Origin of the sequence: Rhizobium sp. Rhizsp82 (genome assembly GCF_047325115.1) — a bacterium.
Lineage (GTDB): Bacteria > Pseudomonadota > Alphaproteobacteria > Rhizobiales > Rhizobiaceae > Rhizobium.
This window is the reverse complement of record NZ_CP168569.1, coordinates 57,672-114,103: the sequence shown is the minus strand read 5'-3', so window position 1 is coordinate 114,103 and position 56,432 is coordinate 57,672. Positions and strand designations below refer to the sequence as shown.

Below are 56,432 nucleotides of genomic sequence, written 5' to 3'. Positions count from 1 at the left end.
CGCGCCTAAAAATGAGGTGCACTCATGGGGGAATGCAGCCCGAAGATGGCAGCGGATGGTTAAGATCCGGTTAACGCGCCACACCGTGATGAGGGGTCCTGGCTTAGGCCCTGAACGGATGGATACATCCTTCCAGCGTTATCCATTTCGCAACCGGTTTCCGGCTCAGCCATGACAATGGTTCTGGCCTTGGCTGTGATGAAACGGCGACCCACGTGATTTAGATGACCCCCGCGCCCCAAGCGCGACCGACGAGGGTCATCAACTTTGCCTAAATTTCCTGACGCGATTGTGGACGCCGCAGCTTGCTTCCGAGCACCAGATCCGCCGTCCGCCTTTTGATGTATCGAGAAACAACCAACCGCAATTGTCGCCTTTGCACTCCTTCACCGATCGTCGGTTCGGTCGCGACACTAGCAGGTCGGCAGCGGAGCTCGAAAGCACATGCACGAGGTCGGCGGGCGTCTCGACCTTTGTTGTCCAAGCCCACCCGCCGGCAAGTTGCTCGAAGACTTGATGGCTTCGAGCAACGATCGCAGCCGCTTTGACGACATTTACATCACCTTCCGGGGCAATCGCGCCCCCGTCTTCTTCGAGAAAGACACGATAAAGGCTCTCACGGAGATCAATTCCCGTCGCCAGCGCCTTGGCAGCCGCCCCAGGGCTAGCCTCTGCCGCCTGCCTTAGAGTTGCAGCCGCAGCCCCAGAAATGAGATCCACCCTTTGACTGAAAGTGACAAGGTCGACGAACTTTGTCAGGAGATCCGGGCCCCACCGACCTCGGCGGCTGTCAACTGTATTGACAAAATCCAGGGCGGGGTGCCCGCCGCTCAAGCGCATGGTGCTTACTGATTTCGCCATAGGGAACCCGATGATGCTGCCGAAGTTGTAACGGTATAAATTGATTTTACGCGTTACACAATCGGGGTCCAAGCCATGTCAGGTTCAAACTACGGGAAATTTGCAGTCCTCTGCGCTGTCTGGGGTTTAACCTGGATCGCCGTCAAGTTCGGCGTCACGAGCTTGCCACCAATGCTTTTCGCAGCTTTGCGTTTCGTCGCTGCAGGAACTATCTTCTTGGGGATTGCGATGTGGCAGGGTCAGTCGATACGAGCGCTGGCTGTTGATTGGTGCGGGCTTATTATAGCCAGTCTGCTGATGATCACGCTGTGCTATGGCCCACTCTTCTGGGGAATGACAAAGATACCTTCAGGCACTGCCGCGGTGCTGGAAATGTCTTTGACACCGGTTTGCTTGTTCGTTTTCGGGGTGGCTTTGCGTCAGGAAACCTGGAGCTGGGCAGCAACGATCGGTCTCGCCGTCGGATCCCTCGGACTATATCTGCTCTTCGTCGGTGAAGCACAGGTGAGCTACGATAGGGGCGCCTGGCTTGGCATCCTTGCCGTCTGCTGGGCTGCGGCTTCGTCCGCATTGGGCTCGGTGCTCGCAAAACCGCTCATTGCAAGACACGGGAGCGCAGTTGTTGCGGGCTCGACAACATTCGTCGGCGGGCTGCTGCTTTCCGCCGGGGCCGTGATCTGCGGCGAAAACCCAAGCGCATTAGCATTAAGCAACTGGACTATGGGAGCGTTCGCAGGATGGCTTTTCCTGGTGATTTTTGGTTCGCTGGTCGGTTACAGACTGTACATGCAGCTCCTGAGGGACGCCGGACCGAGCCGAGCCGGTATGTTCGCCTTTGTTTCTCCCGTCATCGCCGTCGTTGTTGGCGCCCTCTTTGCGCAGGAAACGATTACAGTCGCGAACGTCATTGGCATAATGCTCATGCTGTTGTCGGCGGCAACGTGCCTGTGCGGTCCACGATCTTCGGAGAAGGCAACTCCGCGTCGATGAAGGGCGCCATTACGTCTACCGCGTATAGCTCAACGCCGTTTTCTGGCCGGCTTTGAAATCGGCGGCGGAACCGGCGAAGGCTTATCCTTGCCCAACTCAGGGGCTGAAGCAGCTGGATTTTCACCGGTCACCTCCGCCGCTACTTCCGCCTCTGTCGCTTCATGTTGATCTTCGGCTCGTTGCCAATGATCAAGATCAGCACCTTCCGGTCTTCCTTCGTCTTCCCAAATCTTGTAAGCCCGCTCGCGTCGCTTCTGGTCTTTGTCGTCCATGGAGCCGTCCTCCCGTTTTTCCTTTGCGCATAACCAACATGCGGCGTACAAGTTCCGCAGCTAGGATCCGGATTGACGGCACCTGCGGCTGCACCGCGCCCATTGCGGTTCTATTGAGCTCATCCAGGAGTGCGGGTTCGAGACGCAAGGATCGCCCGGAAAATGGACTTTCCGTCTGGTGTGACAAGGCCATCACAGTTTGGTGCCGACCCTAGCGTCGTGTGATAACGGACAGGCCGTGCAAAAGCGCCGGAAGGCGACAATCGCGCCTCTCGGCTGGAAAGGGTATCGACACCAATCGGCTAATAGCCGCATCTGAGAGTGGAAAGCCATGCAACCGGTGGAACCGCGGTAACTCATTCGGCCGCCGCCAAGAACGTGGGAGATCGTCCGCTATATCTCTCAGAGCCTACTTGCGACTCTCTCCAGCTCAACCGTCCCAGGTCGACGTCACACCTGGGGCGCTGCATCATCGATGGAGCGTTCAGCTGGCAAAGTTCATATATGAAGGCCGTTCATACCCGCGGTACAGTGCCAAATACATCCTCTTGCTGGCCAGTCGCGCACCCGCTTTCGGCTGCGAGGGTTTCATCGATTTCGATCTCTAATGTACATGACAGTCGACAAAGGTGGCAGATCAGCCTCGATCGACATTGGCCGGCCGTGAGCGGCAACGAACTGTACAGCAACGTCGCCTATATCGGTTCCCGAGCCTCCATATACGGTGTCGTCCGTATTGAGTATCTTGCGCCAAAGGCCATCGAGAGGCACGCCAATTCGATAGCCTTGGCGCGGGACGGGCGTGAAATTGGATACAATCACGCAGGCGGTGTCGCGGGTCTGATCGTAGCGGATCATCGCCAGGACGGAATTCTCAGCGTCGTCGGCGACCGCCCACTCGAACCCGTCCGGGTGCAGATCGCCATATTGCAGGCATGGAAAGTGAGCATAAACGCGATTAAGGTCTCTCACCAACCTCTGAAGACCACGATGACGAGGGTCGTCGAGAAGATCCCAGTCGAGCGAGGCGTCGTGATTCCATTCGTTCTTCTGGCCGATCTCACAACCCATAAATATCAGCTTCTTCCCTGGATGGCCCCACATGAAGCCGTACAGGGCTCTGAGATTGGCATGTTTTTGCCAGTCGTCACCTGGCATCTTACCCAGCATCGATCCCTTGCCGTGAACCACCTCATCGTGGGAAAACGGCAGGACAAACCGCTCAGTGTAAGCGTAGACCATCCCGAAGGTCATCGAGCCATGGTGATACTTGCGATAGACCGGATTGTCCGAAATGTAGTGAAGGGTGTCATGCATCCACCCCATGTTCCATTTCATGTCGAACCCCAGGCCGCCGTCAGCCGGCGAGGCTGTGACCTTCGGAAAGGCCGTCGATTCTTCGGCGATCATCAAGATATTCGGGTGGCGGTCGCGAACGACGCTGTTGAGGTGCTTGAAAAACTCTATGGCTTCCAGGTTCTCTCGCCCTCCGTACCGGTTCGGGATCCATTCACCCTCGGCTCGGCTGTAATCGCGGTAAAGCATCGAGGCAACGGCGTCGACCCGCAGACCATCGACATGGTACCTGTCAAGCCATTCAAGGGCGCTTGCGATCAGGAACCCTTTCACTTCGGACCGCCCGAGGTTGTAGATCAGCGTGTTCCAGTCCTTGTGATAGCCCTCTCTTGGATCCTCATGCTCGTAGAGCGCAGTTCCGTCGAAGCGCGCCAGACCCCAGACATCACTTGGGAAATGGGCCGGCACCCAGTCAAGGATGACGCCGATCCCGCTTTCGTGGCAGCGGTCGACGAAATATCCGAAGTCTTCCGGCGTTCCATACCGTCCCGTCGGGGCAAAAAGGCCCAGTGGCTGATATCCCCATGAACCCCCGAAAGGATATTCCATGATCGGCATAAGCTCCACATGCGTAAACCCCATCTCCTTGACATAGGGGATCAGCCGCTGGGACAGTTCGAACCAATCGAGCGAACGCCCGCCATCCGTCATGTCCCGAAGCCAGGATCCGGCATGGACTTCATAGATCGATATCGGACCGTCCAGAATGTCCCTCTGAGCCCGCCGTTCGAGCCATTCAGCATCCCGCCATTTCACCGGTTCGGTTGAGGCAACGATGGATGCAGTGGAAGGCGCGGCTTCCGAAGCCCGGGCCACTGGATCCGCCTTCTGAGCAAGCAGATTGCCCTGCCCGTCCAAAATTTCGAATTTGTAGCGGTCGCCAACCGTCAGATCTGGGATGAAGATTTCCCAGACACCTGCCTCACGCCGCAAGCGCATTGGGTGGCGCCGACCGTCCCAGCTGTTGAAATCTCCAACCACCGAGACCCGGCGCGCATTTGGCGCCCAGACCGCAAAACGCACACCCTGGATGCCGTCGACGGTGACCGGATTTGCACCGAGAGCCGACGAAAGTTGGTAGTGCGTTCCTTGCGAAATCAAATGCAGGTCGAGATCACCAAGCAGGGGGCCGAACCGATAGGGATCTTCCGTCTCCTGGGCGCCGTTTGGCCAGAGGATTCTCAGCTTATATCCTGCGTCACTTTGGACCGGGCCGAGGAACACACCGCCTGCATGCACCAGCGACGACCCTGCAAGCACAGCACCCGTTGCGCGGTCGACCAATTCGACGCCTAGAGCGCCAGGAACGAACGTGCGAACTGTAATTCGCCCGTCTTGCGACCGGTGGGGTCCCAGAAACGCGAAGGGATCGCCATGACGGCCCTCGACGATTGCGAGAAGTTCGCCGGGAGCCAAACTAGATGTGTCGACCGTCGACGGCTCCATCATGCCCGTTCTCCGTCAAGGCGTGACACGATTGCGCTGAAGCCGGCCAGGGGAATTGGCAGCCACTTCGGGCGATTGCGTGCCTCGTAGGCGATCTCATACGCTGCCTTCTCCAAAAGGAAGATGTCGAGAAGCGCACGTATGGTCTTCGGATCGCTCGGCAGATCTGGTGATGCAGACAACGCGTGGATATATTTCTGAAGAAAAAGCTCCTCAGCTGCTTTGCCAAAGCGGTTGACAAACAAGCGCCTGCGCTCGTCGTGATGGTCGGACACGGCATCATTTTCAAGAGTCGCCGTGGCAACGAGATAGTCAAGAGATCGCAAAAGACCGGCGGCGTCCCGCAAGGGGCTGGTCTTTGCACGCCGCTCAGCGAGATTGCGCGCCGGTTCGCCTTCGAAGTCGATGATGACGGCGTCACCTTCCGTCACGAGTATTTGACCTAGATGAAAATCCCCATGGGTGCGTGTCAGCACGGCGTCTGCCGCCCGTCCACACAATCTTGCAGCCAATTGAGATATCTGCTCCCTTTGCGCCAAGAGACTGCGAATATCCTTCTCGATCGCGCTGTCGGGCGTGTCCGCCAGCTCCTCCAACTTGGAGAAGGCGTAGGCGATCTCGCCGGTCACTGATCTTTCGATGCCAGCAACGTCAGCCTCATCCGCTTTCCGCGGCGCGAAAGATGGATCTTCACTTGGTCGCGCAAGCAGGACGTGAAGTTCACCCAGGCGCTGGCCGATCATAGCAACGAAGTTCAAAAGCGGCTGTAGCTCGTCGTCAGCGGCGTCAGGCTCCGCTTCGGTGGTTGCAACCTCATCTGCAACCCGACGCAGATTGGCGAGCATCCAGTTCCACGCATCGCCCTGGTTACGGATTGCGCCTTGTACGACGGCAAGTGTCCACCGCCGCCCGTCCGCGTCATTACGCGCGACTTCGCCGAGAAGTGGAGCGGTGTGTTCATATCCCTGCTCGGTAAGATAGCGCGTCATTTCAACTTCGGGATGAACGCCCTCGAAGACATGCCTTATAAGCTTGATCATGGCGATCTCGCCGACGATCAGAGAACTGTTCGACTGCTCCGCCGATAGCCATCGGATCTCCATTTCGGCGGTGATATCCAGCTGGTCCAAGTAATCGGTCCCGATGAAGTCTATCGTGCCGGAACGACCGGTCACGGTCGAGCGGTTCTTCAGGCTCTCGATCAAACCCCGCGCCATTGGCTCCACCGCAAAACCGTCGGTGAGAAATCCAACACGTCGTCCTTGACGAATGCGAGCCAAGGCAAGTTGCTGGCCCAGGATGTTCGTCGTGGTGTCATCCCATTCGATGGCGAGCGGGAGCTGATAAGTCTCAACGTGATCAGGCAGGATGGCCTCGAGCTCGCCCAGCACTATCCCATCAGCGAATGGGATCGGCGTCGCCGAAACAAGCCTTGCCGATTGAAGCGACTGATCCTTGGCACCAAACCACCGCCGTCTTGAAAGATATGCTGGAAGGATGTCGTTGCCGAGCGCCCTCTGATGCTGAGGTTCATCAACCAGCTCCGTGAGGCTTCGGCGAATGACGACCGTGTGAAAATCGGGCAACTGTTCCGGCGGAGCCGTGCGCCATGCCGGACCATCCGATTCAGCATTGAGCTGGAACCAGAAAAACCCATAGGGCGGCAACGTCAGAAGATAGGTAAGCTGGCCGATTGGCGGGAACGGTGACATGCCGGTCAGCTCGACAGGCACGCGGCCTTCGTAGGCGGAGAGGTCCAATTCAACGGCTTGAGGTACCCGCGATAGGTTTGCCACGCACAGGATAACCTCGTCTGCGTGCTCTCGGAGATAGGCCAGAATACGCCGGTTGTCAGGAGAAAGAAACCGAAGCGACCCTCTGCCAAATGCGGGGTGCCGGCCGCGCAGCGAAAGCATGCGCCGGGTCCAGTTTAACAGCGAGTGCGCGTCTGATGTTTGGGACTCGACGTTGAGCGCTTCATAGCCATACTGCGCGTCCGAAACGGGCGGAAGGACCAGGCGGGCGGGATTGGCCCTTGAGAAGCCGCCATTGCGGTCGGGCGACCACTGCATCGGGGTTCGAACGCCGTCGCGATCGCCAAGGTAGATGTTGTCGCCCATCCCGATCTCATCACCGTAGTAAAGAACCGGCGTACCCTGCATCGACAGCAGAAGCGCGTTCATCAGCTCAATACGCCGGCGATCGCGCTCCATCAACGGAGCCAGGCGACGGCGGATACCGAGATTTATGCGTGCTCGCCTGTCGGAGGCATATGTTTCCCAAAGATAATCGCGCTCGGCATCCGTCACCATTTCAAGCGTCAGCTCATCGTGGTTTCTCAGGAAAATCGCCCACTGACAGCTGTCGGGAATATCCGGCGTCTGACGCATGATGTCGGTAATCGGAAACCTGTCCTCCTTGGCGATCGCCATGTACATCCGGGGCATCAGCGGAAAATGAAATGCCATGTGGCACTCGTCCCCGTCTCCAAAATATTCCCGGGTATCTTCCGGCCACTGGTTGGCTTCCGCAAGCAGCATCACGCCGGGATGTGTCTCATCGAGCGCGGCGCGAATGCGCTTCAGGATCGCATGCGTTTCCGGCAAGTTCTCGTTGTTTGTTCCCTCGCGTTCTACCAAATAGGGGATCGCGTCCAGTCGGAAGCCGTCAATGCCAGTTTCCAGCCAGAAGCGCATCACCGACAGAAGTTCCTTCATCACCAAGGGGTTGTCGAAATTCAGATCAGGCTGGTGCGAATAAAAGCGATGCCAATAGTACGCTCCAGCCGTCGGATCCCACGTCCAGTTGGACTTCTCGGTGTCGATGAAGATGATACGGGTCTCAAGAAATTTCTGGTCTGTGTCGGACCAGACGTAGAAGTCGCGCTCCGGGCTTCCCGCGGGTGACTGGCGCGCACGTTGAAACCACGGGTGCTGATCGGACGTGTGGTTGATGACCAGCTCGATGATAACCCGAATATTGCGTTCGTGGGCGGCGGCTACGAATTTGCGAAAGTCTTCGATCGTGCCGTAGTCGGGACTGACGCTCCCATAGTCGGCGATGTCATAACCATCGTCGCGCCGTGGCGAAGGAAAGAAAGGCAGGAGCCAGATCGCGTTCACGCCAAGCGAAGCGATATGATCAAGCTTCTCGAATAGACCTTCAAAATCCCCAATTCCGTCACCGTTGGCGTCATAGAACGATTTGATGTGCAACTGGTAGATGATTGCATCTTTATACCACAGCGTGGCGTCGGCTGTCTCTGCCCGGCCTTCGCTTCTCGACACGTCTTCCATGTCAAATCTCTCCTGTTCTGACGCGCCAAATGGCGAAGGGCAAATGAATGGGATCAAGCCTGAGCGTCTGCCGCTTGCCTGTTAGCGAGAACCGCCGGGGGTTGACCAGGTCTTCCAAATCGAGCGTGCCGGCGTCATCCTTTCCAAAGTTCCAGAGCGGGATTTCGACGGTGCTTTCTTCGATGCCATGCGGATTGAGGCATATGCCGATCAGCAGGACGTTGTGGCGCCCAGGCGCGGCCTTTTCGAAGAACATCACATTCGGGTTGGACGAATTCAAAAGCGTCAGGCCGAGATGGGAATGGAGCGCGGGGTTATCACGGCGAAGCCTGTTCAGCATCGTTATTTCCGGCTTGATGTTCCCAGGCCGGTCGTAGTCCCAGGCGCGAATTTCGTATTTCTCGCTGTCGGCATATTCCTTGCGCTTGACATCGGGACGGCCCTCGCAAAGTTCGAACCCGTTATAGACCCCCCACAGGCCAGACAGTGTGGCAGCCAGTGCGGCACGGATCACGAATGCCGGCCGCGGCGCATTCTGGAGAAAGTCTGGATTGATGTCGTGCGTGTTGACAAAGAAGTGGGGCCGAAAGAATTCCTTGGCTTGGCTCTGCGTTATCTCGAGCATGTACTGCTCAAGCTCCCACTTGCTGTTGCGCCAAGTGAAGTAGGTGTAGGACTGAGAAAATCCGACTTTGGCGAGACGGTACATCACCTTCGGCCGCGTGAACGCTTCGGACAGAAAGACGACCTCCGGGTGGCGGGCGCGTATATCGCCGATCAGCCATTCCCAGAACGGAAAAGGTTTGGTGTGGGGATTATCCACCCGGAAGAGCTTGACGCCCTCGTCCACCCAAAGCTGGACGATATCGCGCAATTCTTCCCAAAGCGCTGGCACGGCATCCTGAGAGTAGAAGTCGACATTGACAATGTCCTCGTATTTCTTAGGCGGATTTTCCGCGTATCGGATCGTTCCGTCCGGTCTCCACTCGAACCAGCCAGGGTGCTCGGTCAGCCAAGGGTGATCAGGAGAAGCCTGGATTGCGAGATCGAGTGCCAGTTCCAGCCCTTCGTTACGCATTGCTTCAACAAGACGCCGAAACGCGTCAATCCCGCCCAGTTCCGGATGGATTGCGTCGTGACCGCCATCCGGCGAACCGATCGCATAGGGGCTGCCTGGATCACCAGGGCCCGCCACCAAGCTGTTGTTTCGGCCTTTACGATTGGTGGTGCCAATTGGATGGATCGGTGGGAAATACAAAACGTCGAAGCCCATCTCGCGGATCGCCGGCAGTCGGGCAACAACGTCGTCGAAGGTTCCGTGACGATGAGGATCTCCACTTTGTGACCGAGGAAAGACCTGATACCAGCTTGAGAACGCGGCCTCCGCGCGCTCTGAATCGACGCTATAGGTGCCCGTCCGAGTTCGGAATGGTCGCTCGTCAGCCTGCGACATCAGTACCGAGAGATGAGGTGACAAGAGCAGCCGGGTCTTTTCGGCCGCGTCGCTGCGCTCTATCGCTTCCAGCAGTTCCACAAGTTTATCATGAAGGCCGGGGTCGGCATTGCCCGCGGTTCTCTCGGCCGCGCGTCGTACCAGCGCTGCCCCCTCGGTCAGTTCAAGGCTGAGGTCAAGCCGGGCTTCGGCTTTTTTCGAGAGCTCGTAGCGGAATATAGCAAACGGGTTCTTCCAAGCCTCGATGCAGTAGTGATAGCGGCCGATCCTTTCGAGGGAAAAGGCACCGGCCCAACGATCATTGCTGTCGGAACTAAGCGGCACCTCATGCCACTCCGCTTCATCTATTGCCCGGTACAATATCGCCGCCTCCAAGCGGTCGTGCCCGTCGGCAAATATATCGGCCGTTACGGCAACCCTGTCCCCGACGACGCGTTTGACAGGGAAACGCCCAAGGTCGACCGACGGCTCGATATTTTCAATCGCGATACGTCCGGACGGGTCAGTTGCCGTCCCTGGTGACGTCAGGCTTTGTGTTGCGATCACGGCGCCCGCCGCGACAGCGACCTTTCTAACCTCTCCGGGAGCAAGTCGGTTCGACCGGAGATGCGGCTCAGAAACAAGGAAGGGTGCGGCAGCACGCGAAATGATGTCGTCTGGACAAGCACACGGCCGGCGCAGGTCCCGGTTAACCACAAGCAGACGCTTTCGCTCCGCAACACGTGGGTCTTGTGCGTCAGTTAGGGTCATGACGATCACCTGCGCCGCGGCCTCATATGCCGTCGGCGTCAGCGCATCTTTAGCAGCAATAGCCGCGTTGGCTTCACGGACCGCTGCCGAAAGATCGAAAGCACCATTCGACCGAATCATGCGCAGGTCTTGACCTGAACCGCGGGTGGCGTCCAGTGGCAGGACCGCGCCAAACTCGAAGCCCATAGGAATGAGCATTCCATCGCCAAGCTCGGCCGAAAGTCGCAGCGCCCGGATCGACTTCCGCTCGCGGATCTCCCGGCTCTCGGTCCCATGGGCGAGCCGCCTTGCGAACGGAGCTTCGGGAAAGGCGATCTGCAGCCCAAGTGCTCGCTGCAGACGCAGCTCCTCGAAAAGCCACGCTTCCTGCAAGTCCCACCAGGCAAGCGATGAAAATGTGCCATCAAAGCCCAGGCCGGCGAGCCGTCGGCGAAATGAGAAGTCGGTCCCCGGGGTGTAGACCAGCCGTAAAGGATCCGCACCGCCCATCTCAGCCACTGCCAATCGCCTCAGATCAGCCTCGCCCAGGGCGTCAAGCCCCAGATAACGGAATCCTGAGACTCCAAGGGTGGTTAATTTGCGCAACAGTTCACCGAAACGGTCGATGTCGCCGCCGGCTGCGCCGTTTCGCGCGGGCGCGGATGGTGAAGGACGGGGATCGAGCGCATCACTTTCACCAGTGGTTTCTGCCTGCCCTGCCGGAAGCACGACGTCGATCATGAAGTCCATCCCTTGCGATTTCGCTCTTTCGCACAGGAATGCGACACCCTCTTCCAATGGACGCTGGAGCCCGAAGGCGGGATCTATGGAACTGGCATCGAATGCTTTAAAAATGCTGGCGTCCTGGAAGTGGCGCCGAAAGATCGGCGCGGACATGACCGTGTCGAAATTCAAAGATGCGGCGTGATCGAAGATCTCCAGCCAACGTCTTTCCGTTGGCAAATCGAGAGGATTGACATAATAGATGCGGGGCCTTGAGATCTTCGAGCGACGCGCAGGCATCATCTGTATTTCTCCACGCACGGGCAGGTCGAGCCGCAGGTTCTTTACGCAGGAGCGATAGAAACTTTCGGACCTGGCCGTTGTTCCCGACAATCTGCGGTTTGTGATTGACGAGCAAACGGGGCAGCAGGCCCCGCGGCTAACCCCGGAAATCGATCGAGCAACTTGCTCGGCGGCCGGTTGCCGAGTCCTCGGGATTGCGATCGTTATCGGCCGTTATCGGCCAAGTTTCAGCCCGCCCTTCGCCGAGGCGGTTCGGCGGACGGCGCATAGCGCGCCGGCGAGGTCACGCGCTCCCGCCGCTTCCTAGATCAGCGCGCTGCATACGACGTTAGTCAGGGTTTGCCGCCCCGGCACCCCGTCCCGCCAAGCATCAAGACGTGGCAAGCCGCGTCGCGCCTTGCAATGCCATGGGTCAGGACTTTAAAGCTTCGCGTGCTGCCTTCAGCCGCTCGGTCTTTCGCCGGCGCGCCTCCGCTTCGGCTTCGATCGTTGATATTGCTATGACATGGGTCTCTTCCGCACGAGACCGGCGCTCGGTCATAGTCATCGATTTACGGCGGCGTGATAGCGGTCGTTCTTCGTTTTTGCTCATACCTGCTAATTGCGTCGTGAAGCGCTCAAGGCAACACTACCGTCCGAAAACGTACACGATTGGCAACCACACCCGTTGTCACTCGCGTACGTTCATCGCCACCGTCCAAACAGGATCGGACCTGCAACAGGCCCGGTCTAGCCTATTGCTTGGAGGGCTCGCGCTTTGCAAATATACCGCGGGCAGCACTCACCATCGCGTCAAGGTGTTGAGGATCGTGCACGCCTTGCCGATAAAGCTGCACCAGGATCGAAGCGATCCGCTCGCCTTCTTCCGATCGACGGTCAACGCCGGCCTTGGCCGCGACGGCATCGAAGACACGTTGACAGGCCTCCAAGTCGCCGACGTAAAAGCCGTCGTGCTTATCAATTTGAAACGCTTCCATAGCCATTGCAGACGGCGCATGCTACGCCGCCCGCTCCCCTGTGTTGAAATCAAGCGACCTGCTTGTCGCCTTCGATCTGAAGCGGAGCCGAAGCCTCGCTGTCACCGCCGATCGAGATCTTGCGCGGCTTCATAGCTTCGGGGATTTCCCGTTTGAGATCGATGGAAAGCAGCCCGTTTTTCAGGCAAGCGTTCTCGACGCTAACATGATCTGCAAGTTCGAACCGACGCTCGAAGCTGCGCGCCGCAATGCCCCGATGCAGGTACTCAGCCTTGCTGTCATCGGCCTTTCCACCCTTGACGACGAGAAGGTTGCGCTCCTGCGTAATGTCGAGATCGCCATCCTCGAACCCGGCGACAGCCATCACGATCTTATACTCATTGTCGCCGTTCTTGATGATGTCGTAAGGCGGCCACGCGTCGACTGCCTGGAGACGCTGTGAATTATTGAGCAGCGAAAATACCCGATCGAAGCCGATGCTGGACCGATAGAGTGGCCCGAAGTCGAATTCTGTTCTCATGACCAAAACCTCTTAAAAGCGAGTTGGAAGCGGAACGCTGAGAAAGGGCGTTCCCTGTTCTCCGGCCCCCATCTGGGCTACCGGCGTGCGCAAATCTGGTTTTTTCGATTTTTGTTTTCAAGACAGCCGAACAAAATTTTTTGCACACTCCTGGAGCGACGTTTGCATATGCGATCGCCGGGCTTCACGCGAAAAGAGGCGGAGGTTCAAAAACGTTCAGCGGCGCGCATCGCTCCTTAGCGAAACGGGTGAACGAGCCGTGGAACCATTTCCATATCCTGATGTTAGACGGCGTCACCAACAGGATCAAACTTTCATGCGCGCAGTTTTATTGACTTTGGCCGCCCTCCTCGCCGGCTCGCCGTGCTACGCAATTTCGAGACTAAGCCCATTGTCCATGACCTGTGAGCAGGCCCGAGAGGCAGTCCACTCACAGGGAGCAGTCATCTTCCGATGGAAGTCGCCGCGCGGTCTGCCGCTCTATGACCGCTTTGTGCGCAATAGTCGGTTCTGCGAGGCCAACGAATACGCTGAGTGGAAGAGCATACCGACCAGAGACAACAGGAGCTGCCGGGTACTGAATTGCCAGAACATCGACAACCTGGATGGCACCTTTATTGTTCCCGATCACTCCCTTTAGACTGAGCGCCATTTTAACCGAAGGGAGGCGCGGGATTGGAGGACGAAATGAGAGACCATTGCGTTGTAGGCCTCCAGGCCGTCTCAGCGGGAAAGCCGTTTGCTTGAGCCCTCGTGTGATCTGCCTTGGCAGGCTAGGCAAATGCGCTTCTAGGCGTCGAGGACGCAGGCCCGACAGCCTAAGTCACGTCTTGGAATAAAACGTTGCCGATTGTGTGTTTGTCAGGGAACTTGTCTCAGAAATCAGCGTTCGATCCAGTTGCTTGAGGAGTGGGACATGCAGCCGGCTGACTTTCGAATGGCTTTTCTTGAGACGCTTCAGGAGCTCTCTGACCTTGCGGGCGACGATCCCGTGGATGGCCGGGCCGCTTGGAGCGTTGATTACCTCACCAGGCGCAAGACGTGGTTCAGCTTTTCCGGCACCAGCCGTGCGGGTATGCTTTCTGCCAGAGGACGAGCGCTTGACACGATCAGCGGCGCAATGATCGATGACGAAGCTATTATGATGACGTTCCGGCTTCTGGATTTTACGCACAATCAGCTTATTTCGGCTTATATGGGGAAGAAGCGCCTTGCCACGCAGATTGCAGGGGATCTTTCCAGCGGTTTCATTCGCGCCCCCGAATTCGTGAGTGTCCAGATCGACCACGAAGTTAGCACGTGCCCAGACACGATCCACCGCTCTTCGACGCGTTTCATCTTTGTAGGCTTTGAGCGAATGGATGACGCAGACGATGTCGGCTCGGGGAAGGGCCTGGCCGGATCCAGAGACAGCATTTCCCCTCACTGGTATCGCAATCGGATACGTTTCCCTGAAAAGCAAGGCGTCCGCTTCACGCCAAAAAGGGCGGCCTGAGTGGCGCTTGCAGTGATCGTCCGTCGGAAAGATGCTCCAGTTAAACGGGCTTTGAGGGCTTGGACAACTCAAGCTCAATCATGTTGCGCAAGCGTCCGCGGAAACGAGGGACAAACCGCATGCTCTTTTCGTCAGGGCGGGTTGCCAAAGCCATACCCGTGGACGGAAAACGCCACTTCAGACGCATACCGGTACCGCGACCCGTTCCAAGCCGTTCAACTCAAGAGATATTGCGACGTCGCGTACAAAATCTGCCGAAGCCAGGTCGGCCAGGGTGAGAACGGGGTCGGTGACTGGAACCGGCGGTGGTCTTCGGAGTTTAAAGGGCGCCTTTCAAACGACGGCGCTCTCGAGTCGTCATGCCAGGCGGGCGATCCAGAGCCTATACAACAGCCGGAAAGATCTATGAGCGTACCAACAGCAACCTATCGCATTCAGTTCCGCAACGGCATGACGTTCGATCGTGCTGCCGAACAGGTGCCCTATTTGAAGCGTCTTGGGATCAGCCATCTCTACGCCTCACCCATCTTCACCGCGACATCCGGCTCCAGCCATGGCTACGATGTCACGGATGCCAATGAAATCGATCCGGCGATCGGTGGTCGGATCGGGTTCGACCGAATGGTGAGAAGCTTAAAGGGAGCCGGCCTCGGTCTCATCCTCGATATCGTACCGAACCATATGGCGGCATCGCTAGAGAATGCGTGGTGGCGCGACGTCGTCGAACACGGTGCAGCCAGCCGCTACGCCGGGCACTTCGATATCGACTGGTCGCGCAAACTCACGCTTCCCTTTCTGGGAGGCTCATTCGATGAGGCGCTGCATGCAGGCGAGATCACGATTGAGCGAGATCCGAAAACTGGAAACCCTGCGTTCGCTTTTTACGAAGCGTTCTATCCCCTGGCGCCCGAGACCTATTCCGGTCGCAAGGACGAGATCCTGAGCCTCTCCGACAAGACCGAGATCAAGAGACTGCACGATCTTCAGCCTTACCGATTGATGTCGTGGCGTGATGCTCCACGAGATTTGTCCTATCGCCGGTTTTTCGAGATCACTGGCCTGGCCGGTGTTCGCGTTGAGGACGCTACAGTTTTTGCAGACACCCATCGTCTTATCCTTGACCTCGTCCGTTCTGGTGCCGTGGATGGTCTGCGTATCGACCATGTCGACGGCCTTGCCGACCCAAAGAGCTATCTTGAGCGACTGCGTGAACAAACCGGGCCAGCGTGTTACATCACTGTCGAAAAAATCCTCGGGGAAGGCGAGATGCTTCCTCCAGACTGGCCGGTCTCCGGAACGACGGGCTACGAGTTCATCGCAGCTCTGAGCGATGTTTTCGTGGACAACGACAAGATGGAGGTTCTAAGGGGCGCCTACCAGAAGCTTGTCGGCCCCCTCGACATGAAAGAAGAACTGCGTTCGGCTAAAACGCTGATGGTAGACAATAACTTTGCGGGGGAGTTTGCTGTACTGATACAACTCGCTCGCCGGATCGGGGAGACGGATGATAGCCTCGCCTTGCCGGAAGAAACGCTTGCAGAAGCCCTGCGCGAATTGCTGATCTGCTTCCCCGTGTACCGCACCTATGGCACGGGCGCAGGGTTGCCGGGGGAAGACAGACGCAGGCTAGCGTCAGTCATGGCGACGGTCCAAAACGCCACCAATGGCCCCGATGCCCGGGCGCTCGCTACCCTCGAGCGCATCCTTCTCGGTGAGGTCGATCACACTGTTGGTGAGCTCGCTTCGACATTCCGAACGCGCGTCCAGCAGCTGACTGGTCCGCTGATGGCAAAGTCTGTCGAGGACACGCTCTTCTTTCGCCAGGGCGCGCTACTCGCGCTGAACGAGGTTGGAGCAGACCCCCTTCCCCGCACCTATCGGCTGGATCGATTTCACGAGGAGATGAAGTCTCGCCTTTTGCGCCAGCCCGATGCACTTTCCGCATCGTCCACACATGATACCAAGCGCGGAGAAGACGCTCGCGCACGACTCTACGCGCTCACCGAGGCGCCGGAGGCCTGGAGCCGCGGCGTTGATCGTTGGCGGGAGATGAATAGAACGCTCGTTCAGAAGCTCGACGACGGTCTTGCCCCCGAGCCTTCCGTCGAGTGGATGCTTTACCAGGCACTTGCCGGCGTGTGGCCAGCAGATCTGGAGCACGAAGATTCCGCTTCGTTGGGTGCCATCGAAGATCGCTTCGTTGCCTACACGGAAAAAGCCTTGCGCGAAGCAAAACTTCGTACGACGTGGAGTGAGATTGACGAGGCCTATGAGAGCGCCGTCATCGCCTATGTGCGCCGCCTACTGTCACCAGACAACCGTGCTTTCCTTGACGATTTCACCAAGACTCTTCGTCCCTTCGTTCGTTCGGGCCTTGTGAATAGTATTACCCAGGCGATCATCAAGCTGACTGCTCCCGGCGTACCGGATATCTATCAGGGAAGCGAAGGCCTCGACTTCAGTCTCGTCGATCCCGACAACCGGAGGGAGCCGGACTTCGAGACCCTCCAGAGGCACCTACTGGGAGCTGGAGATGAGGTCTGGGCCGAGGATAATGGGCGACTGAAGCAGCATGTCATCACCACTCTTCTGCATGTGCGTCAGCAAGTTCCGACGCTCTTTCGCCGGGGAGATTACCTGCCACTCATAGCTTCCGGTCCTCGAGCAACTAATGTTCTCGCTTATGCTCGCGCTGATCAGACAGATGTCGTTGTAGTCGTTACGCCCCGCTTGTGGCTCGGCGTTGACGACCTGAGCGCTCCCATTCCATGGGCCGGAACGCGCATAGCCCTTCCGGCGGCCTTTCAAGATCGTTCATTCATCGATCTGTTGACGGGGCGACTTGTTCATGTGCACGATGAGCTTCAACTCGAAGCGTTCACGAAGCCTTTCGTGGTTCTCAAGTCCACCTGATGCAGGCATCGCTCAGTCGCCCGTGACCGTCTGTGCGGAGCTTGTGAATAGTGTTGCGCCATTGCGGCAACCAGATGGTTACGGCTGGTCGCAATCGAGGGCGGCCAGCAGGGGCGATGCAGACGGAGGGTCAGGTTGGCAGTCCAAAGCACCGTAGCGCCAAAATATCGTCCAGCGTGACACTGGATCCAAACATCAGATAAGACCAGACCGGTCGAGTGGCGAAGACGAGCGCAGCGCCAAAAGCGACCCAGATCACTGCCGCTCGGAGCTCACGAAATACCTCAGCCATGCCGCCGGATCCAGATAAAGGCTCCCGCGGCGACCATCGTTCCGCCCGCTGCGAGAAAGCCGAGATCCCAGAGCAGCCAATAGCCGCGAGCGACCGTTTCGTTGACGTGGTGGAGCCCCAGAATCTGATGGTCGACGATCCCCTCGACAAGATTGAAGCCCCCAAACCCGATAAGCATCAGAGCCGCGAGCTCCGCCGTCGACCAGCGGAAGTGACTAAGCCTGCTCGACCTCCAAAGAATGAATAGCCCGGCAAGGACCAGAACGTAGGTTGCCGAATGAAAAACCCCATCCCACAGGGTGTTGAGCTCGAGATTTTCGATTGTGTTGATCGGATACCAGGAGCTTAGCATGTGATGCCACTGAAGCAATTGATGCAGCACGATTCCGTCAAAAAAGCCCCCGAGCCCAATTCCAAGCAGCAAGCCCGCAGATAGCGGGACGCCACTTCTGACGTTGCGTCTGATTATTGTCATGCGAGAACTTTCGCTGCGGCTGCAGCCTCTACAAACGCGCTTCGCGCGAGCGCGGGGCTACCGTGCTGAGACACTGCATTCATGCAGTGGCGCTTGGCAGCGAGATATTCAGAGTTATTCCCGGTAGGCCATCGGTGGAGCAGTGCAGAAAGCGCTGCATCAGGCCCACCGATCCGTTCGCGCATCCCGGTGCCTATTCTTATAAAGACCGGTGACGGCCAGATAACGTGAAAGTCGACGTCGATAACATTTTCCATTGAGGGCCTCCTGCTTCCCATAACAATAAGCGTATCGCAGGGTTCCACTGGCCTTGGCTGTGTGCGCTAGCGAACCTTCGCTGGGCGTCTGGAACTTCTAGCCGAGGCTGTGGTTGTGACCCGCTCTGCCCCGGCAGGGCAAGTTCAACATTTTCGGTGGGCTACACCCACCCTCGCCCGGAGGCTTCACGATGAAAAGACTGGCTCTCAGCCTAGTTGTCTGCCTGATCACGCTTCCAGTACGCGCCGGCGACGGGGAGGGCGCGAAGCAGGATTTCGCGCAAAAAGCCGCGGTGTCGAACATATTCGAGATCGAGGCCGCGAAAATCGAAATCTCCCAAGGGCGAGCGGTCGCCGCTAAGCAATTCGCTCAGGATATGCTGCGGGACCATGGCCGCGCCGCAGGGTTGCTATCAGCGGCTGCCAGAAACGATGGCGTCACCGTTTCACAGTCGCTCGATGCCCAACATCAGCAGAAGATCGACGCTCTTAAAAACAGCGATCCCGCAAATCTCGACCAAGCTTACCTGTCGACACAGGTAACCGCGCATCAGCAGGCATACGAGCTGTTTGTGGCCTATGCGAAAGAGGGTCCGGATGGCCCATTGAAAAACGCGGCTGTGAAGATGTTACCCGACCTCCACATGCACCTGACCCGTGTCCAGGGCATTTCTAACAAATAGCCGACAGCCTATCGCCCACGCCGCTGCCAAAATCGCTCGCAATAGGATGGCTATGCCAATCTTCTGCGGAAACGATAATGTGAACGTCGCTTCTGTCGCCGGGGCAAACGCCTTCTATTTTAGCCGCCGTGGCCAGCCTTCAGCTTGCTAGCGCAACCTCTGCACTCGTCGCACTCGGAGCCGCCTTGGCTATCGCCCGTCCTAAAGAAAAGATCGCTCTTCTTCTCGACATCGAAGACATCGCCTTGAACAAAGCCCGCTGACGATTGGAGATCAGCTTCGTTCATCACTCGTACGCCAGTTCCCCCTTTCAACATTGCCACATCGATAGGGCCGCCCACATTTCATCTGTAAATCCCCGGGACGCGGGAACTCTTGCACTCTGGGAATGTTCGGGCCCCGTCGCCCGGCACGTCCTCACTTGCAAAGCCTTCTGTCTCCTGGTCGTGTTGGGCGACACCTGTCCAATAGTCTGAGCAAGCGCCAAAAAAAGCGGAACAACATCACCGCACGCAGGTTAAATTTGCGAGGCATCTGGGCCTCTTCAAACAATGGAGACTATGTCATGGCAAATCAGGGCGGCTCGCACGAGCAGCACGTAAAGGCAGGCCAGCAGAGCCACAAGAATTCTGGCTCGAAGCAGGCTTCTTCGAGCAAGACTTCTGAGGCTTCTTCTTCTGCCAAAAGCGCCTCCTCTGGCAAGCAGGGCGGCTCGCACGAGCAGCACGTCAAGGCTGGCCAGCAGAGCCATAAGAACAGTCACTGATACAGCTTGTTCTACGACGAGGAGGCCGCCACGGCGGCCTCTTTCTTTTTTCATGCTCGCCTTTTGCGCCATCCTTCCACCTGACAGTTGCGCAAGTCGCCAGCTATGAAGCCCGTTCCTACCCGCGAGTTTCGGCTGCTGAATTTGCGCTCTCAACGACCGATCGTCTATTCGGCGTTCTCGATGTGGAAAGATGCGCCGCGACGAATTTCCTTGCAGGGTCACCCGATCGCAGGTCCGATGGTCATGGTGTGAACACAGCAGTCGTTGAGTGACCGCCGCTATACTCCGCCCAGGCAGAAAAGTTCTCACTGATCAAACCATAGGTCAAAGCTTCCGACGGAATCTCGTGCGTCTAGTCGCTGGAACCGCATATCGAGCAAACCGTGACGACAGGCGCGGGAATAACCCTTCCACTTTCCGTGCCACCGGCAGCATGAAGGCATATTATGCCGGCCCGATTGGACCCCGCCGTGAACGCTGTTTCCCTCCGGGCCTGGCGGCGCAGCTCGCACTTCCACGCCTGGGAAACAACGAGGGCTTCGGCCGTTTAGTCGGCAGACAATCGCTCACGATCCATAATGACCGGCGCTAGCTCCGCGTCGTGAACCAGCTCGACGGTCGGGTCCACATTCTAAGGAAAGGCCTCGCCAAGAGACGGCGAGGCTTTCTCGCTGGTTGCTTGAGTTGAAACAGGGGAACGCTAAGGGAGCAACGTTCCAGCCACCAACGAGAGCGGCAATCGACGCAGCCATCTTAGGTCGTGCTTTACATCCGGGCAAACAACGTTATGAACACGCCACGAACGAATGCGAAGGTTGGCCCTATGGGCGGCGTGGTTATTGCGGTCGCCTGCGACCACCAACATCGATTTTCAAAGATGCTTGTACCAAGGATAACCATGTTGCAAGGCTTGGGCGTTGAAGGCGACGCCCATCTTGGCGTCACTATCAAACATCGCTACCGCGTGAGGACCGATCCAAGCCAGCCGAACCTTCGTCAGGTGCATTTGATCCAAGCGGAACTTCTGGACGAACTGGCCAGCAGTGGCTTTGCCGTCGCTCCGGGCGACCTCGGCGAAAATGTCACCACCCGCGGGGTCGACCTCCTTGCAGTTCCTCGCGGGACGATCCTCAAGCTCGGCGCAGACGCGGTATTGCATGTAACCGGCCTTCGCAATCCATGCTCCCAGATCGAAAAGTTTCGCTCCGGTCTTCTCAAGGCGGTTCTGCTAAAAGCGCCGAGCGGCGAAGTCGTCAGGAAGACTGGTGTGATGGCCGTTGTTTTGGCGGGTGGCGTTGTCGTTCCCGGTGATCCTGTCGTGGTCGAACTCCCCCGACCTCCACTTTTTGGGCTCGAGGCTGTGTAAGATTTCGTGCACTGCGGATACGCCGCCCCTAGAAATTCCGGCAAGAGCCTGCAGATAACGCTGATGATCCATTTTACCGCTGACACGCATTTCGGCGACCCGCGCGTTTTGCGCCTCGATCGGCGACCGTTTTCAAGTACAGCCGAGCATGACGCGGCGCTTGTTCGCAGCTGGAATGAAACCGTTGGCCCCGGCGACGAGGTCTGGCACCTGGGAGACGTCATGTCGGCAAACGCGGGTGATTGCACAGTGCTTCTGTCAAAGCTGCATGGGCGCAAGCACCTGATCATCGGCAACAATGACCCGCCGACGACGACCGGTTCTTCCGTATGGGAAAGTGTGCAACACTACGCTGAAATCAGGCATGATGGGCATCACCTGGTCCTATGCCACTACGCTTTCAGGACATGGAACCACATGGGCAGGAAGTCGATCAATCTACATGGCCACTCGCACGGCAGGCTGAAACCCTACCCCCGCCAATTCGACGTCGGCGTCGATGCGCGCGGCCTGCGTCCCGTGACACTCGCGAGCATCTTGGGGCAGTAAGCCCGTTACTTCCGGCGGCGTGGCATTCGCTGAAGATCAGCGCGTGCCAACTTTTATGGCTCTCAAGAATTTCCCTCGGGTTTTGATTGGCCTTGCCAACCTGCCCCGGGCCCGAACATTCCTACAAGAAGATACACACCAGATCCAGACGGACACAAAGGCGATACACCAGCGTGCGATCTGTCGCCGCGATCACCTTTGAGGAACTCAACATGCTTCATCTCGCGCAATTGGCCGTTCTGGCCGCTTTCGTCGTTTTGTTTGCCGCCTTAAGCATAGCGGCCTCACCGGTGATTTTCATCGCTCACCATCGAATGCCTGTGATGATGGCCGGTATTGCGGCGATGGTCTGTCTAACTTTGCTCACCGCGATCCTGCTTGCGGCATCGTCGGTCCTGGACCGGGTCCGCAAAGCGAGAAATTCAGCTTAGAAGCCGCTGGGCGGAGCTTGATCTCCAATGCCATGGAACCACAACTGAGCTTCCACGTCAGCCTCCAATGGCGGTTCGGTTCCGGCCCTTCCGTTCACCGCAGATGTCCGGTCCAGGCGATTATCTGGTCCGCCGGCATCATGACAGTCTGTTTTCAGCTAGGAGTAAGCAACGCAGTAGCAATGGTCAATGTTCTCGAGAGCGTGGAGGGAACAATCTTTGGATCAGGAGGTTCTAACTCACAGGCAGCACTCGATTCTCCCATCGGGCAACCGCTCTCCGCGGAGGCTGCGACAGCATGCAAACCCCCGGTCTCCTCCCTCCCGGACCGGGGGTTTTCATGTAGGCGCTCTTCGATTTCATCTGTTGTGACCAGGCTAAGCGCTCGCGGCTCGACGCTGTCCTGCTGAGCAGAGTTCAATCGAATCCTTGAGGCGCTGGCGCTGTCGGGAGAAGCCCCTTAGAACTGGAAGCGCAGCGCTCCTTCTTGTGAAGACTGGCGCCGCCCGTCAGGGACCAAATCTCCAAGTCTGCAATCTGATACAAGCTGGCGCGTCACCGTGGTGCGACATCCAAAGGTGCTGTCTGCAATTGCAATATCTTCCGACCGCTCGCCGGAACGACGAGCGTTGCGACGGCTATCAGTCGAGACACGTTTCGGCCGCCATGGCACGGAGCCTTGTAAACAGCGCTTATCGACGCTGTCTGAGCCCGGTCATCCTTTTATCCTCCCCGACATAGGCCATCGCCCAACCACCGGTCCATCTTGGACGAAGATCAGAACAGGCGCAGTTGGATCCTCGCTCCTCCGACCCAATCCGCTGATGGCCTGTTCGTGATGCAGCGTCGCGATAATTGCCGGACGGAACTGGAACCATTCACGTGCCTCCAAGTTTCCATCGCGCCATTGCTTTGGGGTTTGACATGACAGCTTCTCATAACAGTAAAGACGTGCTTGCGGGCGACTGGACGCGTCTTGGTGCAACCGTTGACAAGGACGGCGTAAATTTTTCGATTTTCAGCGCTCATGCAGAGCGCGTCGAGCTTTGCCTGTTTGACGAGAGCGGCAAGGTCGAGACCAACCGGATCACGCTGCCGGAGTTTACCAACGAAATCTGGCATGGCTATGTTCCTGGCCTCAAAGCCGGGTCGCTCTACGGGTACCGGGTTTACGGACCATATGATCCCGAAAACGGGCATCGCTTCAACCCAAACAAGTTGCTGGTCGATCCCTACGCTCGCGAACTCGTCGGGGACATCCGGTGGGGGCAGGAGCAATTTGCCTACCAGATGGACAGCGAGGACAAAGATCTGTCGTATGACGAGAGCGACAGCGCAGCAGCGATGCCGAAGTGCCGCGTCATCGACACTTCCGCCGCAGACTGGAAGGATGCGAAACAGCCCCAGATCCCCTGGTCGAAAACGATATTTTATGAAACTCATGTGAAAGGCTTCACCAAGCTCCACCCCGCGGTTCCCGAAGAGCTGCGTGGGACTTACGAGGGCCTCGGACACAAGAAGATCGTCGAGTATATCCGCAGTCTGGGCGTCACGTCCGTCGAGCTTCTTCCGGTTCACTGGTTTCCAGACGATGCGCATCTTCTCGACAAGGGGCTAAGAAATTACTGGGGCTACAACTCACTCGGGTTTTTCGCCCTCGCCTCACGCTATTACGGCCCCCGCGGCATGGCCGGCTTTAGGGACATGATCCGTGCGTTTCATGATAACGGCATCGAGGTTATTCTGGATGTCGTCTACAACCACACCGCTGAAGGCAATGAACTTGGGCCAACGCTGTCGTTCAAAGGCATCGATAATTTCTCCTACTATCGGACGATGCCCGGAGAGCCTCGCTATTATATCAACGACACAGGCACGGGAAATACGGTCAATACGTCGCACCCTCGCGTCCTCCAGTTGATCACCGACAGCCTACGGTACTGGTCGGACGAAATGCACGTTGATGGCTTCCGCTTTGATTTAGGCACAATTCTCGGTCGCGAGCCGGAAGGCTTCGACCAGCGCGGCGGCTTTTTCGACGCGGTAGGCCAGGACCCGGTACTGTCTAAGGCGAAGCTCATTGGTGAGCCATGGGATATCGGCCCAGGCGGATATCAGGTCGGCGGCTTCCCACCGGGCTGGGCCGAGTGGAACGACAAGTATCGTGACACAGTACGCGACTACTGGAAGGATACAGACGGCACGACGAGCGACTTCGCCGCACGCATGCTCGGCTCCGGGGACGTCTACGATCTTCGTGGTCGCAGGCCATGGGCTGGCGTCAACTTCCTGACAGCGCACGACGGCTTTACCTTGAACGACCTTGTATCGTATGCGCAGAAGCACAACGAGGACAACGGCGAAGACAATAATGACGGCCACAGCGACAATCGCAGCGACAACTACGGTGTCGAAGGTCCGACCGACGATGAAAACATCAATGTCATACGTGAGCGCCAAAAGCGCAACTTCCTCGCCACACTCTTCCTTTCCCACGGCACTCCAATGCTTCTTGCCGGAGACGAGTTTGGCCGCAGCCAGATGGGAAACAACAACGGCTACTGCCAGGACAGCGAGCTCAGCTGGATTCACTGGGATGATTTGCCCGATACCGCCAATCAGCTTCGCGAGTTCGTTACCAGGCTGATCAAACTCCGCAACGACAACCCGATCTTGCGGCGAGAAAGCTGGCGTGACGGCATGACAGTCGCCTGGCTGAATCCAGGCGGGGGTGAACAGACCGTAGAGCAATGGGCCGATGCCGGAAGCACGACAATCGGCTTGCGATTGGCGTGCGACAGCCAAGCGTGCGAGGGCTTGACTGACGTCATCATTCTGTTCAATCCCCATGATGGTGACATAGAGTTTTCTCTCCCAGATAGCCCTGGCGGCGGCTGGGCTGTCGAATTGGCGACTGACGAGCCCGATCGGAGCGACGAAGACATCGGCGATGCGCAAACCTACGTTCTCGCACCGCGCAGTCTGGTGGTGTTGTCGCCACGCGCCTAGTGCGCTGCGCGTTGCTCCGTAAGCCTGGATCGTGCATCCAGCAGTCCGCTGGGATGCGTATAATCGTTGGGTTCCGGAAAGGAACTTTGGCTTGGCATGGGACGTCCTCGACAAAAGGAGAAGGCGATGCAGGTAAAAGACGTGATGACACGGCAGGTGGTAACGGCCGCTCCCGCTTCGAGCATCAGGGAGGTCGCGAGGCTTATGTCGGAGATCGATTCCGGGGTTATCCCGGTCGTCGACGGAGAAGTGCTCGGTGTCGTGACGGACCGCGACATCGTCATTCGAGGCGTTGCCGAGGGGATCGGATATGATGAGGCGGTATCGTCGATCATGACCGAAGGCGTGGAAAGCTGCCTCGAAGGAGACAATCTGCGAGAGGCGGCGGATCGGATGTCCGAATTGCAAATGCGCCGGCTTCTGGTCTTCGATGATGACGGGAAAATCGTCGGCATTTTGTCTCTGGGCGACGTTGCGGGCATCAACGAAGAACTTGCCGGCGTTGCCCTGGAGGAGATCAGTGACGACGTGTCCGCTCGGTAGGTCAGGAGTGCGTGACGTCGGCTGGCGTCCTGCACCTTCCACACGGGCTGCCTGTTGATGCGTGGTCTGATAGGGGCAGCGCAGTTGCGCCCTGTCATTGGCTCGACCGCCTCCAGAATGCCTGCTCGGACCTATGCAAAATTCAGTCCTCGGCCCATTCATCCAACCGGCTGACCGCTGTCCTTGGCCTTTGCGGCTCTGCAGCCACGGCTGCCGCAATCTTCCCAGCCTCTCGATCGACACTTCTGAAATAGCTGACAAGGCCTGGCGTCATCCCCGAGAACCACAAACCCGAAACACTTGATGACACATTGTCGGAACCAAGGATTGGATTACCTTTGGCATCCAGTACGGAAAGATCGCCAAGAGTACATCCCAGTCGTGGGCCGTAGCCGGTCGCTGCGATGAGAATGTCTGGCTCGACAATGTCGCCGCCGGCAAGATAAACCGTGCCGCCAACTACGCGGTCGACCTCGCGGACGACCGCAATCCGGCCCGCCTTTATCGCGCCCATTGCTCCGTCGTCGACAGGGATGGCAATGTGATCGCATCTGAGCCGGGTCGCTGCTCCCCGACCGGGCTTCGGAAAGCCGAAACTTTGAATGTTTCCGAAAGCGAGCCGCTGAGTGAAACCGATCGCAAGGTCGGCAAACGCTGATGGCAACATGTCCATGAGCGGGGACAGTCGATGCACAGCGATACCCCTCAAGCGCTTGGGAAGAACCGCTGACCCCGATCTAACGGAGAGCCAAACTTCTTCAGTATCAACCCGGCAAAGATGGTTCAGGATGTCAAATCCTGAGTTTCCCCCTCCCACAACGAGGACGCGTTTTCCCGCATATTGCTTCACGTCGCCAAAGTCGCTCGCGTGGATGCGTTGGCCGGTGAAGGTTTCAACACCACGAATTTGTGGCCATCGTGGATCGTGGTCCCTCCCTGTTGCAATAACTACATGCTCGGCAAAGACAGGACCGGTGCTGGATGTGATCACGAAGCAAGAGCCGGCCTTGCTGATCCCAGTGACATCTACGTTAAAGCGTATTGGGAACGCATGGCGCTGCGCGAAACTCTCGAGATGGCGCACAACGTCATCTCGCCTCGGAAACGCTGGCGTTCCATTTTGATATTGCAGACCCGGCAAGTGTGACACGCTCCGGTGAGTATTGAGGGTCAACTGCTGGTGGCGCGCAGACCAGGAGGCGCCGATCTTGCCGCCTTTGTCCAAGATAAGACTTTTAATTCCCAACCTTTTAAGGTGATAGGCAACCGTCAGTCCTGCCAAGCCGGCACCGACGATAACGACTCGTTCTACATTCGCTTGCGCTTCCATCCGACAACCATGACTAAAACAGAATACGGGCGCAACGCCGCCCGCTGACGATTGTACGGTATCGGACGAAGGATGCTTTCGCGTTTGGTAACGACTCTAAACTGTGCGCAAGGTGCGTGACCACCGGGGAACGCAATGCCGAACATCCGCAGGGTCATCGATGATCTACTCGACCGACGCGTATCTCATATCCCGGACGTTCGATTTTCCGCGAGCCAGAAGCTGGAGCTCTGTCGTAGGCACGGTGACTTCGCCCTCGCCTACTCGACTGCCGTTCAGCGCGACCTGAAACACTTCGGGGACGACGAGGGATATGTCGCCTACGCGACCAAGATGGGCCACACGTTCGCCCTGGGCGATCCCGTTGCACCAAAGAGTGAGCACGAACGATATGTACGAGACTTTGTTCAAGCGGCCGGAAATCCTTGTTTCGTCCAAATCGGGCCGCAAACGGCGGGGCTTCTGTCAACGATGGGATATCGCGTCAATCACATGGGGATCGATACACATTTGACCTTCGATACCCACAGTTTCAGCGGCAAACGGAACGAAACGGTCCGCTATTCCGAGAGATGGCTGATCAAGCAAGGCTACACGATCGCCGAGTGTGACGGCACCAGGACCCAGGCCGACCAGATCAAGACCGTTTCGGAAAGCTGGCGTGCTGGGCGGATCGTCAGCCGGAGGGAAATGCGCTTCCTGAATCGACCCTTCTTTCCGGAACTATCGCCGCATATGCGTCGCTTTGTGATCCTGAGCCCACAAGGCGATCCAGTTGCAATCCTCGATTTCGATCCGATGTTTGAAGACGGCGTGGTGACAGGCTACACGGCAGCTTTCAAGCGAAAGCTCGAGGGAACGACACCACATGCCGAGGTCGGGCTGACAAAATTTGCTGCTGACCGCTTCCGCGAAGAGGGACGCGCGCGCATTACCCTTGGCCTATCGCCGCTTGCAGCGATCGCCGCGAGCGGGTTTGCCGAGAGCCGCCTCTGGCGCACCTTGTTCGAGAAGGCCTTCCTGTCTGAAAAGGTCAACACTCATATATTCAACTTGCGTGGTCAGGCGGCGTTCAAGCGCCGGTTTCATGGGGAAGAAGTTCCCACCTACATTGCGTTCAAGAGGCCGACCCCGATAGAGATGATCGCCTTACTCCGCCTGCTCAAAACGCTTTAGTCGTGTAACTGCGCGATGAACATGTGCAAGTCTTAGAGCGCGACGTGCGATCCTCAGACCGAACCGGTTCAAACCGCTCATCGGATTATCTTCGAATGTCATCGCTGCAATGTCGAATCGAGGCTTATACGCCTCCCCCTGAAGGTTCGGCGGTCAGGGCGCAACAAGCCAGCACTGCCCGGTTTCGCAAGCCAGCCCCGGCCAGTCAACGTATCACGCCGGTTCTGAACGCAGCAGCCACCAGCGCCGTGTCTTTGTAGACGCAGAACGTGTCCTTCAGTCGATCGATATGCGTGCGCACGGTGTAGACCGATATTCCCAGGATGTCTGCAATTTCCTGGGCGCTCTTGCCATCGCACATCAATGTCAGCACTTCTCGCTCACGTGGGGACAGATGGTATTCCATAAGATCGATATGGTGACTCTTTCGCGCGGTTCACCCTCTGGTCAAAGCTTTTTTGCGAAACAGCAGGCCGTGAGAACATTCGCATGACAGACCACCCTCGGTCGGCATCAAAACCACCCTCTCCGCCAGAACCATAATAGCGGCAGTATGGCACTCAAGGCGATGACCGCCCAGGCAAATGGGTAACCCCAAGTCCAGCCAAGTTCAGGCATGAACTTGAAGTTCATCCCCCATATGCCAGCCATCAGGGTGGGCGGGACGCCCACCACCGATGCGATGGTCAATACCTTGAATATGTCGTTCTGCTCGATGGTGATGAAGCCAAGAACGGCGTCGAGCAGAAACTGTGTCTTGTCAGAAAGGTGGGTCTCATAGTCACTCAAAGAAGCGACGTCTTTGGTAACGGCGTGGAGCTGGTCACGGAATTCGTCCGACAGCATGTCATGACACACATCGAGTGTGAACGACGCCATCCTCCCGACACCGAGGAGAACATCTCTTGCTTTCGATGATCGGTCGCCCAGCCTGCCAACTTTCGAAAGCGCCAGGCGCAAGGTGAAATTGGCGTTTCGAGAGGACGTAGATCCCCTAAGGTTGCCTTCGAAGACCGAACGGGACACGTGGTCGACTGCAGTGGCCAGATGTTCAAGGGCATCTGCACCACGATCGACCATCGCCTCAAGCAGCGCGACAAAAACTCCCATTCCACTGGACAGGCTTTCATCATGTTTGATGCGATCGGCCACCGCGTCGAAAGCGGGCAAGGCGTCGAAGCGTACGGTCACGAGAAAGTCAGGACCGACGATAAACCCAGCTGGCGACAGTTCAGCATGCTCGATGCTGGCGTGGGCAACGACAGGCGCGCTGAGATAGAGCCGGTTACCTTGTTTGGAGAGCCTGCTGGACGCCTCGATTTCGCTCAGCGCTTCCTTTGTCGGAACACGCACCTTGGCCCGATGTTGGACAAACGCTATTTCCTTTTCGTCGGGATCGATCAGGTCCATCCAGATTACCCGACCGGGCAATGTGTCTTCAGGTTGGCCAGCCCTGACAGTTCCGTCAACGTCACGATAGATTTTTAGCACTCTCGGTTCCTCAAAATTCCAGCATATCGTGATATGACAGGCATCCCTTTTGCGGCCAGGTGCCATATCGTCGCTCGTGGGTGCTTTGCCCGGTCGTCTCGGTGACCTGCTGTCGAATGTTCGACCGGATGCCTCACCGTTCCTCTCCCCTCAACTTGAAGTCCAGGAGATCATAGCAAGCGCATAATTCCTCTGTCTGGACGGGTCCCGCCATGCGGCCCGTGGCGACCGAAACGAGTGCTAAAGCAGGCGTGGCTGGATGGGCGGCTCTTTGACCGTGGAGGATTTGTCTTCCCGCCGGGCCAATTCCATTTCGGCAGTAAACCGGATGTCGACGTCTCGATCCTTGAGGAACCCCTGAAGGAGTTGCAAATCGACTTGGCTCCAAGCCTTGCCGCGTTCGGATCCTGCGGGGACGCGGGGCAACAGGCCCGGTTGAGCGCTCCATGCCAGCAACTGCTCGAGTGAAGCTTCATTCAGCATGTCACGCAGATGATGAGCTGTCACATATGCATCTGGCATCGCGCGGTGGGCGGGCAGACCGATCTCGTGCACAAGCCCAACCGGCATGCGCTGGTAACGCAGCATCTGGTTCGAGAACCGCGGCAGATGCGGCCATAGCCTCAGGGCGCACTTCCATGTGCAGATCCACGGCGCCCCTGCGCAAAGCCGGGGCGTGCAATAGCGTCGTTCGAAGGCGGCGCGATGTGCAGCAAGTGCCGCGACTGGTTGCCGCGGCTGAAGGACGGAAGCTGCGGCCTGCTTCCACAAAGGCGCGCCCATCACGTCTCGGTCGAGGATGTGATGGATCGCCATTGTTTCCGGCGATATGGGACGACCTGGGTCAATCAGGAACGAGCCGCGTTCGGCATCCAGCCCCCAGCGTCCGTCTGGCGCCTGGACGACGTCCTGCCAGCCGATCTCGCATACATCGTTGGGGCCGTTTCCCGCGGTCTCCAGGTCAATGACCCGAACTCTCGCTGCCTCGGCCACCTGCTCACCTCTCGCAATTTCCGACGCGTCGACATTAGTCCTGCCCACCCTGCTCGCGATCCAGCAGCTAGGCGGCTCCAGAGTGGCTTCAGCTTTTGACCCTGCGAACCTAGCGGTCCTGGTTTTCTGCGCAGTTGTTCGGGAACCAATTTCTCGCGAGCGAGCAACGGTCCCCGTACAAGCTGGAGCGGATACCGAACGACCCGACGGCCTAGCGGCACCGCGCCTCGTACTTGCGGCCGTACTGATCGCGATAGATGCAATAGCCTCTATGTTCGGTCGAACGGCCGATCAAAGCGCCTGCGACGCCACCGGCAACCGCACCAACCGCGGCTCCTCCCCAGCTATTCGTGACGGCTCCGCCGATGACGGCACCCGTTCCCGCGCCTATTGCGGTCCCCTTCTCGGTGGCTGTGCAAGCCGTCAACATCGGCAAGGTCGCGGTGAAAGCCAAAACAAGTGATAGGTTTTTGAACATGACGAGTTTCCTTGGTTGTCCGCAGCCCCACGACGCGAGGCGTTTGGTCTCCCTCAAACCGCACCAGTCAGGTTTTGTTCCGTCCGCGTCGTCGCATCGGACCAAGGTCCGACCTCTGCCTACCGCAGGCATTGTTTCGATGCGCGCCTTCGCAGAGATCGATTCGATCATGAGTGAAGTCGCCGCAACGGGTTTGTCTCGACGTCAACGCACCCGCGCGCGCCAATTAAGGGCGAAACGCCGATGTCGGTATTCTTGGAGATCTCGCCAAACACCCTGCGCCATTTGATTCTCGCTTATCGTGCGGCACGAAAAACATAGCGTCGTTAGAATATTTAATTGCATTGCCTGAGAGCCGATCTACACTGGCGGCGCCACGCATCGTGACCAGCATTCTCGGATCCCTCGATGACCTTAGAACCGGACGACGCCCTTGAGGACAAAGCCGCCTTGCTGTCCGCGATGGCTAACGAAAATCGCTTGAAGATACTGCTCGTTCTGGCCCACAAGGAAATATCGGTCGGTGACCTGATGCTTCACGTGGACCTCTCACAATCGGCGCTCTCACAGCACTTGTCCAAACTGCGCGCGGACAAGCTGGTAAAAACGAGGCGGAGCGCTCAAACGGTCTTTTACCGGACCGACGACCACCGGATCCTCAGTTTGTTGCGAGCCCTCGACGAGATCTTTGGATCCCGCCCGCCGGGCGCGTAGATTTCCGGTGATCGGGGTTGCGCCCAGCTGGCAGCCCGGCAAACAGGTAATCAATCGGCCGCGCCAGGCGTTGGCGCCGGCTTCATCTTGTCGACGCCGCGTCGCCGGTCGATCCACCGCATCACCGGCGTCACAGCAATGCCGTGCAGCACAATTGACGCCAGGATAATGACGAGAACTGTTGCCCATATTGTCTCTATTCCTTCGAACTGCACTTTCCCGGATGCGTAGGCGAGATAGTAGATCGATCCTAATCCACGGATGCCGAACACTGAAACAATCGCCTTTTCCGCAACGGAATGCCGGCAGCCGATCAGGCTGATCCAACCCGCCAGCGGTCGCACAAGCGAAAGGGTCACAACAGCGACCACTGCCACTCGCCAATCCACCTTTTGCAGAAGCGATCCTTCAGCGACGATTGATCCGAAGCAGACGAGCAGCACCATCATCAGCATTCGCTCTATTTGTTCGCCGAAATCGTGAAGCTCGCCATGGAAGCTGCTGTGTCGTTCGACACTGCGCAACGCCAGCGCAGCAACAAACACCGCCACGAACCCATATCCATGGACGAGTTCGGCGATCGCATAGGCCACGCAGGTGAAACCGAGCGCTGCAAGCCCGTCGCCAGTTCGTGCGATCCGGCTTCGTTCCGGAACCTTAAAGGTGAGGTATCCAAGCGCGCGGCCGACAATCCATCCCGTTCCGGCGCCCACGGCGAGCTTCCAGACGACGTCGACAGCCAGCCAGGGCAAGACCCAGTCCGAATGACCGGCCGTGCTGCCGGCGATTGCCATCGCCGCCATTACAAAAGGAAAGCTCAGCCCGTCATTCAGGCCGGCCTCCGACGTCAACGCGAAACGGATGTCGTCTTCCTCACCTGTCTGCGGCGGCCCCACCTGAACATCTGCTGCAAGAACAGGATCGGTGGGTGCGAGTGCTGCACCGAGTAAAAGAGCAGACGCTGCTCCAAGACCGAGGACGCTCCACCCAAGAAGCGCGATCGCGGCAATCGAGATAGGCATGGCGATCCCCAGCAATCTCCAGGTGATCATCCATCGTGCCCAACCGAGCGGCCGGTCGATCTTCAGGCCAGCCCCCATCAAGGCAACGACGACCACGAACTCCGTCAAGTGCTCGGCCCATTTTACATTCTCCAGCGGGTTGAACTGCGGCAGAGGCGTGAATGGAGACCAGGCGAGTGCCATTCCGATGGCAATGCAGCAGATGGGCAAAGAAAGAGGGACCCGCCTCAGCGCCATGGGCAGCCAGGCGGTCAACAAAACCACGGCGCCGAAGATCAGGAGCGTAACGACGTAGGTGTTCACTCCGGTCATCTCTCCCACGCGGGTATGATGGCGGATCCAGCCGCGACGTGCTTGTCTGCATCCCGGGCTGCATCGAAGACCTTTGCGAGCTCCAACGACAGCTTTTGATGCGCTGCGTCCCTACACTGGCTCATGAAGCGGCGCTTGATCTTCCCCTCAGGTCGCCGGGCGCTCGGGCTGCCACTGCGCGGTTCGAGATCGGCGTCGGTCGTTTTGAACATGAACATGGTCTCTTCGGCCAACAAGATAAACGTCGACTGCAGCCTACCTGTTCCTAGGGCCCTATTGCTCAAGGAATATGGCAAGTTCTCGCGCTACGGTTTGCGGATCCTCGCGTTGCGGAAAATGTCCGACATTCTGAAGAATGATCCTTTCAAAGGGGCCCGAGAACTTTTCGTGCAAGTGTTCGGAGAGCTCAGGCGGATTGACGCCATCTTCCAGCCCCTGGAAGTAGACCGTCGGCAGCGAGAGCGACTGTGTCTGCCTGACGCGGTCTTCAAGCCATGCGCTTTGCGGATCGGGCTCGGCTTCCCCCCAACGAACCCTATAGCTGTGCAGCGTGACAGCGACCCAGTCCGGATTATCGAAGGACTTCGATACCGAGGCAAAAGTTGCCTCGTCAAACCAGCCGTCAGGCCCCCAGTTTTCCCACTGGATGCGGGCAAAGCCATGCGGATCGTCATGGATCGCCTCAGCTCCGCGCTTCGTCGCCATGAACCAATGGTACCAGTATCGCTGGGCCTGCCGAAATGAAGGGGTCTTCAAACCGCCCATACGCGGCAGCGACGAAAGCAGCGCCATCCGGTCGACGCGCTCGGGCCAGCCAATGGCGAGGGCTTCGGCGATGTTTGAGCCCCAGTCGTGGCCAACGACGGAAAACCGCTCAATGCCCAGGCCATCCATGAGGGCTATGGCGTCCATAGCGAGGGCGCCACCGTTCGCGCTGCGCAATGCATTGCCGTTGCGAAATACGGTCGGACCGAACCCCCGCAAGTATGGCGCAATCAGTCGAAGATCCCGGTTCCCCAGCAGCGACGTGACAGACGACCATGTGGAAGCGTCGTCGGGCCATCCGTGAAGAAAGAGAACCGGCTGGCCATGACGCACTCCAGTTTCGTCGAAGACTATTCGCAGGCTGTCCGTTTCAAGGTGCGGCATGATGGTACTCCCGATTGAAGGACGCAACACCATAAGGGCACTCTTGGTTCCGAAGCAGGGAACCTCGCAGCGTTACCTAAGTTGGTGGGCAACCGAAGCCGCGAACGCTGAAAGAGCTGTCATGACACCCAAACACTCCGTCCCCATGGCCCGGCGATCGGTGATTGCTGCGGCAAGCGTAACGCTCGCAGCCTCGGCTTTCCAAGGCTTCGCCTGGTCGGCCTCGAACACGCAGGAGAATGCACAGATGGATGATCCTACGACAAAGTACCCGAAACCGCCATTCCAGAAGCAGAGTCAGCCATTTCCAGGCCTTGCCGGCAGGATGGTGCCCAAGCCCGATCACGGGGAGGCTTCCTATAAGGGTTCTGGCCGCCTTGCGGGACGCAGGGCGCTGATCACCGGGGGCGATTCCGGCATGGGTCGCGCGGCAGCCATCGCTTACGCCCGCGAAGGCGCTGATGTCGCCATCAACTATCTTCCGGATGAGGAGCCCGATGCACGGGAGGTGATCGCGCTGATCCAGAAGGAAGGCCGTAGAGGCATATCGCTTCCCGGCGACCTGCGGGATGCGGCCTTCTGTGAAAAACTGGTAGAAGATGCGGTGGGTGCGCTCGGCGGCCTCGACATACTGGTCAACAATGCCGGCCGCCAACAGCAAGCAAAGTCGATCGAAGAGATCACCTACGAGGCGTTCGACGCGACTATGAAAACCAATATCTACGCAACCTTCCTCCTGACAAGGGCAGCGTTCAAGCACATGCAGCCAGGTTCCGTGATTATCCAGACAACCTCGGAGCAGGCATATGATCCTTCAGAGAACCTCGTCGACTACGCCATGACAAAGGCCGCGATGATGAATTTCACCAAATCGATGGCCAAGCAGCTCGGCCCCAAAGGCATCCGTGTCAACGGTGTCGCGCCCGGCCCAATCTGGACTCCGCTGCAGGTCAGCGGGGGCGCCACGATGGAAAAGCTGGAAAAGTTCGGAGGCGACACACCGATGGGGCGCCCGGGACAGCCGGCAGAACTGGCGTCCATCTACGTTCAGCTCGCAGATCCTGAGGCCAGTTACGCCACCGGACAAATTTATGGCGCAGCAGGCGGCGGCGGGCAACCGTGAGAGAGCGGCTAAACGCCGATGCGGACCAACAGACACGCCATCCAAGCGCTCCATTGTACGGCAGCAGCGATGTCGATGCGAGAAATCTCATGATGGCATCGGCTCGAACATGAAACTCGGAGAATGTGTCGTCGTGCTGATCACAGTCCCGCTGGGAAATGCCGCGAGTGGACTTGGCGTATTGGGCTTGCGAGGGTTCGTAACCGGTGGCGAAAAAGATCTCGGCAGGTGAGCCATCTAAGGAAGAGGTTTTTGGCCATCCGAGCGACAAGGCGCAGCAGCCGGCACCGTTCCTGCCATACGCCCATCGCAACGTCCCGCATTCACGCGTGATCGGTCCGTCTCTAAACTGCGCGAGATGAGCAAGCGGTTAGCCGACAGAGTGCGTCGAGGAGGCCGTGGAACAGGAGCAGGATCGCCGGCGCAGTCACGGGCCTGCCCGAAGAACGCTCGCAAGCCGCGACAGCTCGTCTGCCTCGGCTCGCTCGATGCCGATCATATGGATACCGGCATCGCTTGATCGGATCCAGCTCGCCCACTTTCACTTGAAGCGCCGCTATACCGCGGTTCTGCGAGTGCTGTATGATGAGCAGGATAAAAGGGTGACGAGGCTTCCGATCATGTTGGACAACATGCACCATTCCTTCGGCAGGCCGCCAATCCATCCACCAACTGACCAGACCGTCACAGCGCCTAATGCCCCCGCCAAGACCAATCGATGTCCCGTCAGCAGGCGACGGGTTGCGAAATAATGAGGAAAAGGCTTCGCGTTTGCATGCGTCAGAAATGGCCTACCCGGCAAATCGGTTCCACGGCCGGGGGTTGCTTGCAGCCGGAGCCTTAGTATCCTGCATCCGCATCTGCAGCAACAACTGACGCGATGGCTGTGTCTGTCCCGCCCCAGGTTGTTCGACGATGATGGCTGCTCCATCCTTCAAACCATCATGCTCCCGGCCCATGGAACTTACTGATTCTTCGATCGTTTCTGCATACCGAGGCAATATATCCGGAAACTGTCCATGGCAACCACATCGAGAGGACGTGCTCAGGACCGAGAAAGAGTAGCGGGCGGTCAGGATTACGAGGTTCGATATGAAGCAAAGAAGCAGGGCGTTTCTGCAGACGCTGTTAAGAAGGCCATCAAGAGCGCTGGAAACTGTCGCAAGAACGTGGATGCAGACATCAGTCGCCGCTGAGCCGTGAAGATCGCGACGTATAATGTCAACGGCGTCAACGGCCGGCTGGAAGTCCTCCTACGGTGGTTGCAGGAGGCGGATCCCGATATCGTTTGCCTGCAAGAGCTCAAGGCGCCGCAGGATAAGTTTCCCGTCAAAGCCATCGAGGCAGCTGGCTATGGCGCCGTCTGGCATGGCCAAAAGTCCTGGAACGGTGTGGCGATCCTTGCCAAAGGACAGCACCCGCATCTTACGAGGAGAGGGCTTCCAGGGGAGCCGGCTGATGAACACAGCCGCTATATCGAGGCCATCGTCGACGGAATGGTGATCGGCGGTCTCTATGTTCCCAACGGCAACCCCTATCCAGGACCGAAATTCGACTACAAGCTACGTTGGTTCAAGCGTTTGCAGGACTATGCCAGGGAACTGCTGGAGCTGGATGTTCCAGTCGTGCTTGCCGGCGATTATAACGTCATGCCAACGGAGTTGGATGTCTATAAGCCGGAGCGCTGGACGAATGACGCGTTGTTCAGGATCGAAGTGCGGCAGGCCTATGAGGATCTTGTTGATCAGGGCTGGACAGATGCCCTGCGCCACCTTTACCCGGGCGAGCGCATCTATACATTCTGGGACTACTTCCGAAACGCTTTTGCCCGTGATGCGGGTCTTCGGATCGACCACGTCCTCCTGAGCCCTGGGGCGGCGGACCGTCTGTCGGCGGCGCAAGTCGATAGAGACGTGCGCGGTTGGGACCACACAAGCGATCACGCGCCCGTATGGATCGAGCTCAGCGACAAGATCGTAAAGAAGAGGAGGAAATCATGACCGAGACATGGAGAGCGCGGTTGCGCGACCGGCTGGAAGATTTTGTCGACACCTTCGTGGTTGCCGGAGCGAGGCATGAGGATGTCTTGCGGGCGATCGTCGAAGAGGTCGATGAGCTGCGGATGGCGCTTGATCGTGACCCCGACCCTGCGGAAGATGGCAGTGCGGTGGTCGAGGAACCTGCAAACGACTGGCCGTCCGCCGACAAGAATTGAACCGTGGCGGCCAGCTGTCGACCGCGCAAAGCCTCGGCTGCCGTGCAGCAATGGGTCCAACGATCGCATCGACGTGTTACCATATCGCCAATCCTGACGGCGCTTGTTCGACAGGAGAGCTGGGCCTTCATAACCGCCGCGCTTCCTGGCGCGCGCATTTGATATGTCGTTGCGTCTGCGTCTCCTCAGCCTATGGTCTGCGCGCTTGATAGGCATGGTTAGGCGATGGGATGTTTCAGGCATTCGGCAGGCGCGGCAAGCAGCCGATTGAACCTGACGAAATCTCCATGGTTCATGGCCTCATCAAAGATTACTGCGGCAAAAGAGCATTGGAGACCGAGTGCCGGGAACTCTGGGAGCAGCGAATGGGAGACCGATCAGCACAGACTGCGCCCGCTGCTCAGCGAGAACGACAAGAATTGCTCCGAGCGTTGCTGGGGATGGCCTACAAGGTCAAAGGGCGAAATCTCTTCGGAGGGAAAGTCCGTTACAACCTACCGGTTGGTGAACTACGTCTTTCGGATGAATTGCCCTACAGCTTAGAGCTGTTACTTTGTGTCAGCCGGGGCAGTAGAGTAAGATGATCGAGACCCCTGCATGCCAAAGGCTCGTCGTACCGGAATGCGACGAGCCTTTTCTTTTATCCATCCTCAGGCCGAGCCCGCCGTCTTTCAGTGTCCATAGCGCAATGATCCACGACGATAGGACGCCAGGGATGTGAAGAGAGCTCGAACCTGTCACCCGAACAGACCGGTGCAATCTCGTTTGCGTTCAAGAACGTCACCGCCGGCCGCGAGAGCGGAGGTCAAAGGGGGAGACGCGGTCGTAACTGCCGGCCGAACCGCCGTCACACTATGCCTTGAGGGCTCGCGAGGTTTGCCGTCAGGATACGATGATCGATCGCACGCTTGCCCTGCACAAAGTGTTCGCCATATAGCAGTCCAATGAGCGATAATAAGATCTTCGTTGGCATCCGGCCAACACGCAGTGGACGGCGCAGCGCAACACAGGAGCCGACTGGCCCGAAGTGTCAGTGGGAAGGATGCGAAAGCGCCGGCACTCACCGCGCACCGGTTGGGGGCGCCGCCGACGGGCTCTACCTGATGTTTTGCGCTGGACACTCGAGACAGTACAACAAGGGCTACGACTACTCGCCAAGCAAATCAGACCCCGTCGTCGCGAGATATCAGCTCGACGCCGCCGCTGGCAGAATTCCGGCGCGTGGCGTCAGAACACATCACCAGGCTTTGGAGACGCCACTGCCCTCGTCGATACCCTCGGGTTCGGCAAAGTCACTGAAAGCGCGCGGAAAAGCCGTCCAGCCGACCGGCACTATTTCGTTGCGAAAGCTGAGGCCACTTGAAGCCCAGGCCTTTGACACGCTCGCGCTCCCGCGTGATGCCACCGCAGACGATATAAAACGTCGATATAAAGAGCGGCTTAAACTCGACCATCCGGACGCCAATAGCGGGGATCGGCAGTCGGAGGATCGCCTTAGGGGCACGATCAATGCCTATAGAATCCTCAAAGGCAGCGGCTTCTGTTAGGATGGCTCGCGGAGCTGGCGCATCGTCATTGCGTTTTCGATTGCAGCGCCCGAAGCTGTATTGTCGAAAACGCACCAGCTGTCCGACGCCAGTAGATCGCAGAATGAACGGATTTCCTCCTTGCTGTAGCTTGAATAGTAAATTTTTGGCGTGCCATGCAGACGAATGTATTTTGGTCGCCCGTCAAAATTGTTTGCTGGCCAGACCGGCGCAGGATCTGCAAGAACACGGTCCATCGCATATGCCTTTAATAGATCCAATGCCTCGCTGCACGAAAAGCTCGCGTGTCGTGCCTCAACAACAACCGGTCCATCATCGGCGTCGCGCATTATCTTGAAGGCCGGTGCGAGCACCTCAGCATTAAAGGCAAGCGACGGCGGCAGCTGGCAAAGAAGAGGTCCGCGCTTTTTGTCCAATGGCGCGATATCGCCAAGGAACGTCTGGAACGGCGCAGCGATGTCTCTCATCGCTCGCTCGTGAGTGACCTCCTTCGGAAGCTTTACCGAGAACAGGAATGCATCCGGTACTGCGTCGACCCATCGCGCGAAGGTGGACGGCCTGTGTCGGCGGTAGAAGGTCGAATTGACCTCTACGCCGTCGAAGATGGAAGCATATCGTGTCAGGGCGCTTCCTTCTTCAGCGAACCGATCGGCGTTTTTCTTTGGAATGGACCAGCCCGCCGTAGCGATGGTCGGCAAATCGATGTCCTCGCAGCTGACAATCATCAAGGCGAAACGGAGCAGACCTGAACCTGGTTCCACGCCAACGAACATAGATTGGAACCACTGCGCTTCCGGAACGTTTGGGGAACGACTTCAGTTTTCAGGAGATCGGCATGCATGAAAATTCAAAACCGGATAGTTCGTCGAACACACAGAAGGACCCGGACGACTGGGTGAGTGGCGACGAGCCAATGACCGGGGCGCAAAGCTCCTACCTCAAGACCTTGTCGGAGCAGGCCCACCGTTCTGACGCCTTCTCGGAAGACCTGACAAAAGCAGAGGCCTCCAAGCGGATCGAGGACCTACGCCGCTCACTCGACCTGGAATGACGAAGGGGCGCGCCGGCGCACAAGGTGCTTTCGACGCGGCTCACTTGCGTCGGGTGCAAACGGCATTGGCAACGGTCGACTATCGTGCTCTGGAGGTCTCGCCGCCGTAGCCGTCATGACATCGAAGTTCAACGCGATCGCCATCGACCGGGTCTCATTAGGGGGCATGCGCGCCGCTCTGCTCGATCGAATTGTCCAAGGCATGGGGCGGGTGGCGACCTCTGCCGCCACCCAACCTGGCAGATCAAACTGGCGGGGCAGCGCCTCCATGCAGCGCACCAAGCAGCCAAAGTACCAACAGGATGACAACGACAAGGCCAAGCACGCCCCCCAAGCCGCGCCCGCCATATCTGCCATGGGCGTAGTAGCCGCCGCCGCCGCCGAGGAGGAGTATAAGAACAATGATGATTATGAGTGTTGTCATATGAGCATCCTTCGCCATTGATAGTTTTGCCATTACGGCACTGCAATCAGTTAGTTAGGGCCTAGAGTCCTTATGTCTAGGTTGCCTCCAACTTGATGCGCGAGCGAATCGGGCTCGCCTTACAAAGCCGTTGTGATAGGAGTGGCAGCTGATCCTCAAGCCTCTTGATCGCGGTGGCACCGACGTTATTTTGTCTTCACAATGGATCATTTACGCTACCAAATCTCGAAGAACCCGTTAGATCGGAATTATTCCGTCATCGACATATTTACGGGATGGCCGGCAGAGTTTCATGGCGTCACGCTCGACTGCTTGGACGGACCAGAAGCCGATCGGATGGTCGACGTCCTCAACTTGCAGGACTTTGACCGCCGGGGGCAGTTGCGGCCATTGCGGTAGTGCCTAGCCCACCTGCCGCTTTCAGACTGCGTCGCAACACCCCGGCAGCGAGTGACGGCATACCGGGGCGCTGCTTGACGGGCTAGACCGACAGAGTGCTCACCACCTTCATTCGTGTCATTCTTCGCTTACGGCGCTTGCAGGAACATTCGCGCCGATCGGTCGGATTGCCTCTTCGCACCCCACGCGTCCTCTACCGAGACCAACCATCAGAAACGGTCCGTCATGTCACGACGCCCGCCTTCCATCCCGTCGCAGGTCGACGTTGATGTGGGCGCGCGTTTGCAATGCCGGAGAATTCTCAAAATATCTCAGCCGCTCTGCCTGAAGCTGGCCATTGTTTTTCAGGACGTGCAACAATACGAACTAGGTCGGACCGGATTGGGTTGGCCGATTGCAGCAGTTGCGGGCATACCCGGGACCACTCCGGTAGTGCCTTTCGGTGAATAAATATCCACACTGACGATCACGACGCTGCACTTCTTGCAGTCAAAGACCCGCCGCCTCCCCAAGAGGCAGGCCCGCTGAATAAGCATTCGTCATGATCACAAAGCCTGTTCGAATTGATCAAGGCGCTCGCCGGCGAGGCTTGAGCAGCAGAACCGACATTGTGGGGTGCCTCCTTAAGTACGGCGGGCTTTTCGTAATTGCAATTTTCGTTTAAACGTCTGACCGAATTTAAGTGTCTTACCAGCTTGGAGCGCGGATCGTCCCTGTAACATGGTGGAAGAAAGCACAGAATCTCCGTTGAGCGAAACCTGTCTCCAGATACTGCGCGAGCTGGAGGAGGATCTGCCGATCTCATCAGAGGATGAATGGTTCGAAATTCGCGCCCTGCTTCACGACTTGTACAGCCATGGCGTCCGAGGCCATGCGCGTCTCAAGCGTCTGCTGTTTTCGTCCGTCATCAACCGCCGCCTTGCCCCGCAGCCCCGAAATCCGGTTCGCGCATCTTATCACTCCTGGGGCAACGGCAAGCTCAATCGCCTGATCGAGCGCAACAGTCGGTGAATTGCCCCATCGTCGGGATTGGCGCCTCGGCTCAAGCAATCATCGACCACGATACGCCTCCGCCGGATGCAACTGCATCGGCCGATCGTCAACAAAATTGTGGTACACACCATGCGGGACGATGTCGCTTCGTGCGCACGGTTTGCCGCTGTCCGTCACGAAAGCACGCGCCTGTTGGGCGAGCGGCGCCCGCCTCGATGGATAAGCTCCGCGCAATTGTCGAGGCTTCTTTGCGGTGTTCTATATCCCCGCAAGAGCTCGCGCCCAGGCCTCAGCGACGTCAACCCCGGCCGACAAGACTGCAGAACTTGGAAATCTTAGAAAGACGTCGGACCTAAGTCCGATTGTTGCGTGTCGCTACGGCGTTAGCTCTGCGCTATGAAAAAACGAACGGCGCTGCTCAGCTTGGCAATTTTTGTCCTGCTCGGAGTGGTCTTCTTCAGCATGTCTGAGCTCCTTGATATCGTCAGCTTGGGGCCAAGCGCCAATAGTGTGGTCAGTGGGACGCGTTGAAGACACCGCTGGAGCAGCTGACACATAAAGCGCACAACCAAGCGTGAGGAAGGTCGTGATCGATGAGCCTAGTCGCCGCGAGTTTCTAAAGATATTGAGGGGTCGACGGTCCCGCGACAGCCGAACTGCACGCCACATGCCACCCCGGCCTGTCAAGGCACGGTCAGCGCTCCGACGACGAGGCACGAATGGGTTCTGGGCTCGTTAATTTTGTGATAGCCTCAACTCTCGCGTCGACGATTTTCAGCGAGCGGAACACGTTTCGGAGCACCGTCTCGATCTCATGCAAAAGATTGGCGACCTGGCGCGGTTGTTCCATGGTCTTCTTCATCGACCCTTCCACCAAGGCCACTCCAATGCCGATCAACTCTTTCAAGTCGTTGCCGCGAAATGTCGAGCGCTTCAGCGCATGTTGATCCGCCTCTAAGACAAGCTCTGCTGCTTCATGAACTGCCTTCCAGGCACGTGCGACCGCTGCCTTGACCTTCGCGCTGCCAGCATTGTCGTGCACCGCTGTATATGCCGCAGCCGTTGGCTCCAGTGCTGCATTTGCTGCGGCCAGAATTTCGTCATAGCTGACTGACACATCAATCCCCTGGGCACTAAGGCAGACGACCTTTAGTTGCATGGCGGCAGAAGAAAGTCGAGATATAAGTAGCGAGGTGACGAGGGTTTCACGCGGCAAAGACCGCCGCTTGCCCCTGGCCGCAATGACCGAGCAAGTTGCGACGCAAAAGGACGATTGAAGGCCTAATATCATCGAGGCTGCCGGGCAGTGCCCGGCCTCCTGCGAATGCCGGACGTTGAGATCGGCTGATGCACGTCTGCTGGCCGCGCTCTACCGCTTTCGGATGAGTTGACTAACACCTTGCTCCTCCTACTTCCGAAGGATCGCGCGCACGCCTGAGCGTGCGCAGCGAGGGAGACGTCATGATTTTTGCAAAAGCGACCGAAATCTATCGTCGAGGCGGACGAGAAGACCTCATCAATGCCATCGAGGCGTTCTCCATTGCGACGAAAGCACAAATTCTTGCCGACATCGGATTTGCAGCACCAGCGACAGTCGAACCTGATGGCCCACAGGAAGAAGCAGCCGATCCGTCTTGCGACGAGATCCACTGCTTCTAGACCAGATGCTCAAAGACCCAAACGGCTTACGTTTGCGTGACGCGTTGGCGAGAAGCCTTCTTCTCTCCGCAAGTGTTATGCGCAAGGATGCCGCAGAGTGACGCATCATGCCCCGAATAAGATGTCTGGCGGCGCCACGCCGCCCGACGGCGGCTTATTTGACTGCAGTCAGAGTGGCATGCATGCCCGCTTCGTAATGCCCCTTGATGTTGCAGAGCAAGAGATAAGAACCTGGAGCGAGCTTGGCCTTCAGTGTGCCGTCGGCCCCAGGCTTGAGGTCGGACACTTCGCCTAGGCTCTTGAGCTGCTTCTCATCCACGCGATGCTTGCCCTTGACGACGGAGACCTGCTGGTCGGCACTCTTGAGCTTGACCAGAACCATTTCATGTTCCTCGGTCATCGCATCATTGTGGACCTTGAACAGCACGTCGCCTGCCTTCACGGTCGGCTGGTCGACGGTCAGGGTCATTGGTCCGCCGCCCTCTCCGCCTTCCGTCACCGTCACCGTTGTTGCGGCAAGCGCTGGCGTCGCGAGGCACAGCGTTAAAAGCGTAGCAAAAATGCTCTTGTTTTGCAGCATGCGTTCAGGTCTCCTGGATTGAACAAAACCAGAGGCACATAGGGGCGAAATCTGACAGTTACCTGAAATCAAGAAATAACAGAAATATTCGCGTCATCGTTCAGGCGCGAGGCAACGACAGTATTCCTGCGGGCACAGAGCGTCTGGCTGATCAACGCATGGCGACCGGAAGTCTGATCGTCACCACCAGGCCATGACTTTGTCGCACCGCCAGTTCGACCGAACCACCGTACATTTCAGCCAGCTCGGCCGCGATAGTAAGCCCGAACCCATCGCCTGGCTTCGTCTCATCCAGCCGGCGTCCCGGGAAAAGGACGTCACCGATAAAGGCTTCCTCGATGCCCGGGCCGTCATCCGCGATGACGACGGCGACATTGTCCTGCTCGATTGTGCTTGAGATTTGAACCTCCGAAGCGGCCCATTTGAAGGCGTTATCGATGATGCCTGCCAGTATCTCGTCTGCATCCTCCGGAGAACAGTTCAGAAAGGTCCCACTCGAAACGCTATTCCTGATGACGATCTTGCGGTCCGCGTAGATCCTCGACATCATCTCCAGAATATCGTCGATCCTTGGAGCCAGCTCGATCGAAAAGTAATGACCTGCATCGGCAAAGCTGGACCGTGTCCTACCGAGGTGATGTCGGATGTTCCGGTCAATGCGCGCCACGAGCGCCCTCGACGCTCCGCTTGGATCGTTATCATCATTGAGAGCAAGACCAAGGCTTGCCACTGGTGTTTTTAGCCCATGGGCCAGGTTGGCAAACTGAAGCCTGGTCTGGGCCAGACGAAGTCTGTTGGCTTCGACCAGATGGTTGATTTCCTCCACTATTGGAAAAAGCTCGGCAGCTTGTGCTGGCGGCAGGGCGGATCGCTGCGCCGTCGCGATCTCAGCGATTTGACCGGAAAGCCTGCGAAGCGGAGAAAGTCCAAAGCGCACCTGAAGAACACTTCCGATGATCAAGCAGGCACCCAGTATCAGCATCGCGGGAACCAGAAAGACCAATGCCCTCTTCGAGGGGACGCTCAACGCAGATGAGGGGGCAGAGGCGACAATCTCCAAACCGGTTCCGCCGACAAAAGTCCTCGCGACCCGGAAGTGCAGATCCCCACCGCGGCCGTCACCTCCGTCGGCTGCTTGTGAGGTGCCTGTCAGCAACCGACGCCAGTCAAACGGCGACGGTGGGCTCTCGATCGTTTCGCTGCCAAGAGAACGCGACGACAGCCTTTGGCCCTTTGCCTCGACCTGCCAATACCAACCGGAACCTTGCCGGTCGAAAGGAGGGCCATCCACAGATCCTCGCAAGCCGACACCGCCATCAGCGCCGATGACGATTGCATTGCGGATGGTCTCGATCTGAAGGTCCAGGCGTTGATCAACCTGCTCTCTGACAACGCCGGCAATGACGAACCAAAGTACAAGCGACGTGACAATCACCGCCAGCGAGGCGTAGGCGACCGAGAACCATATAAGCCGGCCCGCCAGTGTCGACTGGTTTCGCATAGCGTCCCGAATCAAATCCCTTTCGTCAGCCTGTAGCCGCGCCCCCGCTCCGTCTCGATCCGGTCCGCCCCGATCTTGCGCCGCAGCCGTGCAACAATGACTTCGATCGAATTGGAATCGACATCGGCGTCGCCTTCATAGACCCTCTCGAGCAGCTCGCGCTTGTCGATGATGGTTTCCTTGCGCAGCATAAGACAGGAAAGCACGCGCCATTCAAAGGCTGTCAGCTTGAGAGGAAGTCCCGACTGCTCGAACGTCCCGAGCTGTGCATCGTAGGATATGTCGCCACATTGCACGATCGAAGCTGCGTGTCCTGCCGCGCGCCGGACCAGAGCCCGCAAGCGAAGAACAAGCTCTTCGAAGCGGAAGGGTTTCGTCAAGAAGTCGTCGGCCCCTGCCTTGAATGCCGCAACCTTGTCTGGCCATCCTTCACGCGCCGTCAGGACCATGACCGGAAAGTTACGCCCCTGGCTTCGCCACAATTTAAGAACCGTGACCCCGTCACTCTTTGGCAGACCGAGGTCGAGCACCACAACGTCATAGATTTCCGTCAAACCGGCATGCTCACCGTCCTCACCGTTTCGGGCGATATCAACCACAAAATTCTCCGCACGCAAACTGGCTGCGATGCGGCCCGAAAGATCGACGTCGTCTTCCACCAAAAGAATGCGCATGTTCAATCCACATCATCCTATGCTCCATCCGAAATAGGGCGTTTTCGCTTAACTCAAACTGAACATGGGCGTTCAGGCTCTGTCGGGCGGTCAGGACTATAGTCGGCACGTCAAAACAACCTGGAGACCGAACATGTCGAATGACCCAGCGACCCACGAAGCGGCGCATCTGGAACGACCACAACGCGGACGGAGAGGAGCAGCACACGTAGCCGCGTTTGGCATCGCAGCCTTTGCCGTGCTCGCCATAGGAGCGGTTGGCGGAGCGGCAGCAATGAAATTCACACGCCCAAGCGTCGACCTCGCACCTTTGACACCGACATCGATCTCCAGCCTGAAAGATGATTGGAGCACCGTCACGGTCAAAGGGACGGTAGCAGAAATATACGGCAACAAGTTCATCGTTCAGGACGAGACAGGTCGCGCGCTGATCGAGACGGGGCCTGCCGGTGAGAGCGGAAGCATTGTCGCCATCAACGAGCCTGTCAGCGTCCAGGGCCGCTTCGAACATGGCTTCCTGCACGCTAGCTACGTCGTCCATCAGAATGGAAGAACTGACGCACTTCGTCCCCCGCCTGGTCCCCCGCCTCATGGCCGGCCAATCGGCGAAGCGCTACGTGAGTTGCGCCGTTGAAGGGCGGACTATGACCCGGCGCGCGCCGATGAAACCTATATCGTCGGCGTGCGTTTATCGGCGTCTTTCACGGAGTGGCGGGCATGATCAAATCCTTGGCTCTTGCCGCACCGGACAAGCTCGGCTGCGCGCTGACTACATTAAGCACGCTTGTCCAGATGACCTGTCCCTTGATGGCGGACGAACAGCCTGCGATCCCGGCCACGGCGCGATGGCAGCCTTGCTTGGAGGCCTGCCCCTTGCTATCGGGCACGGAGTGGGATCGGAACTGCGCCAGCCGCTCGGCTACGCGATCGTTGGCGGCCTGCTGGTCAGCCAGTTGCTGACACTGTACACGACGCCCGTGATCTACCTCTTGCTCGACCATTTACGCCGGTCGAACTGGGCCGAGGTCAAGGAAAAACCGGCGCAGATCGCGCACTGAGATACACTCCGGAATGCATATGAACCAGTCAGCTCTTACCCTTACAATCGCTGCAGGAACTGCGGCTGGCGTCGTCATTCGCCCTTTCCGGCTACCGGAAGCCGTCTGGGCCGTCCTGGGCGCAGGATTGATCCTTGTCCTTGATATTCTCAATCCGGCGGAAATCTGGGCGGGCGTGGCAAAGGGAACCGATGTTTACCTGTTCCTGATCGGTATGATGCTGCTGTCCGAACTTGCTCGCAGAGAAGGACTTTTCGACTGGGTCGCGGCAATTGCCACATCCCGTGCCAAGGGATCGCCGAAAAGGCTGTTTGCGCTTATCTACGCCGTCGGAGTGGTCGTAACAGCTCTTTTGTCTAACGATGCGACCGCCGTTGTCTTGACACCCGCCGTTTACGCCGCTTGCCGGGCCGCCAAGGCCAACAACCCGTTGCCTTATCTGTTTATCTGCGCCTTCATTGCAAATGCCGCGAGTTTTATCCTGCCAATTTCCAACCCCGCAAACCTCGTTATCTTCGCTGGCGGCGAAATGCCCTCACTGGGCCGCTGGCTGGCGACGTTTTTCGCTCCGTCGATTGCGGCAATCCTGATAACGTTCCTCTCGCTCTACGTCACGCAGCGCAGGGCATTGTTGTCGGAGACCTTGGCCGCCGATATTCCGACACCTGCATTATCATTTCCGGCAAGGCTTGCGGGCATCGGCCTCGTTGCAACCGCCTTTGTTCTCGTCGGAGCATCGGCTGCACATCTGGACTTGGGGTTGCCCACCTTTATCGCCGCCACGGTCACCACGCTCATCGTTCTTACTGTTGCCCGGCAAAATCCATTTGGCATCGTCCGCGCGATCGACTGGAGTGTTATTCTCCTGGTGGCTGGACTTTTTGTCGTGGTAGAGGCTATCAATCAGACCGGGATGACTGCTTCCCTTGCAACCGAGTTGACGGCGATCAGTGCCGATTCTGAGTGGCAGGCAGTAGCGATCACCGGCATCGGCTTGGCCTTCCTGTCAAACCTCGCAAACAATTTGCCGGTCGGATTGTTCGCTGGCGGCGTTGTCAATGCAGCCCATCTTTCCGATCGGCTGGCGGGGGCAGTTCTCGTTGGCGTTGACCTCGGCCCCAATCTCTCGGTCACCGGATCACTGGCAACCATACTGTGGTTGTCTGCTCTCCGGCGCGAAGGCATCACCGTAAGCGCGTATACCTTTCTAAAGGTGGGGGCGGTCGTGATGATCCCGGCGCTGATTGCTTCGCTGGCTGCGCTTTAGAAAGCTGGCGATGCCGTTGATCTGAAGGCAACCCTTATTGGGCCGTAAAGAACGTCAAAAGAACCTTGCCTTTTTCACCAAGCAGGCACACAAACCGGTCCGGCGCGCCCGTCTTATCTTTTCGGGCGATATACGCCTCACCGAGGACCACTGTCTTGACTGGAACGTCCTCGACACGGGTGTCAGCTTTACTGACGGCGATGCTTTCCATGTCGAGAACAAGATCGGTGATATCGGGAGCGCGCTCGCGCAACGCCAGCAGACCAGTTGACCTGCACGCATCGACAGCAGGATCTGTCACGGACTGGGCTGAGGCGCCTGACGCAATCAGGCAGATCGTGAACGTGGCAAACAGTCTTTCAAGCATCTTATCTCCTTGCGTAAAATCTGCCAGCGCACGAGATTTTCAGTCCGGCAGCGCATAAATGCGTCGACGCGATCAATCGTTCCCGCGCCGTGGAACTCTTTCCGACGGAACACCGTTTATGGGCGCCAGGTGCTGACCTGAGCGCAGTTTTCATAGGAGTGTTCATGAAGCTTATCCCTATCGCCGCCGCCCTCTCGATCCTCTCCGCAGGCGCCGCCTTCGCGCAGCAGACCGTTGCCCCGGGCGCGGATGCGATGATGGCTGGCCCTGGCATCGCCATGGGCAAGGCGGCGACCATGCCGCTGAAATATGTCGAGATCAAAGATGCCGACATTGTAACGTCCAAACTGATCGGCGTGGAGATCTACAACAAGGCGAATGAGGACGTCGGCGAAATTTCCGATATCGTCATTGGTGACGGCAAATCGGTAATTGGCGTGGTGGCGAGCGTCGGTGGTTTTCTCGGCATTGGTGAAAGCTACATCGTCATCGATCCGGCGTCGTTGGCCCTGGCAGACGATAACGGCACCTGGAAGGCTTACGTGGATACCAACAAGGACGATCTGTCCAAGGCTCCGAAGTTCGACTATTCGAAGCTGAAGAAGTGATTTTCTAGGAAGTGGGGCACGCTACGCGAAAATCAGGCGTGCCCCGAATATCGCCACGATATCTCAACCCCGTGACGCTATTAGACTTGCGGAAATTGGTAAAGGAATAATGAAAAGGGCTCGCAATAGGTTCGAAGGCGCGCCCTAATTAGCATTTACGCCGCGGGTTCCCCACCAAACACGGCCGCATTGGGATATCGCAACACAGGATTGCCAGACCGCTTATAGCCGCTTGCGGCCGGTGGATCGGGCCAGGCTCAACGACCCTGTGGCGTGTGCGTGACCGGCCGAGCCTAATACAACCACATCTTCATGCAGGCATTTCGCACTTTTGATATGCTGCGGGACGTCGCAGCGACGACAAACGGTGCATTTCGCTAGGGAGCTGGTTCACACCGCACCCGAGCCTGAGCATCGACCAAACGGGAGGGATCGAAATTGGATAAAACGCCGGCCAAAGAAGCGCATGAGGCTGAGACCCGTTTGACCCCCGAGCAGATGGAAGACGCGCGCAAAGCGTATCTGATTCGGCGTTTCTGGATCAGTGGCCGCGAGTACTGGGGTCGCAACGGAGACCGGCTGGCCTGGGCCTCATCGATTGGTCTCCTCCTCCTCATAGCCATCAACGTTGCCTTCCAGTATGGGATCAATGTCTGGAACCGTGGCCTCTTCGACGCCATTGAGCAGCGCAATGCGTCGACAGTCTACTTTCTTGGGGCGGTGTTTCCGCCGCTCGTTCTGGGGTGCGTCGCAGTCGTCACCATTCAGGTTTACGTGCGCATGCTCATACAGCGACGCTGGCGATCCTGGCTTACGAAAGCGCTGATTGCTCGCTGGTTGGCAAACGGGCGTTATTACCAGCTCAATCTTATCGGCGGCGATCACCAGAACCCGGAAGCGCGGCTTTCGGAAGATATGCGCATCGCTACCGAATCCCCCGTCGACTTTGTCGCCGGCGTGATCGCTGCGTTCGTCTCGGCGTCCACCTTTATCGTCGTGCTATGGACGATAGGCGGCGCCTTGCGCCTGCCTATTGCGGGGATGACCATCACGATTCCGGGCTTTCTCGTCGTGACAGCGGTTATCTACGCGCTCGTAACTTCCGGTTCGATCACATTTATTGGAAGGCGGTTCGTTCGTGTCTCCGAAGCAAAAAATCAGGTCGAAGCGGAATTTAGGTATACCCTGACCCGTGTACGCGAGAATGGTGAGAGTATAGCCCTTTTGGGTGGCGAGGAAGAAGAGCGCAACGATCTCGACACAACATTCGCCAGTGTGCGCCAACAGTGGCGGCTGCTCGCCCATCAGCATATGCGCACAACGCTTGTTTCGCACGGCTCCATGCTGATCGCGCCGGTGGTCCCGGTGCTGCTGTGTGCACCCAAATTTCTCGATGGCAGCATGACGCTTGGGCAGGTCATGCAGGCAGCATCGGCCTTCACCATCGTCCAAAGTGCGTTTGGGTGGCTGGTCGACAACTACCCGCGGCTTGCCGACTGGAACGCCAGTGCCCGGCGCGTGGCGTCGTTGATGATGTCGCTGGACGGGTTGGAAAACGCTGAAAAGAGCCAGTCCCTGGATCGGATCAAGCGCGGCGAGACAGAAGGCGAGACCATGCTCAGTTTGAACGACGTCTCGGTCGCACTCGGAGACGGGACCGCTGTCGTCAAAGAGACGCAGGTCGAAGTCGGACCGGGTGAACGCGTGCTGGTCGCCGGAGAATCGGGATCAGGAAAAAGCACCCTCGTGCGAGCGATCGCAGGCCTGTGGCCGTGGGGCGGAGGCAGCGTCAATTTCCATCCCGGCAAGCAGCTATTCATGTTGCCGCAGCGGCCTTACATCCCCTCGGGCACGCTCCGACGTGCCGTATCCTACCCGCAGCCCGCGGACAGCCATACGGAAGACGAATTGCAAACCGCTCTAGAGAAAGTCGGACTGGGTCATTTGATCGAGAAAATCGAAGAAGATGCTCCGTGGGACCACACCTTGTCCGGCGGCGAAAAGCAGCGGCTAGCCTTCGCGCGCCTGTTGCTCAACGACCCCGACATTATCGTGCTTGATGAGGCAACCTCGGCGCTTGACGAAAAGACACAGGACAAGATCATGGAAATGCTGATCGACGAGCTGCCGGACGCGACAATCGTAAGCGTTGCCCACCGCGCCGAACTGGAAGCCTTCCATAGCCGCAAGATCACACTTGAGAAGCGCGAGGGCGGAGCGAGGCTCGTCAGCGACGTCGATCTAGCACCCTACCGAAAACAACGCAACGTCCTGACCAAGCTCACCAAATATTCTCGCAAACTGAAGAAGGTCCCTTAGGCAGCAAGGCTTGACTGCATGTGCCGGCGTCCCAAAGCCAGCCGGGAGCGCGCGGGTGCCATCATAAGCAAACTGCCAGGGATCGATCTCCGCCACACGGCCCCTGCAGTCGCGGCAGCAAGGGGGACCGGCCGCAGGAGGGCGGAGCGGCCGGTCCCGCGTCGCAGCACGAGCGACGCATCGCGCAAACGCGCGTATCCGCCGTTGGCGGCTCGGCGGACTTTGCTGTTACGTTCGAGATCGTCCTTAGATCAGTTCTGCGGCCGCCCTCTCGCCAGCAGGCGCTGCAGCGTACGGCGATGCATGTTCAATTGCCTGGCGGTCATCGAGACGTTTTTCCCCGTCGCCTCGAAGACGCTGTTGATGTGTTCCCAGCGCATCAGTTGCGGCGAGGTCAGCGGGACGTCAGTGCGCTCTGCAGTCGGTCTGGTGAAACCCAGAACTTCGAGAATCTCATCGGCATCCGCCGGCTTGCTCAAAAATTCAGTCGCGCCCAGCTTGACGGCAGTCACGGCAGCCGGAACACTTCCATAACCGGTCAGGACCAGGATTTTCGACAACGGGAATTCTCTTTGCATCGCCGTGACCAAGTCGAGGCCGCTTTCATCACCGATCCGCAAATCGGTGATCAGGACGTCGAAATCACGGGCAGACAAGGCGGCGTAGGCAGCATCGAGACACGTAGCGGTCGCGGCACGGAAGCCTCGGTTGGACAGAGCAAGTGCAAGCCTCTGCGCGAAGACCTTATCATCGTCGACGATCAGAAAACGTGCCTTCGGTTCCTCGGCTTGGGTCATCCTAACCCTCCGTTTCAGCTACCCCGCTATTACGGTGAGATCACCCTCCCGGATCGCTTCGCCGCAAAAGCATCTACCAGGCAATCGCGCTGCCGTCATAGGCGAAGAACCCACCATTTTGTGCAGACGTGAGACCGTCTGCGGTCTGAAGTATCAGCCTTGAGGCGCGATCCGGCGCTTGTCGCTCGTGGCCGCCCGAAAATGGCTCCGTCAGTGTCGTGGCGACCGTACCGGGGTGAATAGCGACGAGGATGGCATGTGGCTTCGTCCGCGACAGTTCGATAGACGTGGTTTTGACTATCTGATTGAGGGCTGCCTTTGCGCTTCGATACGAGATCCATCCGCCCAGTCTGTTGTCGCCGATCGATCCGACCCTCGCAGAAAGGACGACAAAGAGAGAGCGCTCCTTTCGCGGCAGCAGCGGCATAAAGTGTTTGAGCACAATCGCTGGCCCGATGGCGTTGGTCGAGAACTGCTTTGCCATAATGTCATGATCGATCTGCCGGATGGCCTTTTCCGGACCGTGGCCATCGATGGTGAGAGCTCCTGTGGCGCAGATCATCAGGTGGAATGTCCGTGCGCCGAGGGTGGCGGCATGCGCCTTCACCGTCCACTCCTTCTCGACTTCCAGCCCATCATCCGATCGAGACAACCTGACGATTTCGCCAGCCCTCGGATCCTGACGGATCGCTTCGGCAATTGCAGAACCAATTCCTCCCGAAGCGCCTATGACAATCGAAGCATATCCTTCGGGAAGCGAACGCATGGAAAACACGGATTGCCCTCTCACTGCATGTAAGGTCGCCGATGTCTCGCGGTGCTCGATGGTCTCATCGACGGAGGCCTTCTCGACATGCGCTATACGGTTAAGGAAAGTGCGCGGATCGACCAGCCACACAGAATTATTGACTTGAGGGTGGTAAGCCTGACCTGACGGCCCTTCGTCTCATGATCGGAAATTGATCTGTCATGCGAGCGGCTGCTATGCGTCGCAACCAATCAAAGATGTCTTACGAAGGAACCGGGCGGCGGCGTCTTCGTTTGTAATGCTGTTATGAGGCTGAAGACGAAGCTATCGTTGGTGTGCACGGCCATCGCAGTGCTTATGGCGGCGATCGCTGCTGCATATGTGCTCCCTACGGTGACGGGCATGGAGCGCCCCAGAAACTTCGACGTCCCGTGATTGTCAGCTGTCCCCTCATTCTCGTGCACGAGGTTTTGACCGGTCCAGAGGACGCCGGACCGGTCGATCGCCAGCGCTACTGAGCTGCAGGCGCGGCCGGCTTTTCCGGCGAGGCTGCGGGCTTCTCCGCGGCAGGCGCCTCGACTTCAGGAGCATTGACAGTAACGCTCGTGCCGCCGCCACCCTTTCCGCCGTGAATATCGACTACTCCAGTGAACAGCAGCAGAGCGCCGATGGCGACAACTGCAAGGACAACAGCAACCGCCCAGCCACCGTTGCCACCGCCTGTGTTAATAACTGTTGGCCCGCGATCTTCCATATCCAATCCTCCTCATGAGCGATAACCCAGCACAGCATTTCATAGATATTCCAGTGCCTTAGGCTTGTCTCTGCCAACAGATAATTCGATCGGCGACTGTTTGTTCCAAATGCGGTCGCCGGTCAGACCAAGGTCCGGGGTGGGTCGCACCGATTGAATGATGCTTGAGATGGACGACCACCGCCCTGCGATCGCTCAGGCAATCTTTCCTCCAGACCAAGACGTCTCGAGGATTGACTGTCGGATAAGCTACGCTTTGCAATGAGCCGCTCGTCGAAGCTGCGGACGGCGATCGAGACATGACCTGCGCTCTCAAAGATGTCGGCGCCCTTTCCAGGACAAATCTCGCCCGCCGCGGTCTCTGACCCAGCACAGGGAAAGCGGCGTCAACTCGTCGCCAAAGTTTGCTCTCTCGGGATCCGCCGGGCTAACGTTACCAGCGGTGATTGCCGGTGGTGTCCTGTCCACTTGTCAGACGCTCATCATGACGATCTTGCGCGCCGATACGCGATGCATTTGGCCATGCAAGTGCGCCGACGCCGATCCTCACGACGCCACCATCCGTCGTCGAGACATCACGGGAGGGCCAAACATTTCGACAGGACGAGGGCCAAGCCATCGATCGTGAATGGCTTCGCCAGCTGAAAAGCATCCTCGATGCCGGAGGCAGCCCTGGCGCTGTCGTCGCCGCTCGCAAAGACAATCCGCACTGTTGGCCATCGCTCTCGGACACGTTTGGCCAGATCCGTCCCTGCCATCCCGGGAAGCCCGACATCAGTCAGCAAAATGTCGATCTGTTCCTCTTCTAGAACGGCGAGCGCATCTTCAGCCGAGCCGGCTTCATGAACGGTATGGCCGAGCTCGCTAATCATGTCGACGGTCGCCATCAGGATCAGCGGCTCATCTTCGACCACAAGGACCCTCGTCGCTCCCGCCTCTTGATCCGGTTCGCCGTGTACAGGCGTTTGCTCCTGCCGTTCGATCCGTTCGACAGCGATCAGGTGCTGGCGGGCATTACTAAGGACATGTCGTATTTTCCGAGCAAGAGCCTCGCGGGTATAGGGCTTTGACAGAAGTTCGACGCCGGCATCCAGCCGGCCACCGTGGACGATGGAATTTTCCGTGTATCCTGAGGTGTAAAGCACTGCCAGACTAGGCAACATTGCCTTTGCCTTGCGGGCGAGTTCTGTGCTGCGCATACGCCCCGGCATCACGACGTCGGTGAACAGCAAATCGATCGGCATCCCGCTATTGACGATGGCAAACGCCGACTGGGCGTCATGCGCCTTGAGAACGCGATACCCGAGATCGGTTAGAAGAGCGACGGAAGTCTCCCGCACAGCCTCGTCGTCTTCGACCACAAGAATGGTCTCAGTGCCTCCCTCAACCGGCATGGCACTCAGGTTCGCCACGCCGTCCTCGACCTGCATCGTTCGCGGCATATAGAGCTTGATCGTCGTACCATGACCGACTTCGGTGTAAATCTTGAGATGGCCACCAGATTGCTTCAGGAAGCCGTAAACCATGGATAATCCAAGGCCGCTTCCCTTGCCTTCTGACTTTGTGCTGAAGAACGGTTCAAGCACATGGTCGATGATATCATCGGCTATCCCCGATCCTGTATCTGTTACCGCCACCAGTACATATTGGCCGGGCCGGACGTCTTCCTGCGCACGGGCGTAATCGTCATCAAGCACCGCGTTCGCCGTTTCGATTGTCAGGCGTCCGCGCCCATCCATTGCATCTCTGGCATTGATTGCCAGATTGAGAATCGCGTTCTCAAGCTGACCCGGATCAATCAAGGTGTTCCACAAGCCACCAGAAACGATGGTCTCGAGCTCGACCTCCTCGCCCAGCGCGCGCCGCAGCATGTCGTCCATGTTCTGGATTAACTTGCGGCAGTTGATGACCTTCGGTTCAAGCGGCTGGCGGCGACCGAATGCCAGGAGTTGGGATGCCAATTTCGCGCCTCGGG

55 protein-coding genes (1 of these 55 only partly in view) are annotated in these 56,432 nt (G+C 58.0%); 27 read left to right on the top strand and 28 right to left on the bottom strand.

The window, feature by feature from the left end; translation table 11 throughout:
• Positions 1–261 precede the first annotated feature (261 nt).
• On the bottom strand, positions 262–861 hold the full coding sequence (locus tag ACEN84_RS00580; protein ID WP_413708861.1) for a CGNR zinc finger domain-containing protein: 600 nt from the start codon (positions 859–861) through the stop codon (positions 262–264).
• A gap of 75 nt (positions 862–936) precedes the next feature.
• Here ACEN84_RS00580 and ACEN84_RS00575 point away from each other — a divergent pair, with 75 nt between their 5' ends.
• Complete coding sequence (locus ACEN84_RS00575) at positions 937–1,851, top strand: DMT family transporter (RefSeq protein WP_413708860.1); 915 nt, start codon at positions 937–939, stop codon at positions 1,849–1,851.
• A 29-nt stretch (positions 1,852–1,880) separates the two neighbouring features.
• On the opposite strand, the gene ACEN84_RS00570 is transcribed toward ACEN84_RS00575, so the two are convergent.
• From ACEN84_RS00570 to ACEN84_RS00545, 6 genes are all read right to left on the bottom strand, one after another.
• The gene (locus tag ACEN84_RS00570) at positions 1,881–2,123 is read right to left on the bottom strand and encodes a DUF2934 domain-containing protein (protein ID WP_112715789.1); all 243 of its coding nucleotides are present in this window, start codon (positions 2,121–2,123) and stop codon (positions 1,881–1,883) included.
• Between the two features lie 588 nt (positions 2,124–2,711).
• On the bottom strand, positions 2,712–4,928 hold the full coding sequence (gene glgB / locus ACEN84_RS00565; protein WP_413708859.1) for a 1,4-alpha-glucan branching protein GlgB: 2,217 nt from the start codon (positions 4,926–4,928) through the stop codon (positions 2,712–2,714).
• Positions 4,925–8,221 (bottom strand): maltose alpha-D-glucosyltransferase, encoded by a 3,297-nt coding sequence (gene treS, locus ACEN84_RS00560; RefSeq protein ID WP_413708858.1) that lies wholly within the window; start codon positions 8,219–8,221, stop codon positions 4,925–4,927. Before treS ends, glgB begins: the two co-directional genes overlap by 4 nt.
• Before the next feature lies 1 nt (position 8,222).
• Positions 8,223–11,429, bottom strand: a complete 3,207-nt coding sequence (locus ACEN84_RS00555; protein ID WP_413708857.1) for an alpha-1,4-glucan--maltose-1-phosphate maltosyltransferase — start codon at positions 11,427–11,429, stop codon at positions 8,223–8,225.
• Between the two features lie 734 nt (positions 11,430–12,163).
• Complete coding sequence (locus ACEN84_RS00550; protein WP_413708856.1) at positions 12,164–12,412, bottom strand: hypothetical protein; 249 nt, start codon at positions 12,410–12,412, stop codon at positions 12,164–12,166.
• A gap of 43 nt (positions 12,413–12,455) precedes the next feature.
• Complete coding sequence (locus tag ACEN84_RS00545; protein WP_148194629.1) at positions 12,456–12,926, bottom strand: Hsp20 family protein; 471 nt, start codon at positions 12,924–12,926, stop codon at positions 12,456–12,458.
• 316 nt (positions 12,927–13,242) lie between these two features.
• Between ACEN84_RS00545 and ACEN84_RS00540 the strand changes: the two genes are divergently transcribed.
• The 3 genes from ACEN84_RS00540 to treY all read left to right on the top strand — a co-directional run bounded on the left by ACEN84_RS00540 (position 13,243) and on the right by treY (position 17,334).
• Complete coding sequence (locus tag ACEN84_RS00540) at positions 13,243–13,566, top strand: hypothetical protein (protein ID WP_112715777.1); 324 nt, start codon at positions 13,243–13,245, stop codon at positions 13,564–13,566.
• 276 nt (positions 13,567–13,842) lie between these two features.
• The gene (locus ACEN84_RS00535) at positions 13,843–14,421 is read left to right on the top strand and encodes a hypothetical protein (RefSeq protein ID WP_112715775.1); all 579 of its coding nucleotides are present in this window, start codon (positions 13,843–13,845) and stop codon (positions 14,419–14,421) included.
• A gap of 405 nt (positions 14,422–14,826) precedes the next feature.
• On the top strand, positions 14,827–17,334 hold the full coding sequence (treY, locus tag ACEN84_RS00530) for a malto-oligosyltrehalose synthase (RefSeq protein ID WP_413708855.1): 2,508 nt from the start codon (positions 14,827–14,829) through the stop codon (positions 17,332–17,334).
• Between the two features lie 284 nt (positions 17,335–17,618).
• Here treY and ACEN84_RS00525 read toward each other — a convergent pair whose 3' ends face one another.
• Complete coding sequence (locus tag ACEN84_RS00525; RefSeq protein WP_413708854.1) at positions 17,619–18,101, bottom strand: DUF2243 domain-containing protein; 483 nt, start codon at positions 18,099–18,101, stop codon at positions 17,619–17,621.
• The gene (locus ACEN84_RS00520) at positions 18,098–18,286 is read right to left on the bottom strand and encodes a DUF982 domain-containing protein (protein ID WP_413709010.1); all 189 of its coding nucleotides are present in this window, start codon (positions 18,284–18,286) and stop codon (positions 18,098–18,100) included. Before ACEN84_RS00520 ends, ACEN84_RS00525 begins: the two co-directional genes overlap by 4 nt.
• Before the next feature lie 263 nt (positions 18,287–18,549).
• On the opposite strand from ACEN84_RS00520, the gene ACEN84_RS00515 reads away from it, so the two are divergent.
• From ACEN84_RS00515 to ACEN84_RS00485, 7 genes are all read left to right on the top strand, one after another.
• Positions 18,550–19,041, top strand: coding sequence for a DUF4142 domain-containing protein (locus ACEN84_RS00515; protein WP_413708853.1), 492 nt, complete (start codon positions 18,550–18,552; stop codon positions 19,039–19,041).
• Between the two features lie 565 nt (positions 19,042–19,606).
• Positions 19,607–19,807 carry a hypothetical protein gene (locus tag ACEN84_RS00510; RefSeq protein ID WP_130279568.1) on the top strand — a complete coding sequence of 67 codons (201 nt, stop codon included), beginning with the start codon at positions 19,607–19,609 and terminating at the stop codon, positions 19,805–19,807.
• Positions 19,808–20,633: 826 nt separating this feature from the next.
• Positions 20,634–21,176, top strand: coding sequence for an MOSC domain-containing protein (locus ACEN84_RS00505; RefSeq protein ID WP_413708852.1), 543 nt, complete (start codon positions 20,634–20,636; stop codon positions 21,174–21,176).
• Between the two features lie 63 nt (positions 21,177–21,239).
• Entirely contained in the window at positions 21,240–21,725 is a 486-nt protein-coding gene (locus ACEN84_RS00500) for a hydrolase (RefSeq protein WP_413708851.1), read from the top strand.
• 212 nt (positions 21,726–21,937) lie between these two features.
• Complete coding sequence (locus ACEN84_RS00495) at positions 21,938–22,156, top strand: hypothetical protein (protein WP_413708850.1); 219 nt, start codon at positions 21,938–21,940, stop codon at positions 22,154–22,156.
• A gap of 924 nt (positions 22,157–23,080) precedes the next feature.
• Positions 23,081–25,165, top strand: coding sequence for a glycogen debranching protein GlgX (gene glgX / locus ACEN84_RS00490; RefSeq protein WP_413708849.1), 2,085 nt, complete (start codon positions 23,081–23,083; stop codon positions 25,163–25,165).
• 126 nt (positions 25,166–25,291) lie between these two features.
• Positions 25,292–25,708 (top strand): CBS domain-containing protein, encoded by a 417-nt coding sequence (locus ACEN84_RS00485; RefSeq protein ID WP_112718973.1) that lies wholly within the window; start codon positions 25,292–25,294, stop codon positions 25,706–25,708.
• A 142-nt stretch (positions 25,709–25,850) separates the two neighbouring features.
• Here the strand turns inward: ACEN84_RS00485 and ACEN84_RS00480 are convergent, their stop codons facing one another.
• Positions 25,851–27,038 carry a flavin-containing monooxygenase gene (locus ACEN84_RS00480; protein WP_413708848.1) on the bottom strand — a complete coding sequence of 396 codons (1,188 nt, stop codon included), beginning with the start codon at positions 27,036–27,038 and terminating at the stop codon, positions 25,851–25,853.
• 135 nt (positions 27,039–27,173) lie between these two features.
• Here ACEN84_RS00480 and ACEN84_RS00475 point away from each other — a divergent pair, with 135 nt between their 5' ends.
• Positions 27,174–28,214, top strand: coding sequence for a phosphatidylglycerol lysyltransferase domain-containing protein (locus ACEN84_RS00475; protein WP_413708847.1), 1,041 nt, complete (start codon positions 27,174–27,176; stop codon positions 28,212–28,214).
• A gap of 205 nt (positions 28,215–28,419) precedes the next feature.
• Here ACEN84_RS00475 and ACEN84_RS00470 read toward each other — a convergent pair whose 3' ends face one another.
• From ACEN84_RS00470 to ACEN84_RS00455, 4 genes are all read right to left on the bottom strand, one after another.
• Positions 28,420–28,620 (bottom strand): response regulator transcription factor, encoded by a 201-nt coding sequence (locus ACEN84_RS00470; RefSeq protein ID WP_413708846.1) that lies wholly within the window; start codon positions 28,618–28,620, stop codon positions 28,420–28,422.
• Between the two features lie 107 nt (positions 28,621–28,727).
• The gene (locus ACEN84_RS00465; protein ID WP_413708845.1) at positions 28,728–29,705 is read right to left on the bottom strand and encodes a magnesium transporter CorA family protein; all 978 of its coding nucleotides are present in this window, start codon (positions 29,703–29,705) and stop codon (positions 28,728–28,730) included.
• Positions 29,706–29,945: 240 nt separating this feature from the next.
• Positions 29,946–30,698, bottom strand: a complete 753-nt coding sequence (locus ACEN84_RS00460; RefSeq protein WP_413708844.1) for an exonuclease domain-containing protein — start codon at positions 30,696–30,698, stop codon at positions 29,946–29,948.
• A 211-nt stretch (positions 30,699–30,909) separates the two neighbouring features.
• Positions 30,910–31,128, bottom strand: a complete 219-nt coding sequence (locus ACEN84_RS00455) for a YMGG-like glycine zipper-containing protein (protein ID WP_112719044.1) — start codon at positions 31,126–31,128, stop codon at positions 30,910–30,912.
• Between the two features lie 456 nt (positions 31,129–31,584).
• Between ACEN84_RS00455 and ACEN84_RS00450 the strand changes: the two genes are divergently transcribed.
• Positions 31,585–31,890 (top strand): metalloregulator ArsR/SmtB family transcription factor, encoded by a 306-nt coding sequence (locus ACEN84_RS00450; RefSeq protein WP_148194609.1) that lies wholly within the window; start codon positions 31,585–31,587, stop codon positions 31,888–31,890.
• A 50-nt stretch (positions 31,891–31,940) separates the two neighbouring features.
• Here ACEN84_RS00450 and ACEN84_RS00445 read toward each other — a convergent pair whose 3' ends face one another.
• The 3 genes from ACEN84_RS00445 to ACEN84_RS00435 form a co-directional block, all read right to left on the bottom strand.
• Entirely contained in the window at positions 31,941–33,215 is a 1,275-nt protein-coding gene (locus tag ACEN84_RS00445) for a cation:proton antiporter (RefSeq protein ID WP_413708843.1), read from the bottom strand.
• Positions 33,216–33,220: 5 nt separating this feature from the next.
• The gene (locus ACEN84_RS00440) at positions 33,221–33,436 is read right to left on the bottom strand and encodes a hypothetical protein (protein WP_413708842.1); all 216 of its coding nucleotides are present in this window, start codon (positions 33,434–33,436) and stop codon (positions 33,221–33,223) included.
• A gap of 61 nt (positions 33,437–33,497) precedes the next feature.
• Entirely contained in the window at positions 33,498–34,373 is an 876-nt protein-coding gene (locus ACEN84_RS00435) for an alpha/beta fold hydrolase (RefSeq protein ID WP_413708841.1), read from the bottom strand.
• 247 nt (positions 34,374–34,620) lie between these two features.
• Here ACEN84_RS00435 and ACEN84_RS00430 point away from each other — a divergent pair, with 247 nt between their 5' ends.
• The 6 genes from ACEN84_RS00430 (at position 34,621) to ACEN84_RS00405 (ending at position 39,258) form a co-directional block, all read left to right on the top strand.
• Positions 34,621–35,496, top strand: a complete 876-nt coding sequence (locus ACEN84_RS00430) for an SDR family oxidoreductase (protein WP_413709009.1) — start codon at positions 34,621–34,623, stop codon at positions 35,494–35,496.
• A 1,019-nt stretch (positions 35,497–36,515) separates the two neighbouring features.
• Complete coding sequence (locus tag ACEN84_RS00425; RefSeq protein ID WP_413708840.1) at positions 36,516–36,692, top strand: DUF3606 domain-containing protein; 177 nt, start codon at positions 36,516–36,518, stop codon at positions 36,690–36,692.
• Between the two features lie 3 nt (positions 36,693–36,695).
• Positions 36,696–37,496, top strand: a complete 801-nt coding sequence (gene xth, locus ACEN84_RS00420; protein WP_413708839.1) for an exodeoxyribonuclease III — start codon at positions 36,696–36,698, stop codon at positions 37,494–37,496.
• A complete protein-coding gene (locus ACEN84_RS00415) occupies positions 37,493–37,711 on the top strand; it encodes a hypothetical protein (protein ID WP_148194603.1) in 219 nt (72 codons plus the stop codon). Before xth ends, ACEN84_RS00415 begins: the two co-directional genes overlap by 4 nt.
• A gap of 230 nt (positions 37,712–37,941) precedes the next feature.
• Positions 37,942–38,295, top strand: coding sequence for a hypothetical protein (locus ACEN84_RS00410; RefSeq protein WP_413708838.1), 354 nt, complete (start codon positions 37,942–37,944; stop codon positions 38,293–38,295).
• Positions 38,296–38,655: 360 nt separating this feature from the next.
• Complete coding sequence (locus ACEN84_RS00405) at positions 38,656–39,258, top strand: J domain-containing protein (RefSeq protein ID WP_413708837.1); 603 nt, start codon at positions 38,656–38,658, stop codon at positions 39,256–39,258.
• Here the strand turns inward: ACEN84_RS00405 and ACEN84_RS00400 are convergent.
• Complete coding sequence (locus tag ACEN84_RS00400; protein ID WP_413708836.1) at positions 39,255–39,956, bottom strand: DUF72 domain-containing protein; 702 nt, start codon at positions 39,954–39,956, stop codon at positions 39,255–39,257. The two genes, ACEN84_RS00405 and ACEN84_RS00400, sit on opposite strands and share 4 nt — an antisense overlap.
• Positions 39,957–40,093: 137 nt before the next feature.
• Here ACEN84_RS00400 and ACEN84_RS00395 point away from each other — a divergent pair, with 137 nt between their 5' ends.
• Entirely contained in the window at positions 40,094–40,309 is a 216-nt protein-coding gene (locus ACEN84_RS00395) for a DUF3072 domain-containing protein (RefSeq protein ID WP_413708835.1), read from the top strand.
• Between the two features lie 244 nt (positions 40,310–40,553).
• Here ACEN84_RS00395 and ACEN84_RS00390 read toward each other — a convergent pair whose 3' ends face one another.
• Positions 40,554–40,733, bottom strand: a complete 180-nt coding sequence (locus tag ACEN84_RS00390) for a DUF3309 family protein (protein ID WP_112719047.1) — start codon at positions 40,731–40,733, stop codon at positions 40,554–40,556.
• 1,119 nt (positions 40,734–41,852) lie between these two features.
• Between ACEN84_RS00390 and ACEN84_RS00385 the strand changes: the two genes are divergently transcribed.
• Positions 41,853–42,143: a hypothetical protein gene (locus ACEN84_RS00385; RefSeq protein ID WP_130279572.1), complete on the top strand. Its 291-nt coding sequence runs from the start codon at positions 41,853–41,855 to the stop codon at positions 42,141–42,143.
• 676 nt (positions 42,144–42,819) lie between these two features.
• Here the strand turns inward: ACEN84_RS00385 and ACEN84_RS00380 are convergent.
• Positions 42,820–43,242, bottom strand: a complete 423-nt coding sequence (locus tag ACEN84_RS00380; RefSeq protein WP_413708834.1) for a hypothetical protein — start codon at positions 43,240–43,242, stop codon at positions 42,820–42,822.
• 344 nt (positions 43,243–43,586) lie between these two features.
• On the opposite strand from ACEN84_RS00380, the gene ACEN84_RS00375 reads away from it, so the two are divergent.
• Positions 43,587–43,784, top strand: coding sequence for a hypothetical protein (locus ACEN84_RS00375; protein WP_148194597.1), 198 nt, complete (start codon positions 43,587–43,589; stop codon positions 43,782–43,784).
• A gap of 154 nt (positions 43,785–43,938) precedes the next feature.
• Here ACEN84_RS00375 and ACEN84_RS00370 read toward each other — a convergent pair whose 3' ends face one another.
• The 3 genes from ACEN84_RS00370 to ACEN84_RS00360 form a co-directional block, all read right to left on the bottom strand.
• Positions 43,939–44,364, bottom strand: a complete 426-nt coding sequence (locus ACEN84_RS00370) for a sulfocyanin-like copper-binding protein (protein WP_112718991.1) — start codon at positions 44,362–44,364, stop codon at positions 43,939–43,941.
• 151 nt (positions 44,365–44,515) lie between these two features.
• Positions 44,516–45,865, bottom strand: coding sequence for a sensor histidine kinase (locus ACEN84_RS00365; RefSeq protein WP_413708833.1), 1,350 nt, complete (start codon positions 45,863–45,865; stop codon positions 44,516–44,518).
• Between the two features lie 11 nt (positions 45,866–45,876).
• Positions 45,877–46,539 carry a response regulator transcription factor gene (locus ACEN84_RS00360; RefSeq protein ID WP_413709008.1) on the bottom strand — a complete coding sequence of 221 codons (663 nt, stop codon included), beginning with the start codon at positions 46,537–46,539 and terminating at the stop codon, positions 45,877–45,879.
• 133 nt (positions 46,540–46,672) lie between these two features.
• On the opposite strand from ACEN84_RS00360, the gene ACEN84_RS00355 reads away from it, so the two are divergent.
• The 3 genes from ACEN84_RS00355 to ACEN84_RS00345 all read left to right on the top strand — a co-directional run bounded on the left by ACEN84_RS00355 (position 46,673) and on the right by ACEN84_RS00345 (position 48,864).
• Entirely contained in the window at positions 46,673–47,173 is a 501-nt protein-coding gene (locus tag ACEN84_RS00355) for a hypothetical protein (RefSeq protein ID WP_112718993.1), read from the top strand.
• A gap of 256 nt (positions 47,174–47,429) precedes the next feature.
• Positions 47,430–47,597 carry an efflux RND transporter permease subunit gene (locus ACEN84_RS00350; RefSeq protein WP_413709007.1) on the top strand — a complete coding sequence of 56 codons (168 nt, stop codon included), beginning with the start codon at positions 47,430–47,432 and terminating at the stop codon, positions 47,595–47,597.
• A 19-nt stretch (positions 47,598–47,616) separates the two neighbouring features.
• Positions 47,617–48,864, top strand: coding sequence for an arsenic transporter (locus tag ACEN84_RS00345; RefSeq protein ID WP_413708832.1), 1,248 nt, complete (start codon positions 47,617–47,619; stop codon positions 48,862–48,864).
• 34 nt (positions 48,865–48,898) lie between these two features.
• Here the strand turns inward: ACEN84_RS00345 and ACEN84_RS00340 are convergent, their stop codons facing one another.
• Entirely contained in the window at positions 48,899–49,231 is a 333-nt protein-coding gene (locus ACEN84_RS00340) for a hypothetical protein (protein ID WP_199629737.1), read from the bottom strand.
• Between the two features lie 164 nt (positions 49,232–49,395).
• On the opposite strand from ACEN84_RS00340, the gene ACEN84_RS00335 reads away from it, so the two are divergent.
• Positions 49,396–49,839 carry a PRC-barrel domain-containing protein gene (locus ACEN84_RS00335; protein ID WP_413708831.1) on the top strand — a complete coding sequence of 148 codons (444 nt, stop codon included), beginning with the start codon at positions 49,396–49,398 and terminating at the stop codon, positions 49,837–49,839.
• A 498-nt stretch (positions 49,840–50,337) separates the two neighbouring features.
• Positions 50,338–52,158 (top strand): ABC transporter ATP-binding protein/permease, encoded by a 1,821-nt coding sequence (locus ACEN84_RS00330; protein ID WP_413709006.1) that lies wholly within the window; start codon positions 50,338–50,340, stop codon positions 52,156–52,158.
• A gap of 251 nt (positions 52,159–52,409) precedes the next feature.
• On the opposite strand, the gene ACEN84_RS00325 is transcribed toward ACEN84_RS00330, so the two are convergent.
• From ACEN84_RS00325 to ACEN84_RS00310, 4 genes are all read right to left on the bottom strand, one after another.
• Positions 52,410–52,955, bottom strand: a complete 546-nt coding sequence (locus ACEN84_RS00325; protein WP_112718997.1) for a response regulator transcription factor — start codon at positions 52,953–52,955, stop codon at positions 52,410–52,412.
• A 73-nt stretch (positions 52,956–53,028) separates the two neighbouring features.
• Positions 53,029–53,721, bottom strand: a complete 693-nt coding sequence (locus ACEN84_RS00320) for an SDR family NAD(P)-dependent oxidoreductase (RefSeq protein WP_148194625.1) — start codon at positions 53,719–53,721, stop codon at positions 53,029–53,031.
• Between the two features lie 493 nt (positions 53,722–54,214).
• Entirely contained in the window at positions 54,215–54,457 is a 243-nt protein-coding gene (locus tag ACEN84_RS00315; RefSeq protein WP_413708830.1) for a hypothetical protein, read from the bottom strand.
• 575 nt (positions 54,458–55,032) lie between these two features.
• Positions 55,033–56,432, bottom strand: partial view of a response regulator gene (locus ACEN84_RS00310; protein ID WP_413709005.1) — the final stretch only. It continues 1,720 nt past the right edge of the window; 1,400 of the gene's 3,120 nt are visible here — the last part of the coding sequence; the start codon falls outside the window, past its right edge; the stop codon is at positions 55,033–55,035.

Excerpts from the sequence above, each read along its gene's own strand:
- ACEN84_RS00580 (WP_413708861.1), bottom strand. The coding sequence starts at position 861 with ATGGCGAAATCAGTAAGCACCATGCGCTTGAGCGGCGGGCACCCCGCC.
- ACEN84_RS00575 (WP_413708860.1), top strand. The coding sequence starts at position 937 with ATGTCAGGTTCAAACTACGGGAAATTTGCAGTCCTCTGCGCTGTCTGG.
- ACEN84_RS00570 (WP_112715789.1), bottom strand. The coding sequence starts at position 2,123 with ATGGACGACAAAGACCAGAAGCGACGCGAGCGGGCTTACAAGATTTGG.
- glgB (WP_413708859.1), bottom strand. The coding sequence starts at position 4,928 with ATGATGGAGCCGTCGACGGTCGACACATCTAGTTTGGCTCCCGGCGAA.
- treS (WP_413708858.1), bottom strand. The coding sequence starts at position 8,221 with ATGGAAGACGTGTCGAGAAGCGAAGGCCGGGCAGAGACAGCCGACGCC.
- ACEN84_RS00555 (WP_413708857.1), bottom strand. The coding sequence starts at position 11,429 with ATGATGCCTGCGCGTCGCTCGAAGATCTCAAGGCCCCGCATCTATTAT.
- ACEN84_RS00550 (WP_413708856.1), bottom strand. The coding sequence starts at position 12,412 with ATGGCTATGGAAGCGTTTCAAATTGATAAGCACGACGGCTTTTACGTC.
- ACEN84_RS00545 (WP_148194629.1), bottom strand. The coding sequence starts at position 12,926 with ATGAGAACAGAATTCGACTTCGGGCCACTCTATCGGTCCAGCATCGGC.
- ACEN84_RS00540 (WP_112715777.1), top strand. The coding sequence starts at position 13,243 with ATGCGCGCAGTTTTATTGACTTTGGCCGCCCTCCTCGCCGGCTCGCCG.
- ACEN84_RS00535 (WP_112715775.1), top strand. The coding sequence starts at position 13,843 with ATGCAGCCGGCTGACTTTCGAATGGCTTTTCTTGAGACGCTTCAGGAG.
- treY (WP_413708855.1), top strand. The coding sequence starts at position 14,827 with ATGAGCGTACCAACAGCAACCTATCGCATTCAGTTCCGCAACGGCATG.
- ACEN84_RS00525 (WP_413708854.1), bottom strand. The coding sequence starts at position 18,101 with ATGACAATAATCAGACGCAACGTCAGAAGTGGCGTCCCGCTATCTGCG.
- ACEN84_RS00520 (WP_413709010.1), bottom strand. The coding sequence starts at position 18,286 with ATGCGCGAACGGATCGGTGGGCCTGATGCAGCGCTTTCTGCACTGCTC.
- ACEN84_RS00515 (WP_413708853.1), top strand. The coding sequence starts at position 18,550 with ATGAAAAGACTGGCTCTCAGCCTAGTTGTCTGCCTGATCACGCTTCCA.
- ACEN84_RS00510 (WP_130279568.1), top strand. The coding sequence starts at position 19,607 with ATGGCAAATCAGGGCGGCTCGCACGAGCAGCACGTAAAGGCAGGCCAG.
- ACEN84_RS00505 (WP_413708852.1), top strand. The coding sequence starts at position 20,634 with ATGGGCGGCGTGGTTATTGCGGTCGCCTGCGACCACCAACATCGATTT.
- ACEN84_RS00500 (WP_413708851.1), top strand. The coding sequence starts at position 21,240 with ATGATCCATTTTACCGCTGACACGCATTTCGGCGACCCGCGCGTTTTG.
- ACEN84_RS00495 (WP_413708850.1), top strand. The coding sequence starts at position 21,938 with ATGCTTCATCTCGCGCAATTGGCCGTTCTGGCCGCTTTCGTCGTTTTG.
- glgX (WP_413708849.1), top strand. The coding sequence starts at position 23,081 with ATGACAGCTTCTCATAACAGTAAAGACGTGCTTGCGGGCGACTGGACG.
- ACEN84_RS00485 (WP_112718973.1), top strand. The coding sequence starts at position 25,292 with ATGCAGGTAAAAGACGTGATGACACGGCAGGTGGTAACGGCCGCTCCC.
- ACEN84_RS00480 (WP_413708848.1), bottom strand. The coding sequence starts at position 27,038 with ATGGAAGCGCAAGCGAATGTAGAACGAGTCGTTATCGTCGGTGCCGGC.
- ACEN84_RS00475 (WP_413708847.1), top strand. The coding sequence starts at position 27,174 with ATGCCGAACATCCGCAGGGTCATCGATGATCTACTCGACCGACGCGTA.
- ACEN84_RS00470 (WP_413708846.1), bottom strand. The coding sequence starts at position 28,620 with ATGGAATACCATCTGTCCCCACGTGAGCGAGAAGTGCTGACATTGATG.
- ACEN84_RS00455 (WP_112719044.1), bottom strand. The coding sequence starts at position 31,128 with ATGTTGACGGCTTGCACAGCCACCGAGAAGGGGACCGCAATAGGCGCG.
- ACEN84_RS00450 (WP_148194609.1), top strand. The coding sequence starts at position 31,585 with ATGACCTTAGAACCGGACGACGCCCTTGAGGACAAAGCCGCCTTGCTG.
- ACEN84_RS00440 (WP_413708842.1), bottom strand. The coding sequence starts at position 33,436 with ATGTTCAAAACGACCGACGCCGATCTCGAACCGCGCAGTGGCAGCCCG.
- ACEN84_RS00435 (WP_413708841.1), bottom strand. The coding sequence starts at position 34,373 with ATGCCGCACCTTGAAACGGACAGCCTGCGAATAGTCTTCGACGAAACT.
- ACEN84_RS00430 (WP_413709009.1), top strand. The coding sequence starts at position 34,621 with ATGGATGATCCTACGACAAAGTACCCGAAACCGCCATTCCAGAAGCAG.
- ACEN84_RS00425 (WP_413708840.1), top strand. The coding sequence starts at position 36,516 with ATGGCAACCACATCGAGAGGACGTGCTCAGGACCGAGAAAGAGTAGCG.
- ACEN84_RS00415 (WP_148194603.1), top strand. The coding sequence starts at position 37,493 with ATGACCGAGACATGGAGAGCGCGGTTGCGCGACCGGCTGGAAGATTTT.
- ACEN84_RS00410 (WP_413708838.1), top strand. The coding sequence starts at position 37,942 with ATGTTTCAGGCATTCGGCAGGCGCGGCAAGCAGCCGATTGAACCTGAC.
- ACEN84_RS00405 (WP_413708837.1), top strand. The coding sequence starts at position 38,656 with ATGAGCGATAATAAGATCTTCGTTGGCATCCGGCCAACACGCAGTGGA.
- ACEN84_RS00395 (WP_413708835.1), top strand. The coding sequence starts at position 40,094 with ATGCATGAAAATTCAAAACCGGATAGTTCGTCGAACACACAGAAGGAC.
- ACEN84_RS00390 (WP_112719047.1), bottom strand. The coding sequence starts at position 40,733 with ATGACAACACTCATAATCATCATTGTTCTTATACTCCTCCTCGGCGGC.
- ACEN84_RS00385 (WP_130279572.1), top strand. The coding sequence starts at position 41,853 with ATGGTGGAAGAAAGCACAGAATCTCCGTTGAGCGAAACCTGTCTCCAG.
- ACEN84_RS00375 (WP_148194597.1), top strand. The coding sequence starts at position 43,587 with ATGATTTTTGCAAAAGCGACCGAAATCTATCGTCGAGGCGGACGAGAA.
- ACEN84_RS00370 (WP_112718991.1), bottom strand. The coding sequence starts at position 44,364 with ATGCTGCAAAACAAGAGCATTTTTGCTACGCTTTTAACGCTGTGCCTC.
- ACEN84_RS00365 (WP_413708833.1), bottom strand. The coding sequence starts at position 45,865 with ATGCGAAACCAGTCGACACTGGCGGGCCGGCTTATATGGTTCTCGGTC.
- ACEN84_RS00360 (WP_413709008.1), bottom strand. The coding sequence starts at position 46,539 with ATGCGCATTCTTTTGGTGGAAGACGACGTCGATCTTTCGGGCCGCATC.
- ACEN84_RS00355 (WP_112718993.1), top strand. The coding sequence starts at position 46,673 with ATGTCGAATGACCCAGCGACCCACGAAGCGGCGCATCTGGAACGACCA.
- ACEN84_RS00345 (WP_413708832.1), top strand. The coding sequence starts at position 47,617 with ATGAACCAGTCAGCTCTTACCCTTACAATCGCTGCAGGAACTGCGGCT.
- ACEN84_RS00340 (WP_199629737.1), bottom strand. The coding sequence starts at position 49,231 with ATGCTTGAAAGACTGTTTGCCACGTTCACGATCTGCCTGATTGCGTCA.
- ACEN84_RS00335 (WP_413708831.1), top strand. The coding sequence starts at position 49,396 with ATGAAGCTTATCCCTATCGCCGCCGCCCTCTCGATCCTCTCCGCAGGC.
- ACEN84_RS00330 (WP_413709006.1), top strand. The coding sequence starts at position 50,338 with ATGGAAGACGCGCGCAAAGCGTATCTGATTCGGCGTTTCTGGATCAGT.
- ACEN84_RS00325 (WP_112718997.1), bottom strand. The coding sequence starts at position 52,955 with ATGACCCAAGCCGAGGAACCGAAGGCACGTTTTCTGATCGTCGACGAT.
- ACEN84_RS00320 (WP_148194625.1), bottom strand. The coding sequence starts at position 53,721 with ATGCGTTCGCTTCCCGAAGGATATGCTTCGATTGTCATAGGCGCTTCG.
- ACEN84_RS00315 (WP_413708830.1), bottom strand. The coding sequence starts at position 54,457 with ATGGAAGATCGCGGGCCAACAGTTATTAACACAGGCGGTGGCAACGGT.